Raw genomic sequence first — 57,671 nt, forward strand, 5'->3', positions numbered from 1 at the left:
GTGTCAGACAAACTAAGTCGGATTTGAATAAGTTTGTAGTAGGCGGTGAAAAGAGAGAGCTTAGGACACAGACGACGCCAGATACATTTGAATTCAAGTTTTACAGTCCTAAGTCAACGGTCATCGATACGCCGGTTTGGGCATATAAGGGACGTCATGCGCAAATCAATAATGAAACTGTACCAACGACCATGTCAGCGAGAGGAACAATAAAAATTCATACGCAACCGGGCGCTAATATCGTGAAAATTGAGTATCAATATACTACGTTAGCTAAGATATCTTTGTTGATCAGTGGGCTGGGAATTTTAATACTTTGTTGGCTCGTATTGAACAAAGGACGATGGACAATTAGAAAAATTGTTTATAACAGTTGAAAAAGATTGTGATATTTGCTATATTTTATAAGTTGCAATCACTATTGCATCTACAACCGCTCAAAATTAGGTTTAAGCTTCGGCACCTAACTGGCGAGTCTTAGAAAGGAGTGTACACACTATGTACGCAATTATTAAAACTGGTGGTAAGCAATATAAGGTTGAAGAAAACGACTCAATCTTTATTGAAAAACTTGATGTTAACGAAGGAGACGCAGTTACATTTGACGATGTAATCCTTGTTTCTGACGGAGACAGTGTTAAAGTTGGAGACCCTGTAGTAAAGGGTGCTTCAGTTACAGGTAAAGTTGAAAAACAAGGTAAGGACAAGAAAGTTGTTACTTACAAATACAAACCTAAGAAGCATTCACATACTAAGACAGGTCACCGCCAACCATATACTAAGGTACTTATCGACAGTATCAAAGGTTAATTATGATTAGAGCAAGTTTTCACCAGAATGATAAACAACAGATTGATTCGTTTCTAATTAGTGGGCATGCTGACTCAGGACCTTATGGTCAAGATTTGGTTTGCGCAGCTGTTTCGGCAGTAACGATTGGAACAATCAACAATCTGGAGAAGCTTACTAAGGCCAGTCCTCAGGTTGTTATTGATGAGGTCAACGGTGGTCATTTAGGCTGTCGCTTAAACGAAGAGGTATCACACGATGCAGCTTTATTACTGGATAACTTATTTTATATTCTTAAGGATATTCAAGATAGTTATTCAGAGAACATTAATGTTCAAACAACAAATAAATTTATAGATCTTGCTTAAGGAGGTAAATCTCATGCTTAAAATGAATTTACAATTTTTCTCTCACCATAAGGGTGGTGGATCAACTTCTAACGGCCGTGATTCAGCTGGTCGTAGATTAGGTGCAAAACGTGCTGATGGACAATCTGTATCAACAGGTTCAATTATCTACAGACAACGTGGAACAAAGATTCATCCAGGTGAAGGTGTTGGCCGCGGTGGCGACGATACATTGTTCGCACTTAAAGATGGTGTTGTTAAGTTTGAAAGACTTGGCAAAGATAGAAAGAAAGTTTCTGTATACTAATTCTTATATCTTACTTGAAAGAGGACAATGTCCTCTTTTTTTTATATAATTGGCTAGAAATATTGCCATCAATAGAGAAATATTGGTAAGATAATGTATAAAGTGTTTTTTAAACGTTTAATCAATCGAGGAGAATAAAAATGTCAATTTCAGTTAATGATTTTAAGAACGGCTTGACTATTGAAGTTAAAGATGGAATCTGGCGTGTTATCGAATTTCAACACGTTAAACCAGGTAAGGGTAGTGCGTTTGTTCGTTCTAAGTTAAAGAACTTGAGAACAGGTGCTGTTCAAGAAATGACTTTTAGATCAACTGCCAAAGTTGAAAAAGCAACAATTGAAAACAAGAAAATGCAATATCTATATGCGGATGGTACAAACCACGTATTTATGGATATGAACACTTACGAACAACTATCACTTCCACAAGAGCAAATTACTGAACAATTGAAGTATTTGAAAGAAAATATGGAAGTAAACGTGTTAATGTATGGTGGTGAAACACTTGGTGTTGATCTTCCTAATACAGTTGATTTAAAGGTTGAATCTACAGAAGCTTCAATCAAGGGTGATACACAATCAGGTGGTTCAAAACCAGCTACTATGGAAACTGGTGTCGTTGTTCAAGTACCATTCTTCGTCAGCGAAGGTGATATGTTAACAATTAATACAACAGATGGTACATATATTTCACGTGCCAACTAATTTTTGATTATGGAGATAAGTTTATGGCTGAACAAAAATATGTTTCTCTACAACAAGATAGTGGAAAAGTAAAAGGTAGTGTTGAAATCTCACATCAAGTTATTGAGATCCTTTTAGGCATTGCCACTAACCAAGTAGAAGGTGTCTATGAAATGCGTGGGACACTTTCCAACATAGTTGATTCACTTTTTGGTAGAATCAACCATGGTAAGGGTGTTGATGTAGTTTTTGATGATGACAAGATTTCTGCGGATGTATTTGTCTATTTAGAATATGGCGTATCAATTCCTAAAGTATCATTGGAAATTCAAAAGTCAGCCATTGAACAACTTGAATTCATGACCGATTTAGATTTAAAAGAAATCAACGTGCATGTTGTAGGCTTGATCGCTAAGAAAGAATCTGGCGAAGTAGAACGTGTAACAACGGATAAAAAGGAATAATACAAGTGAGTATAAATAGACATGAGATAAGAGAACTTGCTGTTCAAACTCTTTTTTCCACTGAGACTACTAAAGATGATCCAGACACAGCTATTGCGTCAGTAATGGAACTGTCAGACTTAGCGGAGCAAAATGTGCCTGATTATTTGAACTTCTTAGTTTCTGGAACCATTGAAAAGCAAGATGAATTAGATACACAAATATCTAAATATTTGAAGAACAAATGGACTATTGGACGTTTATCCAGAATTGATCGATCAATTTTGCGCATCGGTTTGTTTGAAATGGAAAATAGCCTAGAAGTTCCTAAAAAAGTTGCAATTGATGAAGCTATTGAACTTGCTGGTGAGTATGGCGATAAAGATTCAAAGGCTTTCATAAATGGAATTCTATCTAACTTTGTTGAAGGGTAAAGGCTGGTCTTTTTGACCAGTCTTTTTATATGGTGAATTATAAATGAAATTATTAGACGGAAAAGTAGTAGCAGCAGCCTTAGATGAGTCGATGGGTAAGCGCGTCGAAGCATTGAAAAAAGAAAATATCATTCCCGGACTAGCGGTAATATTTGTCGGAGAGAATAGTGCTAGCACTGTGTACGTTAGAAATAAAAAACGTCGCGCCGAACGATTGGGTTTTAATTTTCAATTGTTCCATTATGATGAATCTGTGACTGAGACTGAGTTATTGAATAAAATTGATGAATTAAATCATGATGATAATATAGATGGATTTATAGTACAATTACCTTTGCCAGATCAAATCGATGAAGACAAAGTCATTCAAGCGATTGATCCGAAAAAAGACGTTGATGGATTTTCTCCAATCAATGTGGGTAATTTATGGATCGGTGATTCGACGATAAAACCAGCAACAGCTGATGGTATTATCAAAATGTTGGATTATTACAATGTCAGATTAAAGGGTAAGAACGCGTTAGTGATCGGCAGAAGTAATATAGTTGGTAAACCAGTCGCTGCCTTATTATTAGAGCGTAACGCAACCGTAACGATCTCACATATCTTCACTAAGAATTTACCTGAAATTGCAAGTAGAGCCGATGTCGTGGTAGTGGCGATCGGCGTTCCCAAATTTATTAAGCGAAATTATATCAAGAAGGGTGCAATCGTTGTCGATGTTGGTATGAATCGTGATGAAGACGGTAAATTATGCGGTGATGTTGACTTTGATAATGTTCAAGATAAGGTCAGCATGATTACGCCCGTGCCTGGTGGCGTTGGACCGATGACAATTACCTCTTTGATGGATATGACAATTGTATTAGCCGAAGAAAGAGCAAAAAGAATAAATGGATCAAAAGGATAATTCACAATATTTAACAGTTACTGCACTGACGCAATATTTAAAAAGAAAATTTGACGTTGATCCTTATTTGGGACACGTCTATTTGATGGGCGAAATATCTAATTACCGCCCGCGGCCTAACTCACATCAATATTTTTCACTAAAAGACAACAATTCAAAAATATCTGCGATCATGTTTAAGTCAGCTTTTAGTAAAGTTAAATTCGTACCAGAAGAAGGGATGAAAGTCCTTGTCAGAGGTAGGATTTCACTCTATGAAACTAGTGGTACATATCAGATATACGTTGATTCAATGGAACCTGATGGATTGGGTGCCTTGTATTTAGCGTTGGAACAGTTGAAGAAAAAGTTGGCTCAACAAGGTGTATTTGATTTACCAAAAAAAGAAATACCACAATTCCCTAAGCGTATTGCAGTAGTTACTAGCCAATCAGGAGCAGTAATTCACGATATTATGACAACTGCCCAACGACGCTATCCTATCGTCCAATTAGTTTTGTTTCCGGCGCAAGTACAAGGTGATAATGCTGCCAAAACTATCGTGGGTCAATTAAAGCGTATCAACGAGATGGGAAACTTTGACACGATCATCATCGGTCGTGGTGGTGGTTCGATCGAAGACTTATGGCCTTTTAATGAAGAAATAGTTGCGCAGGCGATCGTATCTAGTCAGATACCAGTGATATCTTCAGTAGGTCATGAGACTGATACGACAATTGCCGATATGGTTGCCGACCTACGTGCAGCCACACCCACCGCTGCAGCCGAATTAGCGACTCCAGTGTTAAGAGATGTGTTACTTCACCTTCAAGATTTGAATATGCGAATGTACAATGCTCAAAATCAAATAATTCAAAACTATCGTGATCAAGTAACTAATTATTCCCAAAATGTCTTTTTACAGCATCCTGAGCGTATCTACGAGGTATATCTCCAAAAAGTGGACAGTCTATCTAATAGGCTGAAACAGTCCATGTCGACGACAATAAGTACCTCTAAGCAAGGACTATATGACGTTGAGAATAAATTAGTCAGGAATTCACCTAGAGAGCAACTTCATTATTTTGATACTACGGTTAAAAATTTGGATCAACGAATGTGGACGTCTGTTAGACAGCTTATCAATAGTAAAAGAAATTTATTCGGTAACAAAGTGGCCGCGCTGGATTCGCTAAGCCCATTGAAGACTTTAAGTCGTGGTTATGCAATTCCGACCGATGATAATGATAAAATTTTAGGACAAATAAGTGATTATAAAATTAATAATAAGGTTAATTTGAAAGTAATTGACGGGACTGTTAGTTTAGTAACTAAAGAAATAAGTGAGGATAATAATGGCTGAGAAAAAGAAGACATTTGAGGAAAACTTGGCGGATTTAGAACAAATTGTTACAAATCTGGAATCAGGTAATGTTCCACTGGAAGAAGCAATGGAGAAATTTAAAAAAGGCGTAGCCTTGAGTAAAAGTCTCGAGAAAACGTTGAATAACGCCGAAAGTACTGTTACCAAGATCATGCAGGAAGATGGATCTGAACAGCCACTTGAAGATAAGACTGAAGGTAACGAATAATAATGGATATTAAGGACTTTAAAGAATTTCATGAAAAGGTTTTACCAGATTTCAATGAATTTTTAACTAACAAATTAACTTCTGAAATCAAACAGTCTACTTTAAGAGATGCAATGCTTTATTCATTAAACGCCGGTGGTAAGAGAGTTCGACCAATGTTGATGTTGGCGGTCGTATATTCGTGTGGGATTCAACTGGATAAATTATCAGATTATTACGACATCGCTGGTGCGATTGAATTGATACATACATATTCACTGATTCATGATGATTTACCGGAAATGGATAATGATGATTATCGTCGTGGTCAACTGTCTAACCACAAAAAATTTGGTGTGGGTCCAGCTGTTTTAGCCGGTGACGGCTTGTTGACGCAAGCATTTTATTGGATCGCAAAGTCAAATCTTGACACTAGCAAGCGAATGGCGGCCGTAAGAATATTAGCTCACAATGCCGGACCAATGGGCATGGTTGCTGGTCAAATGACTGATATCACCAAAGAAAATCGTCAGTTGAACGAAGACGAACTTACTAAACTTCATAAACAAAAGACCGCCGATCTAATCACTGCAGCAATTACGATTGGAGCATTTTGTGCAGACCATGATCTGTCAACTAATCTAGTGGAATATGCTAATAATGTAGGATTAGCATTTCAGGTAAAAGATGATTTAGATGACTTAGGTAGCACTGAAGATGCTGATAAGAATACTTTTCCTAACTTGATCGGTAAGGATGCGACAGAAGAAAAATTGAACAGTTTAGTAAAAGATGCATTCAATGCAGTATTAAAAGAGGAAAAATTCGATAAAAATTTAATGGTAAGCTTTTTGAATTATTTTAAGGATTAGGTGAAATCGATTGGCAAAAAAAAGAGTAGATGTTTTATTAGTCGAGCAAAATTTATTTGAATCACGTGAACAAGCTAAACGTTCAATTATGGCAGGTGAAGTATACAACCAGGATAATTTGCGTTTTGATAAACCGGGCGAAAAAATCGATTCTGACACGATTCTGCACGTTGTTCAAGGTGCACACAGTAAGTATGTCAGCCGTGGTGGTTATAAATTAGAAAAGGCCGTTGAGTCATTTGGTATTGATCTAACTGATAAAATCTGTCTGGATATCGGTTCATCAACTGGTGGATTCACTGATGTAGCATTGCAAAATGGTGCTAAGTTAGTTTACGCCTTAGATGTTGGCTACAATCAATTAGCATGGAAACTCAGAAGTGATGATAGAGTCGTCGTCATGGAACGAGTAAATTTCCGATACAGTAAACCTGAAGATTTTCATGAAGGCTTACCACAATTTGCGATGACCGATGTTTCGTTTATTTCTTTGGAATTGATTTTGCCACCCATGTTCAATATCATCGTACCCGGATCTGAGGCTGCCTGTTTGATCAAGCCACAATTTGAAGCTGGACCAGAGAATGTTGGTAAGCATGGAATTGTTCGTGATCACAAGGTTCATCAAATGGTCTTAGAAAAGATCTTGAGCTTCGCAAAGGAGACAGGTTTTATCGTTAAAGGGTTAGATTTTTCACCTATCAAAGGTGGAGAAGGAAATATTGAATTCTTGATGCACATTCAAAAACCAGAAGATGGCCAAGAGGGCAAAATTTTAGACAACGTTTCGATTAGTGATACTATGGAAGCTGCTTATTCAAGTTTGAACAAATAGGTGAAAATATAAATGCTGAAAGAATTAATAATTAATAATTTTGCTATTATTAGTGAGTTACAAATTAATTTTAAAAACGGAATGACGGCTTTGACGGGTGAGACCGGTGCGGGTAAATCTATCATTATTGATGCTTTAGGATTGTTAGTGGGAAGCAGATCATCAGTTGATTTTATTCGTACTGGCCAAGACAGTTTAAAGGTGCAAGGATTATTTGAGGTAAAGGCGAATAGTCCTATTTTTGACGTTTTGGATAAGTATGGGGTCGATCATGCAGATAAGTCTATTATCATTAAGCGCGAGATCAATCGGAAAGGTCGCAATGTTTGTCGGTTAAACGATGAGCTCGTGAATACTGCAACTTTGAAAGAAGTTGGCAAGTACTTAGTTGAGATTCACGGCCAAAATCAACAACAAGAATTACTGGACGAGGATAATCACATTGATATTTTAGATAGATTTGCGGATGACAAGTTGACCGAAATGTTGATAAACTACCGTGATCTATTTGAAGATTATCAAGCAAAAAAAGCTAGACTTCGTGCAATCCAAAAGGATTCACAAAATTTAGCTCAAAGAATTGACATGTTGAAATTTCAGACTGAAGAGATTGATAGTACACAAATCAAGAAGGGTGAGGATGACGATCTCGAAGAGGAGAAAAATCATCTTGCTAATTTTGAAAAAATCAGTAGTTCATTGCAAGAAAGTTATCGAGTTTTGTCGGAAAACAATATCGGGGTCGTCGATGCGCTGGGTAACGTCCGCGAACAGTTAGACGATATTAGTGGTTATGACAAGGTATATAAGGAACTCTATGATTCTATCAATGGTGCGTATTATCAGATTCAAGATGACATGTCGACAATTTCCGATCAACTGGAAGGCTTAGACTTTGATGAGAGTCGCTTAGATGACATCCAAAAACGATTGATAGTACTAGACAATTTAAAAAAGAAATACGGTCCGACTTTGGATGAAGTCATTGAATTCGGTGTTAACGCTTATGATGAGTTGTCCAAAATAGATATCGATGATTCCACTGAAGCCAGATTGATCCAAGAGATTCAAGATGAACAAGATCAATTGATGCAACTCGGTAAGCAGTTATCCGATGAACGTCATCAGGTTGCTACTGGGCTTGAGAAGGCGATCAATTACCAACTCAAAGAATTGTATATGAAAAATGCAAGATTCGATGTTGGATTCAAGACTTTGGACGAGACTGCAATCACAGAAAAGGGTATCGATCAAATCAGATTCAATCTGAAGACCAACATTGGTGAGGACTTTAAACCACTTGCTAAAGTTGCGTCTGGTGGTGAGTTATCTCGTGTGATTTTAGCTTTTGAAGCCATCATCGCTGAAAAAATGAATGTCGAAACTATTATTTTTGATGAAATCGACACCGGAGTGAGTGGCCGTGTGGCACAAGCCATTGGAGATAAGATCTATCGAGTAGCTCAAGCTGTCCAAGTGCTATGTATCACACACCTGCCACAAGTTGCTGCAATGAGTGATCGTCAATTCCAAATCGAAAAAAAGATCACTAAGAACAAAACTAGTACTTCAGTTTCGTTACTTAGTGATCATGAAAGAATAGATGCAATATCATTGATGCTGGCCGGTACTAAGGTGACTGATCTAACCAAAGAACATGCGCAAGAATTACTTGAACTTGCACAAGGCGAACAAAAAAGATTAGACTAGATTGATAGATTTTATTTGGTTTAATTCGACAATTTTGAAGAATGAATTATTTATTTCTAAAATATATTTATTTTGATTGATTCGTCTTATCAGCTTGCCATGATACTGTTCATCGTTTACCATAGTTACAATAATAGAATATTGTTTATCGAAACTTTGTTCAGCGAAGATATCGAGTTGCTTAAAGGGCATTTGCTTGAGGTGTGTGTATCCTAGTTTAAAATCAAAATTCTTATCAATGAATGTAGCAGTATTGGAAAGGATTGTTTTGGCTAATGTATTGTTGGCATGTGATTGTTTTACTTGCATATTTGGAACCCCCCGAACACTTGTTTGTGTCTTTATTATACGAACCCCTGTTCGTTTAAGCAACCATATTTTAATTTTTCTTAATTATTTTTTCTTCCGAATGCCGCAAAGCCTTGAAAACACAATAAATCTATTGCATTATAGATATCATAATATAGATAAGTAGGGATAGTTAAATGTCAACAAGGGGAATGTTAATCGTATTGTCAGGTCCTTCCGGTGTGGGTAAAGGAACTGTTAGAAAAGCTATGTTAAAGAAGTCGTCGATCAGATTTGATTACTCAGTCTCGATGACTACTCGTAATATGCGACCTGGAGAAGTTGATGGGGTTGATTATTATTTCCGAACAAATGAAGAGTTCGAAGAAGAAATCGCTAATGATGGAATGTTGGAATATGCCAAGTACGTTGACCATTATTATGGAACACCATTGAAGTATGTAAATGAAAAATTAGATGCTGGAACTGATGTTTTACTTGAAATCGAAGTTAATGGTGCCATGCAAGTTCGAGAAAAAATGCCTGATGGTGTTTTTATTTTCTTAACACCACCAGATCTTCCTAGTTTACGTCGTCGAATCACACATCGCGGAACAGATGATGTTAATACGATCGATAAACGTATGGAACAAGCAAAAAGAGAAATTGAAATGATGTCAAACTATGACTATGCCGTAGTTAATGATAAAATACCTAATGCAGTCAAAAAAATCGAAGGTATAATTAGAAGTGAACACTTAAGAGTGCCACGTGTAATTGATAAATACAAAAAAATAATAGGAGAATGATAGTATGATTATTTATCCATCAATTGATAAATTATTAGATAGAGTGGACTCACGTTACTCATTAGCTGTTTTAGCAGCCAAAAGAGCTCATGAATTAGAAAATGGTGACATTGAATTGTTAAGCAAGTACGAATCACCAAGAACTATTGGTAAAGCGTTTGAAGAAATTGCTGATGACAAAATTGAGATCGATCCAGATTCAATCTTGCTTGAAAAAGAAGCAGAAAAGATTGAAGAAGAGAAAAAAGAAGAAGAATAATCATTTCCTTCACTGATTGTCGACAAGATAATAGTGGAGGATTTTTTATTATTAGGTTAAGTTTACAAATTGAGAAATGGTGGTGAAAAGTTATGTCAGTTGCAGAAGTAATTGTAGATGTTCCAACTATGCAAACAAATCGGCCATTTGAATATGCGATCCCCGAACAATTACTGGATATCATCGTACCTGGCATGCGAGTTGAAGTGCCATTTGGTCGTGGTAAACGAAAGATCCAAGGTTTCGTGATGAAAACAAAAGACACGAGTAACTTTTCTGGAAAATTAAAACCAATCAGCAGAGTGATTGATTTGAGGCCCGTTTTGACACCAGAAATGTTGGATCTATCTTATTGGCTCGCTGACCAAACGTATTCATTTCAAATATCTTGCTTACAGACTATGTTGCCCAGTGTGATGAGGGCTAAGTATAAGCAATTTGTTGAACCGATAACAGAATATGCTAATGACCAAGAGGTACGTGAATTGTTAGGTGACGAAGATGCCTTAGAAGTTAAGTCTGAGATGCCAGATGAAACGATTCGTTTGATCAATCGATTGAGACGCCAGAATAAAATTGAAATTAATTACGTAGTTGAGAATCAAGCTAGACAATTGAAGCGACAGGCTATCACTACAGAATTGAATCCAATTCAATTGCGTGAAAAAAGAAACAACTTACGTAGTAATGCTAAGTCACAATTAAAGTTAGTTAATTATTTGATTGATAATATTGATAATCTACCAATTGAAATGAGTGAGGTGGAGAATACCGAAGATATTTCTAGATCAACAATTAAGACAGCTGAAAAAAACGATATCTTAAAAGTGATTGAAATTACCAAGCGTCGTAAACCTACCGGTATCATCGCAGATAAAACTGTAAATTTAGATTTAACTGATGAACAGCAACAAGCTGTTAATCAAATAACTACTGCAATCGATGAGTCACAGGCTGAAACTTTTTTGATTGAGGGTGTGACAGGCAGTGGTAAAACAGAGGTCTATCTACAATCAATAGAACGGGCCTTGAACCAAGGACGATCAGCTTTGATGTTAGTGCCTGAAATATCTCTGACGCCACAGATGGTCAATCGTGTTACTGGTAGATTTGGTGACAAAGTAGCTGTGCTACATAGTGGATTATCCAGTGGTGAGCGTTATGACGAGTGGACTCGAATTGAAAATGGTAGTGTAAAAGTCGTTGTTGGTGCTCGTAGCGCTGTTTTCGCTCCACTAAAGAATATCGGTCTGATCATTATTGATGAAGAGCATGAAGCAAGTTATAAGCAAGATGACAATCCCCGTTATCATGCACGTGATGTTGCGTTGTGGCGCGCTAAGCAACATAAATGCCCAGTTGTATTAGGTAGCGCAACGCCCAGTCTTGAATCTCGTGCGCGAGCCCAAAAGGGTGTTTATCAAATGATTCATATGACGAAGCGTGTTAATGATCATCCGTTACCACATGTTCAAATAATTGATATGCGAGATGCTGAAAATTCTGCTGTCAAAGGTGATATCTCACCGCTGTTACAAGATAATTTGTATCGTGCCGTCAAGCGCAATGAGCAAGCTATCATATTACTTAATCGTCGCGGTTACTCGTCATTTATGATGTGTCGAGAATGCGGATTGACTCTTAAATGTCCTAACTGTGATGTGTCGCTGACCTATCACAAAGACTTATCGCGAATGAAATGTCATTATTGTGGTCATGAAGAACCCGTGCCCCAATTTTGTCCCAATTGCCACAGCAAAAAAATCGGTTTTTATGGAACCGGGACTCAAAACATTGAACAACAATTGAATGATTTATTGCCAGATGCACGCGTCTTGAGGATGGATGTTGATACAACGAGACGAAAAGGAGCACATGCTAAAATTATCAAAGCTTTTGGTGAGCACAAAGCTGATATCTTGTTAGGAACACAAATGATTGCTAAGGGTCTAGATTTTCCAAACGTTACGTTAGTCGGAGTTATTAATGCGGATACGACTTTGAGTATTTCGGACTATCGTGCCAGTGAGAGGACATTTCAATTATTAACACAAGTCAGTGGTCGAGCTGGTCGAGCTGATAAAGAAGGACATGTCATTATCCAAACGTATAATCCAGATCATTATGCGATCAGAGATGCCGCTATTCAAGACTATGAAACCTTCTATAAACAAGAGATGTACTTGCGTCATCAATCTAATTACACGCCTTACTACTTCACAACATTAGTGAGTGTCGCACATCAAGATGAAGGACAGGCATTGAAACAGTGTTATTGGCTGAAACGTCAATTACAATCAGCTTTGTCAGAGCAAGCTATTTTGTTAGGACCTAGTCCAACGATGATTTCTCGTAAACAAAATAAATATTATTATCAAATTATTGTAAAATATAAGAATGAACCGCAATTGCATCAAAAATTATTAGATATTTTGAACGATACACAGGCGGATACAAAAAAAGGATTCACTATCGCAATCGATAACGAACCGCAACATATTGATTAATGAAAGATCAATGATGGATTAATGTTAATAAAGTGAGGATTAATAAATGACGAATGTTATATTTTTAGGAACACCAGAATTCGCCGCAACGGTTTTGAAGGGATTATTGAGAGAAGATTACAACGTTATTGCCGTCGTCACTCAACCAGATAAGCCAGTTGGTCGTAAACAAAAGTTACAAAAGAGCCCAGTTAAGTTGATCGCAGAAGATGAAAATATTAAGTTGTATCAACCGGAGAAACTACCCGGTAGTCCAGAAATAGCTGAATTGATCGAACTTAATGCAGATTTGATAATCACTGCTGCATATGGTCAATTTTTACCTACGAGATTCTTGGATTCCGCAAAAGTTGCAGCAATAAATGTACACGGTTCGTTATTACCGAGGTATCGTGGTGGGGCACCGATCCAATACTCTCTACTCAATGGAGACAAGGAGACAGGCGTAACCATAATGTATATGGTCAAGGCCATGGATGCTGGAGACATCATCAGCCAAGAAAAGCTTTCGATTGAACCTACCGATGACAACGGATCATTGTTTGAAAAGTTAGCTGTTGTTGGTCAAGGTTTGTTATTGGATACTATTCCGAAGATTTTAAGTGGTGACATTCATCCGATCGAACAAGATGAGTCCAAAGTGGTTTTCTCACCAACGATTTCAAAAGAACAAGAACAATTAGATTTCAGCCAGGGTGCTGAACAGATTTTTGATCACATCCGTGCGCTAAGTCCAGATCCCGGTGCATGGTCTACCTTTAATGGTCAGAGGACTAAGTTTTATGGTAGCCAAGTAGTAGATATTTCGACGGATCAAGCTGCAGGAACGATATTTGATATTTCTAAGAAAAAACTAATAGTAGTTGCTGGGGATGGTAAGGGATTGTCGATCAAGAAAATTCAACCAGCCGGCAAAAAAATTATGGATATTGCCAATTACATCAATGGAATGGGCAAGAATCTAGAAAAAGGGCAAAGAGTGGTCGAAGTAAATGATAAATAATAATCCACGAGATTTAGCAGTAGAAACATTAACTAGAGTTTTACAAAACAAAGCATATTCCAATATTGAAATAAATAATATTTTGAAAAATGCCGACTTGTCGGATCCTGATTCTAGATTGATGACAAATATCGTTTATGGTGTTTTACAACACAAAATGACACTTGAATATCAATTGCAACCTTATATCACAGGCAAGAATTTGGATCATTGGGTCAGAATACTACTGATGACTGCCATTTATCAGATGCAATACTTGGATAAGATTCCTGATCATGCGATTCTTAATGAGTCAGTTGAAATTGCTAAGCGTAGAGGCAATCAAGGATTAGGTAATTTAATCACAGCGGTTTTAAGAAACTATCAACGCCACGGTGTCCGTCCGATTCCTGAGGACGATAGCGTTAAGTCGATGAGTATTCGTTATAGTATCCCTGAGTGGTTAGTTGAATTGCTCGTTAAACAACAAGGATTGAATAAGACCAAGGAAATATTGAATACCATCAATGAGCCTTCACATATTTCGATTCGGGTTAATATCAACAAGACCACGCCAGAAGAATTATCAGAACGTTTGTCTGCTCAAGGATTTGAAATGAAAGCTAGTGCTATTTCACCAGTCGGATTGACTTGTCAGAGTGGAAATTTAGTAGATACTGAGGAATTCCGTGAAGGATTGTTCACTATACAAGATGAAAGTTCAATGATGGTAGCACCGGCTTTGGAAGTTCAACCAGATGACAAAGTATTGGATACTTGTGCTGCACCGGGTGGTAAGACGACTCATATTGCTAGTTATTTAAAAACCGGTTCAGTCATGGCGTTAGATATTCATAAGCGAAAAACAAAATTAATTCTAGAAAATGGTCAAAGATTAGGATACGGCGATATAATAAAAACAAGAGCGCTTGATGCTAGGAAGGCAAAAGATGAATTCGATGAGAAATTCGATCGAATCCTAGTGGATGCACCATGCTCTGGTCTAGGCCTTATTCGCCGTAAACCAGAACTGAAATATTTTAGAGAACCTGAAGATATAATGAATCTTCAACGGATACAACTCTCTATTTTGGATAGTATCACTGGTTTGTTAAAAGTTGGTGGGCAGTTAGTATTCAGCACTTGTACTTTCGATGCAGAAGAGAATGAAGATGTAGTTATGAAGTTCTTGGATGCACATGAAAATTATGAATTAGTTCCTGTTAAACATGAAAAATCTCTTGATAAAAATGTAAATGATGGTGTCTTGAAATTGCTACCTAGTGATTACTTCACAGATGGATTTTTTGTAGCCGCATTTAGACGAAAAAAATAATGAGGTAAGGTTTAGAAATATGGACTATGCATTATTAACTGATGTAGGAAAATTGCGAGAAAACAATCAAGATTATGTCAATGTCTTTAAAAATAAAAAAGGGATCGTCTTCGGAATCGTAGCTGATGGTATGGGTGGACATCGTGGGGGCGATGTTGCATCTGACATGGCCGTGTCTCATTTGGGACATAATTTTGAAGAATCAGAGATTTCTGATTTAGAGAATCTGCGAGAATGGATCCTAAAAGAAATAAGTAAGGAAAATGACCGCATCGTTTCTGTTTCAAATCAATTTGATGACTTGAACGGAATGGGTACAACCATGGTCGGAGTCTTTTTTGTAGGGACAAAAATGATGGTTGTTAATGTCGGTGATTCTCGTTGCTATATTTATCATGACGGTGATTTGGATCAACTCAGTGTTGATCATTCGCTTGTTCACGAACTCTTAGAGACAGGGCAGATCAGTCCAGAGGAGGCCGAGAATCATCCTCAAAAAAATATCATTACACAGACGCTAGGTGTGTCACAGACAGTTCAACCTAGAGTTAAGAATTTTGATGTCATTGATGATTCGATCATCTTACTGTGTACTGATGGATTGACTAATATGGTTCCAGATGACGAAATAAAATCCGTACTCTCGCAAAAAATAGGCTTGGAAGCCAAGTGCCATATTTTGATTGATAAAGCTAATCAAGCAGGCGGTCGAGATAATATCACAGCCTTGCTTTTTGCCTCAGGAAATGGGGGTAAAGAGTAGATGGACAAAGGTTACCTAGTTGGTGGTCGTTATCGGATCCTAGGTACTCTTGGTGAAGGTGGAATGGCTAATGTTTATTTAGCTAATGACACCAAACTGAATCGTAAAGTTGCAGTAAAAGCTTTAAGATATGATCTTCAAGATGACGAATCTGTCAAAAGGAGATTTGGACGTGAAGCCAAGGCTACTAGTGGTCTCTCAAATCCTAATATTGTTAACGTATTAGACGTAGGCAATGATAACGGATTGCAATATATCATAATCGAATATGTTGACGGTCCTAACTTAAAAAAATATATAAAAACACATTTTCCGATCCCGTATCATGAAGTCGTTGATATCATGGAACAAATATGTCTGGCGGTGGCAGATGCACATGATCATGGAATTATTCATCGGGACTTGAAACCTGAGAATATTCTGGTCGACACTTCAAAAGATCCGATCCAAGTGAAAGTATCTGACTTTGGTATTGCGTTGGCGTTAAGTGATCGTTCAATAACAAGAACTAATTCACTGTTAGGCTCAGTACACTATATGTCCCCGGAACAGATCAGAGGTAATTCGGCGACCGCCCTGTCGGATATTTACGCTTTAGGGATTATTTTATTTGAGTTATTGACTCAGCATGTGCCATTCACAGGCGATACTGCCGTGTCAGTCGCTCTCAAGCATTCTAAGGAAGATATACCTGATCTGAAGGCAATTGACCCCAACATTCCCCAACCGCTGGAGAATGCTGTTTTAAAGGCAACAGCGAAAGATCCAGAGCAGAGATATCAATCAGTTAGAGAGATGCGAGATGATCTGAGTACATGCTTGTTACCAGAACGTGAGCATGAAACTAAGTTCATTCCTCAACCGCTAAATGATTTAGACGAAACCAAGGTCATTGAACCGATCAATAATGATGAAGACGAAAATGTACCTCAACACAAGAAGAACAACCGGCGGCGGAATATCATTCTGGCATCGTTGATTCCATTAGCGTTAGTGTTGTTCCTAGTCTTCATGATAGTAAAAGGTAATGAGGAAACTACCGTTCCTGATTTACAAAATCTGACAGTCAAGCAGGCTGATGTGATGCTCAGAGGTTCTAATCTACAAGTTGGTACGATCTCAAAGGAAAACAACGATGAGGTCGAAGTAGGTCACGTTATCAAGTCAATTCCGGCAAAAGGGCTCAAACTCAAGAACAATGCAAAAGTAAATCTAGTCATGAGTTTGGGCGCAACCTACTATAAGATGCCGAAGCTGATCGGTAAAGAATATGATGACGTGTCGGATAACTTGAAGAAGCGAGGCTTTGACGTCACTATCAGGCGTGTTGCTACTGACGAGTATGAATCGGGAGTAATCACCAAGCAGAGTATCAAGGCTGGCAAAAAGGTTGTGTCAAAGAATAAGAAATTAACTTTGACAGTTGCGAAGACACCGACCGTGAAACACAAAGTAACAAAAATACGTGATCTGTCAGGATACAATCTCAAGAGTATTCAAGACTATGCCAGTGAGATCGGAGCAACATTGAATGTAAGTTACGCCTATTCTGATACAATTGAAGAAGGCGTTATGATCAGTCAAAACCCTGAAGCTGGTAGTGTTATTAGCCAAGGTGGTGCGTTGGCGGTAGTCATCTCTAAAGGTAAGGATCCAGATGCCGATTCAAAAAATAACCAAAACGATGATGAAGATAACTCGTCAGAGACCAAGACGGTCACTAAAGATGTAACGATACCATTTGATTCTAGTAGTAACAATAATACGATAACTATTTATATTTCTGATGCAACGCACAATATCAATACTGTCTACAAGTCATTGGGAATTACGCAGGATACAAATCAAACCTTAGTGTTTAATCTAAAGAGTGGACAGACGGGTACTTATAACATCGAACGTGATGGTAAACAAATCCTGTCTGGTTCAGTAAGTGGGTAATATGGAAAAAACAGGAAGAATTATCAAATCGATCAGCGGATTCTATGATGTTTTGGATCAAGAAAGCCATGAATTAATTCGTACTAGAGCACGAGGAAACTTTCGTAAACGCGGGATCAAACCAGTTGTAGGCGATTTTGTCCACTACGATTTCAATGGGGACTTAGGCTATATATTGGAGATATTACCGAGGACGAATAGTTTAGTTCGTCCACCAATCGCAAATGTAGATCAGGCTATCGCCGTTACATCATCCGTTGAACCGAATTTTTCCAGTAACTTATTGGACAAAATTTTAGTAAACATCGAACATAATGGTATTGAACCACTGATTTATTTGACTAAAACTGACTTATTAGACGATGAGAAGTATCAAGAACTGAAACAAATTTTTGATGGCTATCATCGTGCCGGTTATGTCGTTTTTACTGATCGTGACGCTTATAATTCAGAACAAGTATCTCGTTTGAAGGGACACTTCGCTGACAAGGTAACGGTCTTTACTGGACAATCAGGTGCTGGTAAATCAACTTTGCTCAATCACATCGATCCAGAATTAGGCTTAGCAACTGCGGCAATTTCGCAGACACTTAATCGTGGTAAACATACGACGAGACAAGTTTCATTATTTGAGATTTCCGATGGATTAGTTGCAGATACACCGGGCTTTTCTTCAATCGAACTGATCAGTATCGAAAAAGAAGAATTGCCAACATTGTTCCCAGAATTTGTTGAATTCAGTAGCGGTTGTAAGTTTCGTGGTTGTAATCACGTTAATGAACCGGGATGTGTAGTCAAAGAAAAAGTTGCCGACGGAACGATTATGAAGAGTCGTTATGACAATTATCTGTATTTTTTAAATGAAATAAATTCTTACAAAAAAAGATATTAAGGAAATTTGAGGAGTGGTTATATGACAACAAAAAAAATTGCACCATCAATCTTATCAGCAGATATTATGAACCTAGAACGCGACGTTAAGATGGCTGAAGCCGCTGGAGCCGACTTATTCCATATCGATATTATGGATGGACATTTTGTTCCTAACATGTCATTTAGTCCAAGTATCGTGGCAGGGATGAGACGTGTTACAGACAAGCCATTAGACGTTCATTTGATGATTGATAATCCTGATGAGTATATCAAGCCGATCGTTGAAGCTGGGGCTGATACTGTGATGATTCATACTGAAAGTACTAAGCACATTTATCGTTCGATCGAGCTTGCCAAGAGCTTAGGTGCAAAAGCCGGTGTCGTTGTCAATCCCGGTACACCTCTAGAGAACGTAAAGGAATTATTCCCTATCATCGACCAAATTTTAGTCATGACGGTTAATCCTGGATTTGGTGGACAAAAGTTCATTCCAGGAATGATAAAGAAAATCCAAAGATTGGATCAACTTCGTCAGACTTCAGCCGATGATAAGTTCGAGATCGAGGTTGACGGTGGGATCAATGACGAGACTATTGCTCAATGCTCAAAGGCTGGTGCTGATATTTTTGTTGCTGGTTCATATTTATTCAACGGTCAAGATGGTTTTCAAGACCGTGTTAACACCCTCAAAAAATTAACGGAAGAATAAAATGAAACGAGTAAATATTTTGTTGGGCGGACCAAAGAGTGAATATCCTGATGAGTTGTCAAAGAGTATTAAGGCGATTCCGGGGCCATGGGTCGGAGCAGATCGAGGGAGCTTATATTTAATTTCTCATGGTGTGTTACCAGAAATCGCTATTGGTGATTTTGATTCGATCAACAAAAAAGAACAGAGACTTTTGAAGGAGAATATTCATGATTTCAAGAAATTTCCTCCTGAAAAAGACGATACTGATTCACAATTATGTATTTTAGCGGCAAAAGAAAAATTTAACGCATCTGAGTACTATATTTATGGTGCGACGGGTGGTCGGATAGATCATTTCCTAGTTAATTTATTTTTACCGTATGATAAGAGATTTTTAAGTTTTTACGATAAGTTGTATTTTAAGGCAGCTACCAATACCATCAGGTTCTTCAGACCGGGTAGATATACTATTTATCACGAACAAGGGATGAAGTATGTGGGATTCGTCAATCTGGGACCCGTAACTCACTTTAATATTATTGATGCCAAGTACAAGTTGGACGATTTCACTGCGATGCACCCAGTTAGTTGGGCTAGTAATGAATTTGTTGATGATACTATTAACTTTGGCTTTGAGAGTGGGATAATTGCTGTTATACAATCTAAAGATCAGAAGTAGGAGGAGCTCTTAATAGAGCTTCTTTTATTTTTGAACACAAAAAAAACTAGCAACGAATTGCTAGTCTTTTTTAGTTAATTATTATGATATATATAATTATACTCTAGTAACTTTTCCTGACTTCAAAGCTCTAGCTGAAACCCAAACGCGTTTAGGCTTACCATCAACCATGATACGAACTTTTTGCAAGTTTGGCTTCCAAGAACGTTTTGATTGATTAAGAGCGTGAGAACGTTTGTTACCAAACACTGTCTTACGGCCTGTAATAATATCTTTTGCCATGGGACCGACCTCCTTTGGCTACATGTTTTCTTTAAAATATCACCTGACTAATTTACCATAAACTCAAAATAAAAACAATAGTTGAATAATAATGTGTCATAAATCTTTAATTCAAAAACTTGCTATGATAGAATTTTAATGTTTATGATAGTCTGATCCAAGATAGGAGGATCCTAAATGGCAGTTACAATAAAAACAAAACATGGTGAAATTGATGTATCGACTAACACCGTTTCAACAATTGTTGGCGGTGCCGCATTGGATATCTACGGGATTGTAGGTATGGCAAGTAAAAATCAACTACGTGATGGAATGAATACGATCTTAAATCGTGAAGATTTCTCTCGTGGAGTGGTAATTCATCAAGAAGATGATAAGATTGCCGTTGATGTCTACATAATCGTTGGATATGGAATCAAGATATCTGAAGTTGCTAAGAATTTAAAAGAAAAAGTAAAATACAACCTAGAAACAATGCTTGGAACGCCAGCTGGCACTGTTAATGTGTATGTTCAAGGAATCAAGGTTCTAGATGACATTAAATAGGTATTACGCTAGTTGGAGGGGAAACTTTTGAGCAAAGAACTTATTACCAAAAATGAATTTTCCGATATGATCCGTGTGGCTTCACACAGACTTGAGAAAAATGCAAAATTCGTTAATTCACTAAACGTCTTTCCGGTACCAGATGGCGATACTGGAACGAATATGAGCTTGACCGTTCAAAGCGGATTTAAGGCCGTAAATGAATCTGAGAGTACACATGTCGGAACATTAGGCAAAGCGCTCGCTAAGGGCCTGCTAATGGGAGCACGTGGTAATTCAGGTGTTATTACTTCGCAATTGTTTAGAGGATTTTCTAAAAGTATCGAATCAAAAGAAACTTTGAATTCAGATGATCTGGCAAAGGCCTTTGATGATGGTGTCAAAACTGCTTATAAAGCGGTTATGAAGCCTGTCGAAGGTACTATTTTGACTGTCGCTCGTTTTGGTGCGGAAGCTGGTATCGAAAAGTCGAAACAGACTAAAGATGCCGTGGAAGTTATGAAAGCGGTCGTTAAAGGAGCCAAAGTCGGTCTTGAGAAGACACCTTCACTACTTCCAGTTTTGAAAGAAGTTGGAGTAGTGGATTCTGGTGGACAAGGACTAGTCTTTATTTACGAAGGCTTTCTTGAAGGATTGTCCGGAGAAGCTAGTGACGAAGAATATACACCTGACGAAACAGAAATGAACGAAATGATCAATGCCACTCATCATCAGTCAGCACAAGGTCAATTCAATACTGATGAGATCGAAAATGGTTATTGTACTGAAATGATGGTTGAATTAGGTGAAGACCCAACTTCTGATGAAAAGTTCGATTACGATAAGTTTCGCAATTATTTGAGTGAGATCGGTGATTCTCTATTAGTCGTATCTGACGATGAGGTTGTTAAGGTTCACGTTCATACAAATTATCCACGAAAGGTCTGGGCAGCAGGAAGAAAATTCGGTGCCTTAACAAAAATCAAAATCGACAATATGAAAATTCAACATGAAACAATTGTTGAGGATGAGGGAGAGACAGCCACTGCCAATAACAGCAAACAACCTGTTGATTATGCAGTGATCGCAGTTTCTTCTGGTGAAGGCTTATCAAAACTATTCCAAAGCCTTGGTGTAACTAATATTATTAGTGGTGGACAAACTATGAATCCATCTACTAACGATATTGTTGATGCCATCAACAGTGCCAATGCTAAACGTGCTTTGATTTTGCCAAACAATGGAAATATTGTTATGGCTGCTAAGCAAGCGGCTGAATTAGTTAATATTCCAGTTGCTATCGTGGCATCTAAGACCATTTCTCAAGGTATGACTGCTATGTTGTCATTCAACCCAGAAGCGGACTTAGACGATAATAAGGACAACATGGAAGACTCACTTGACACAGTTAAGAGTGGTCAAATAACCCAAGCAATTCGTGATACTGAGATCGATGGATTGAAGATCACAAAGGGCCATTACATGGGTATCGTTGACGGTAATATCTTAGTGGATGATGCTGACATAATTTCTGGAACTGAAAAGATGCTAGATAAGATGATCGATGATGATAGTGAAGTTATCACTATTTTGGTCGGTGAAGATGGTAATCTTGAAGATGCTCAGAAATTTGCTGACTACTTGGATGAAAACTATGCCGATTTGGAAACAGAAATTCATCAAGGTGATCAACCAGTATACCCATACATGATCGCAGTTGAATAATCAAAAATTATCTAACAAAATGAGGCTGGGAATTGTACTAGTCTCTTTTTTGTATCAAGGAGGGGAAAATGGATTTAAGAAAAGTTTCAGTCGCTGAATTACCGGGAGTAGGTCCTAAAAGATTTGATGCAATTCAATCCCTAGGTATCAACAGCGTATATGACTTGTTGTTTTATTTCCCCTTTCGATACGAGGACATGGAAGTTAAGTCATTAGATGATGCAGTTGATCAGGAAAAAATCCTGCTGAAGGGAATTGTCGCAAGTGATCCAGTCGTTGCCAGATTTGGATACAAGAAGAACCGTCTGAATGTCAGAATATTAGTTGAAAATGAGTCGATCATGGTGACGTTCTTTAATCAACCCTGGTTGAAGGATAAATTTGAAACTGGTAATGATGTTGCAGTTTATGGCAAGTGGAATGAGAATCGGCGTTCGTTAACTGGTATCAAGGTGATTGGTGGTAATCAAGAAGGCGCGATAGATTCGGTTTATTCGGTCAATAAGAATATTCACCAAAAAACATTGATCAATCTGATCAAAATGGCCTTTGATAAATATCAAAATGAGATTGAATCGATCATTCCTAGTTATTTGCAGGAAAAATATCAATTGCTTAATGACCATGATATTGTCAAAGGCATGCATTTTCCCAATGATGATAATGAAAATGAAGCAGCAAGAAGAAGTGCAAAATTTCGTGAATTTTTCTTATTTGAATGTGGTATTCAAAGCGTCAAAGCTAAGGATCAGCGCGAAAATGATGGATTAGTTCAAGAATATGACGAAAATTATGTCAGCGAATTCAGAAAGTCGCTACCATTTGAATTAACTAAGGCACAAGATCGAGTAGTCAATGAAATATTAGCCGATATGAAATCCAATCATCATATGAATCGACTTCTACAAGGTGATGTGGGCTCTGGAAAAACTATTGTGGCGGTAATTGCGATGTTGGCTGCAGTCACGGCGGGATATCAGGCAGCAATCATGGCTCCAACTGAAATATTGGCTCAGCAACACTTTGAAAAGATCGGTGATCTACTGGAAAAATGGCATATTCGAACTGCTATTTTGACCGGTTCTCAAACAAAAAAAGAGCATGATACGATTGCTGAAAATATCAAAGAAGGACGAACCAATGTGATCGTGGGGACACATGCATTGATTCAAGACAGTGTTGATTTCAAAAACTTAGGTTTGATAGTGATCGATGAGCAACATCGTTTTGGAGTTAATCAACGTAAGACCTTACGAGAAAAGGGTAATAATCCTGATGTATTAGCGATGACAGCAACACCGATCCCTAGAACCTTGGCGATTACAACATATGGAGATATGGATGTCTCTCGGATCGATGAACTACCTTCCGGACGAAAGAAAATCGAAACATACTGGATCAGAAGTCAAAAAGTTGAACAAATGTATAAGTTTGTTTCAAAGCAGTTGGCAGATAAGGCACAAGTATATGTTGTCACACCTTTGATCTCGGAGTCAGAAAAAATCGATTTAAAAAATGCGGAATTGATTTATGACAAATTTAATGAATTATATTCACCAAAGTATAAAATTGGTATTTTACATGGTAAAATGTCTAACGATGAAAAAGAAGAGATCATGAATAAATTCAGCCACCAAGAAATCGACGTGCTAGTTTCAACGACGGTAATTGAGGTTGGTGTCGATGTTCCGAATGCTTCAGTGATGGTGATTTACGATGCCAATCGTTTTGGATTATCTCAACTTCATCAGTTGCGCGGTCGTGTCGGTCGTGGTGAGAAGCAATCATACTGTATTTTGATTGCCGATCCCAAGAATGATGTAGCATTAGAACGAATGAAAATCCTAACCTCGACTACTGATGGTTTTGTTCTAGCAGAAGAAGACCTCAAAATGCGTGGTTCGGGTGATTTGTTGGGAAACAAGCAATCTGGTTTGCCAGATTTCAAGGTTGGGAACCCTATCGCTGATTTTAATATTTTACAGACGGCTCAAATCGAAGCTGAACAAATCTTTAAGGATGAACAGTCCATGGATAATCCTGAAAACAAAGTGTTAAAATTATTCTTGAGTGATGAATTTGATCAATTAAATAACTTCGACTAAAAATTTGTGAGGAATTAATTAATGAAAATTGCAGTAGATGCCATGGGTGGAGATAATGCACCTCAAGTCATTGTTGAGGGAATTGAACAAGCTCGTGATGAATGGTCAGACTTAGAGTTTGTCCTATATGGCGATGAAGATAAAATTAAAAAATATTTAAAAAATAGTGACCGCGTTTCAATCGTACACACAGATGAGGAGATTCTAGGAACAGATGAGCCAGTTAAAGCAATTCGTTCTAAGAAAAATTCTTCTATGGTGTTGGCAGCTAAGTCCGTTAAAGCAAAAGAAGCTGATGCCATGTTGTCATTGGGTAATACGGGTGCCTTGTTAGCATCAGGAATATTTATTGTTGGTAGAATCAAGCAAGTTGAGAGACCAGCATTGATGCCAACGCTCCCTGTAACAAATTCGCCGTTAGGTGTTAATGTTTTGGACGTTGGTGCCAATGCAGAAGCTAAGCCGGCTTATTTGCAACAATGGGCTGTAATGGGCTCGATCTACGCTCGTGATGTTAAGCAAATAAAAGAACCTCGTATCGGCCTTCTGAATAACGGTACTGAGCCAGATAAAGGAGACACGTTACACAAAGAAGCCTTTGAATTATTGTCAAATACAGATGGCATCAACTTTATTGGTAATGTAGAGTCAAATAATATTTTGAATGGTGTAGCTGATGTCATCGTTACTGATGGATTCACAGGTAATGCTGCCTTGAAGGCAACTGAAGGCACGGCGACTGTATTACTCAAGGAAATGAAACATGCCTTGCTAAACAATGGATTCTTTACTAAAATGGGTGCAGCTATTGTTGCCCCATCATTAAAGGGACTTCGTGATATGTTCGATACCTCTAAGGCCGGTGGAGCGGTATTATTGGGTCTCAAATCACCAGTTGTTAAGGCGCATGGATCAGCTGATAGTAAGGCTGTTTTCTATACAGTAAAACAGATTTATGATATGTTGCTAAACGACACTATTAACAAAGCTAATACTTACTTTGAACAAATGAACAAAAAAGAAGATTAAAAATAGGGAGAACCTTTAAATGTCAGAACAAGAAATTTACGATAAGATAGTTGCATTGATTGCAGATAAATTTGAAGTTGAAACTAGTACTATCAAGAAAGAAACATCATTTACAGAAGATTTAGATGCAGATTCAATCGATTTAGTTGAATTCGTTTTGGAACTAGAAGAAGAATTTGATTCTGAAATCCCAGATGAAGACGCTGAGAAGATTACAACTGTTGGTGAAGCAGTAGATTACATTGAGAGTCATCAAAAATAAGACCTTGTGGTCTTATTTTTTTCGCCATTTAATTATTTAGTGCAAAAGTTTAGTATAATTAAGGTTATTGGAAAGGGGACGCGTTATGCTAGATCAGAAATTCTTAGATTATTTAGAAAAGAATTACGGTATTACTTTTAACAACAAGAAGTTGATTGAGCGAGCTATGACTCATTCTTCTTTTGACAATGAACACAAAGAGTTAGGAATAGGTAACTACGAAAGACTTGAATTCTTAGGAGATGCAGTCTTGGAGATTAATATTTCAAGATACCTATTTGAAAAATATCCCCAACTTCCTGAAGGTAAATTAACGAGATTAAGATCAGATATTGTTCGAACAGATAGTTTTGCTAGATTCGCCAAACAAATTCAAATCGACAAGTATTTGTTGATCGGTAAGGGAGAAGAAAAGCAAGGTGCACGTCAAAGACACACGTTACTCGAAGACATCTTCGAGGCATTTAATGGCGCCTTGTATTTGGATCAAGGAAATGATGCCGTTGAAAAATTCCTTGAAGATGTTGTCTATCCACACATTGATTCAGGTGAATTTTCTGAAGATACTGATTTTAAAACTCATTTGCAAGAAAAATTACAACAATCAGGTGAAGTTGAAATCGACTACAAGGTAATCGATGAGGAAGGTCCAGACCACGATAAAAAGTTCGAAATTGAATTGATCGTAGATGGCAAAGTTCTGTCTAAAGGGTTTGGATTTAGTAAAAAACATGCTGAGCAAATGGCTGCCAAAAAAGCGTTAGAAGAATTATAGGAGTTGTTTTATGCCATTAAAATCATTAACGATAAATGGGTTTAAATCTTTTGCTGACAAGACAAAGATTGATTTTACAAGTGGAATCACAGGTATTGTAGGACCCAATGGAAGTGGAAAATCAAATATTACAGAAGCAATTCGTTGGGTAATGGGTGAGCAATCAGCTAAGAGCCTACGTGGTGATAAAATGGTAGATGTCATTTTTGCCGGTAGTGCAACACGAGCACAAATGAATCATGCAGAAGTTACACTAGAATTTGATAATTCCAACGGAGAATTAAAATCCGATCAGACTAATATCACGATAAAACGCAAGTTGTTTAGAAATGGTGATACTGAGTTTTCAATTAATAACAAATCTTGTCGTTTGAAGGATATCACTGAAATGTTTATGGGTTCAGGGATGGGCAAACAATCATTTTCGATTATCTCTCAAGGTCGAGTGGAAGAAATCTTCAATAGCAAGCCCGTAGAACGTCGCTCGATCATTGAAGAGTCTGCCGGAATCGCACTTTTTAAACAAAAGAAAATCCAAGCTGAGAGCCGACTCACAGAAACAACTGATAATTTGCATCGTGTTTCAGATATTGTTTCGGAGCTATCCAAGCAAGTTGAACCTTTAAAAAAACAAGCGAGCATTGCACGTGATTATAAAGAGCAAAAAAGTAAATATGATAATATTTATCAACAAATATTAACCATTGAGATAAAAGATTTATCTAAAGAAAAACGACAAACTGAATCTGAACTACGCAAAGTTAAGATGAGTTTGCGTAATATTGAACAACAAGTAAAAATTTCAAATGAGAAAGTCACCAATAATCGTGATGAGATCACTGAATTGACGACTAAGATCGACGCTAGTCAAGCCAACTTAGTAAAGAAGACACAGGCTCTGGAAATTTTGAACGGACAAATTGCTGTTTCGGATGAAAGAAATGGTTTCAATACTACTAACCGCACTTCTTTAAATGAACAATTACAAAAGATAAAAACTGACAAAAAAATTCATGAGAATAAGTTGGACGAGTGTAACGAAAAGATCCAGGGTTATCAGCAACAAATCGCCAAGTTTGAAAATAGACTTAAAGAAATAACTCAGCTTCAAAAGAAAACTCCCCAACAGATTCAAGATAATATTGCAGAGTTACGTGATCGTTACGTCAACTTGCTACAAGAGCAAGTTTCTACGGGTAATGACCAAAAGTATACTCAACGTCAATTAGATCGTATTGAATCGTCGGACCAAGATACTAAAACACAACTTGATGATGTCAAAGGTAATCTGGATAGTACAAATCTCAAAATTACCGATGTAGGTTCTAAACTTCAAACTTTGATTGATGACAATCAGGGGCTGATCAAGAAGAATGATGAGATTACCGAAAATATCAAACAAGTCACGGAAATGGGTACAACTGAGAATCAGGAGTACTTGAAGTTGCTGGAAATTCTTCAAGAAACTAAGGCACGTAAGACTGTTTTGGAAAATATGCAGCAGGAACATGCTGGTTTCTTTGAAGGTGCCAAAAATGTTTTGAACAATCAAGAGGCTATTGGTGGCATTATCGGGGCGATAGCTGAATTGATCGAAGTTCCTAGTGAATATAGATTGGCAATCGAGACAGTAGTCAGTAATCAGTTACAATCGATCGTGACGAGTGATGAAGCAGCAGCTAAGAAGGCGATCGCCTATTTGCGAAAACGTAATGGCGGTAGAGCGACATTCTTGCCGATAAATATCATCAAACCTCGAGTGATTTATTCAACTGATTTGAATAATGCTAAGGGAGTCAGTGGATATATCGGTGTTGCTAGTGACTTGGTCAAGTTCGATGATAAGGTAGCTAATATAGCCAAAAATATTTTGGGTAACTTATTGATTGCTGAAAACATTGATGCTGCAACAAAGGTTTCGGCAGCCGTTGCTCGAAAATACCGTGTCGTAACCTTGGATGGTAATGTCGTCAATGCCGGTGGTTCTATGACCGGTGGGCAACAACGTCGTATGAATTCGAGTATTTTGACACGTGAAGATGAACTAAAAACTTTGAAATTAAAACTCTCAAAGCAAGAGATCACGTTGGACCAAAAACAAAACAGTGTTCAAGACTTACGTCAAGAATTGCTCGATTTGCGCGATGAAAAGAAAAAAATCGAAGAAAAATTGAACGGATTTAATCAAGAAAAAAATCAATTAAGCAATACTTTGTCCACTTATAACAGTGAAAAAGAACATTTAACTGAACAATATGACGCACTGAAATATAATTCAAATAAAAATAGCCAAGAGAAGGCACAGCTAAAAAAAGATCTCAAACTTCAAATTGAAGGTGCGAAGAATCTCGAACAGCAAGTCGTAAATATTCAAAAGGAAATCGAAGATAAACAAAAATTACTCGAAGATTTTGATTCGGAATTAGTTCAAATAAATGATGAAATTCAAAAGAATAAGACCGATCTTGCAGTTGTTAAGAGCAATCACGACAATGAACAGATACAAAAAGATCGGCTAGTAGAAGAAATTTCAGCAGCAGATGAACAAATCAAAGAATTGAATATTCGCTTGGATCAACTTAATTCTGAACAAGATCAATTGAGTATGACTAACGCTGAAATAAAATCTAAAACTGGTCAATATGAAGCAGATATCAAACAACTTCAGGACGAGTTGACGGATTTAAAAAATCAACGTGAAGTTAAAAATCAATTTGCAGCGACTTTGAATGATGAAGCTCAGCGCAATTTTGATTTACAAAAATCAGCTTCCGATGAACAAGAGGGATTGGCGATAAAAGTTACTAAGTTGACCAATAAGATCGACAGTCGTTTGAATGCTTTGTCAGAAGACTATCAACTCACCTATGAAGCGGCGATGAAGAACTTAAAACAACAAGATTCTGATCCAGATGAATTAAAACGTGAAGCAAGATTGTTGAAGATGGGCATCGACGAATTGGGAACCGTTAATTTATCGGCGATTGAAGAATATGACAAGGTCAAAGATCGTTACGAGTTTTTAACGACACAACAAAATGACTTGTTGCAGGCTAGACAACAGCTTTTGGCCACGATGTCCGAGATGGATCGAGAAGTAACAACACGATTCAAGCGAACTTTTGATGAAATTAGTGCTGCCTTTGAAGTCATCTTCCCAGAAATGTTTGCTGGCGGGAGAGCTAAGTTGGTACTAACAGATCCTAGCAATCTATTAGATACTGGAATCGAGATCATTGCTCAACCACCAGGGAAGAAATTCCAACGTTTGAGTTTGTTATCAGGTGGCGAAAAGGCATTGACTGCGATAACTTTACTGTTTGCAATCATCAAAGCACACCCTGTACCATTTTGCATACTGGATGAGGTAGAAGCGTCATTAGATGATGCAAATGTTTATCGTTTCGCAAACTACTTGAATCGATATGACGACAATACTGAATTTATTGTTATTACACACCGAAAGGGTACAATGATGAATGTAAATCGACTCTATGGCGTAGCTATGGAAGAATCCGGTGTATCAAAAATGCTTTCAGTGTCTGTCAAAGATGTGAATAAGACGCTTAAAAAGGAGAATTAATAAATGGGACTTTTTGATCGAATAAAAAAAGCTTTTACTGGTAAAGACGATAGCGATAATGATAATAATGAAGAAAAAGAGCAACAAACAACCGAAGCGGTAGAGAATCAAAAAGAGTCTGATCAAGATACCGATCAAGCTTCACAAGATGACTTAGAAACTACTCCGAGCGAAGAGACAGAGAATGGACAAGCTGAAGATCAATCTGTTTCAAACGTGGACGCCAAAAATGAAGATGAAGAAAGTGCTGATGTTGAGGCTCAAGATATACCTGTGGAACCACAATCGGTGCAAGATGAACCGGAACCAACTACTTCTGAAGAGGAAGCTTCAACAGAGCCAGAGCCAGAAACTGAAGTTGATGAACGTGACGAAGAACAGCCTGAAGTAACTGAAGAGACTGCCGATACTGAGATACAAGAATCAGAGGAAGTAAAACCTGCCACTGAATCAGAATCTGATAGCGAAGAAACCGAAACGACTGAAGAAACTGAGCAAGAGGACGACATCAAGGAGTACGATGAAGGTCTCAAAAAAAGTCGTAATTCATTTGGCGCTCGCTTCAATCGTTTCTTGGCTAATTTCCGAAGTGTCGACGAAGATTTCTTTGATGACTTGGAAGAATTGCTAATTGAATCAGATGTCGGATATGAGACGGCATTGAAAATTTCTGATGAATTACGAGAAGAAGTTAAATTAGAAAATGTAAAAAAACGTTCTGATGTTTCTGAAGTTATCGTTAGAAAATTAGTTGATATGTATGACGAAGAAGGTAAGGATGAGAACAATTCCTTACGATTTAGTAGTGATAAAACTCCAACGGTTTTCTTATTTGTAGGTGTTAATGGTGCCGGTAAAACTACTACGATCGGTAAATTAGCTCATAGGTATCAGCAAGAAGGTAAAAAAGTTCTCTTGGCTGCTGGGGATACATTTAGAGCTGGAGCTATCGAACAACTTCAAGAGTGGGGTCGTCGGGTCAATGTTCCAGTTGAAGCAAATAAACCACAAACTGATCCAGCTTCAGTAGTCTATGATGCGGTCCAACGGACCATCAAAGAGGATTTTGATATTTTGTTAGTTGATACAGCCGGCCGTCTCCAAAATAAAGAAGGCTTGATGCGTGAACTAGAAAAAATCAAACGAGTTATTACTCGTGAACTACCAGACGCCCCACAGGAAGTATTGTTAGTCCTTGATGGTTCTACTGGGCAAAATGCATTAAGCCAGGCTAAACAGTTTAATGAAACAACAAATGTTACCGGGATCGTTTTGACTAAGATCGACGGTAGTTCTCAAGGTGGAATCGTATTGCCTATCCGTAATGAATTACACATTCCTGTTAAGCTAGTAGGATTGGGTGAGAAGATGGATGATCTGCGTGATTTCGATCCAGAGAAATTTATTTACGGCATGTTCAAGGAATTAATTGTCGGTTCTGGTAAATAATCATGAAAATTGACGAGACAACTAAAATTAATTTGTTGTATAATTTTTATCATTCTTTATTAACTAAAAAACAAGCTCAATATATGAGCTTATATTATGTTGAAGATTTTTCTTTGAGTGAGATTGCTGAACAATTAGAGGTTTCTCGTCAGGCTGTAATGGATAATCTACACCGGTCCGTTAGTTTACTAGAATCGTTTGAACGAGAACTAAAGCTAGTTGAGAAAACTCAAGAGATTGATGATATAGCGGGTCAGTTAAATAAAATTGTCTTAAAAAACTACCCAAATGATAAAGAATTGGTAGAATTAGTAAAACGTATTTCAAAAATAAATGAAAATTAATGGGAGTAAGAGATGGCTTTTGAAGGATTAAGTGAACGGCTACAAAAAGTTTTTTCTTCACTGAAAGGTAAAGGAAAACTATCAGAAGATGATGTCCGGACAGTAATGCGTGAAGTTAGAATGGCTTTGCTTGAAGCCGATGTTAACTTCGACGTTGTTAAAGGCTTCGTCAAGCAAGTTAGAGAACGTGCTTTAGGTTCCGAAGTAATGGACAGTTTGACACCATCACAACAAGTAATAAAGATTGTTAACGATGAGTTGACTAAGTTGATGGGTGAGGAAGCAGTTCCGTTAAATAAGGCTCCACATATCCCAACAATCATCATGATGGTTGGTTTACAAGGTGCTGGTAAAACTACAACTGCAGGTAAACTGGCTAAATATTTGATGGCGAACGATAAGGCTCGTCCATTGTTTATCGCTGGAGACGTTTATCGTCCAGCTGCCATCGAGCAATTGAAAGTTGTTGGTGAGCAAGTTGGTGCTCCTGTTTATGAAGAAGGCACCGATAAGGATCCAGTTGAAATTGTTCGCGCAGGTTTGAAAAAGGCCGAAGAAAACAAAAATGATTATGTGATTATTGATACGGCTGGACGTTTGGAAATTGACGACAAGCTGATGGATGAATTGGCTCGAATCAAAGAATTAGCACATCCAAATGAAATTTTATTTGTTGCTGATGCAATGACCGGTCAAGTCGCAGCCAAAGTTGCCCACGGTTTTGATGAGCAATTAGATATCACTGGTGTTGTATTGACCAAGTTAGATGGTGACACTCGTGGTGGTGCTGCACTTTCTATCCGTTCGGTCACTGGTAAGCCTATCAAGTTCATTGGACAAGGTGAAAAACTGGATCAGTTGGATGTCTTCCATCCTGATCGTATGGCTAACCGTATCTTAGGTATGGGCGATATGATGACGTTGATCGAAAAAGCCCAGACGGATTATGATACTAAACAAGCTGAAGAAATGGCTGAAAAGATCAAAGAGAATAGCTTTGACTTCAACGATTTCATCGATCAAATGGATCAAATTCAAAAAATGGGACCACTTGATGAGATCATGAAGATGATTCCAGGGATGGCTAATAATCCCGCTCTCGCTAATGCAAGTATCGGCGAGAAAGATATCGATCATCTGAAGGCTATCGTTTATTCAATGACCCCTCAAGAACGTGAAGATCCTAGTTTACTGAATCCCTCACGTAGACGCAGAATTGCCAGTGGTTCTGGACGTAGTGTCCAAGAAGTTAACCGTATGATCAAGCAGTTCAAACAATCACGTGATATGATGAAGCAAATGACTAAGGGTAATATGTCAGGACTTGACCAAATGATGGGCGGAGGTATGTCCGGAAAAATTGGTAAAATGGCAATGCGTTCCATGGCTAAGAAGCAAAAGAAGAACAAAAAGAAACGTTTGAAGAAGGTTAAGCGTTACAAGTCAAAATAAAAATAGAAGTGTAAAGAAAAAAACTTTACACTTCTATTTTTTTTGTGTATACTAACAAAGTTAAGTATTTAGGAGGAAACAAAATGGCAGTTAAAATTAGAATGAAACGTATGGGTAGTAAGTTAAGACCTTTTTATAGAATCGTTGTTGCTGATTCACGTGCACCACGTGATGGCCGCTTCATCGAACAAGTAGGTTACTACAACCCAATTTCACAACCAGAAGAGATCAAGTTAGATGATGACAAGATCATGGAATGGTTACAAAAAGGTGCACAACCTTCAGACACAGTTCGTAACTTGCTTAAGACACATGGTATTATGCAAAAGTATCATGAAAGCAAATATTCAAAATAATGAATAAAAAAGTGGGATCAGATAAAACTTAGTTTTGTCAGGTCCTATTTATTTATCATGGAGGAGCCAATGGCTGAAGAATTATACAGGGTGGGTACAATAGTGAATACTCACGGGATCAAAGGTGAATTGAGGATTGTACCGATAACCGATTTTCCAGAAGAAAGATTTAAATCAGGTGCAAAGTTATTTTTGCACAAATCAGATAGTAGTGAAAAACAATTGATCGTTGAATCCTCACGCAGGCATAAGAACTTTGTCTTAGTAAAATTCAAGGATTATGATAACATCAACGACGTTGAACAATTTGTGAAATCAGAACTATTTGCCGATAATGAAATCAAGCCCAAACTTTCCGAAGGTGAATTTCTTTACAGTCAAATAATTGGTTTGGATGTAATTGATCCAGTCTTAGGTAATATTGGTAAAGTTAAAGAAATAATTGAATTAGGCCCGAATGATGTTTGGGTCGTTAAGGGTACTAAGTATAGGGAAGTATTGATTCCATATATTGATGATGTTGTAAAAAAAGTGGATCTCGATAATCAAAAAATCGATGTTGAGATTCCGGATGGATTGATAGACTAATGGATATTACAATTTTAAGTATTTTCCCAAGGATGTTTCAGTCCTTGGATGAATCACTGATCGGTAAGGCTCAAGAGAAAGATCTTGTAAACATTGATATTGTTGACTTCAGAGATTTTACTACTGATAAACAAAATCACGTTGATGATGCACCGTATGGTGGTGGAGCGGGGATGCTACTTCAAGCACAACCTATCTACGATGCTATGGATTATGTTGATAAGCAAAAACCGGGAAAAAAGCGTGTGATCTTATTAGACCCTGCTGGTAAAACTTTCAATACCAGTATGGCACGCGATTTTGCTCAAGAGGACCAACTAGTGTTTATTTGCGGGCATTATGAAGGGTTTGATGAGAGAATCAAGGACTTAGTGACGGATGAGGTTTCAATCGGAGATTATATTTTGACGGGTGGAGAACTGCCGACCATGAGTATGATCGATGCAACTTTGAGATTTGTACCTGGAGTCCTTGGTAATTCTGTCTCAGCTGAAGATGAGTCCTTCTCCAATGGTTTGTTGGAGTACCCACAATATTCTCGTCCAGCTGATTTCCGAGGCAAAAAAGTCCCGGAAGTACTTACTAGTGGTAACCATGAAAAGATTCGCTTATGGCGCCTAAAAGAAGCCTTAAAAAAGACATTGGATCGCCGTCCGGATTTGTTGGATACAGTTGAACTATCTGATGAAGAGAAAAAACTGTTAAGAGAAATAAAATCAGAAAGTGGTTTACACTGAAATACAATTAATGTATTATTGTAAGAGTGTTTGAACACATATATTAACGATATTCCGCTGTATACAAATGATATATAAGAGTGTCGAACAGGGAGAAATTTTTATGAATAAGTTAATTCAAGATATTACATCTGAACAATTACGTTCTGATATTCCTGACTTCCGCGCTGGTGACACTGTTCGTGTCCATGCTAAGGTTGTTGAAGGTACACGTGAACGTATCCAATTGTTTGAAGGTGTTGTAATTAAGAGACATGGAACAGGTGTTAGTGCAACATATACTGTTCGTAAGATGAGTAGTGGTGTTGGTGTTGAAAGAACATTCCCACTAAACACACCTCGTGTTGAAAAAATCGAAGTTATCAGATTCGGTCGTGTACGTCGTAGCAAGCTATACTATCTACGTGATCGTCATGGTAAAGCTGCACGTATCAAGGAACGTCGTCGCGATATCTAGTATTGTGATTAAAATGAAGCGCACCCCTAAAGTTGGAGAAATCCAAACCTTAGGGGTGTTTTTCTATGCTCTCAAAAAAATCCAAACAATACTCATGCAACTTCGGATTAGGACTGACTGATATCAAAATTATTTATTCAAAAAACCAGCCTTTTTAACGAAATCAGATACTTCATAACGAGGCTTCATCTCGAGTGCATGACTGCAACGTTCGACCCAGTTGTATTGATCAGCGCCATTGGTTGCCTGATTGAAAAAGGCACTGACAGTTTGGTTATAAGTGTCGATACTCGTCTTTTCATTTGGATAACTATCTTTGCCTACTACGAATTCTCTAGGCAAACGTGGTTTTGTAGTGGCAGGTTCTGCAGGATAACCGATGCATAGAACAAAGAGTGGCATGACTCTTTTTGGTAAATCAAACAGTGTCGCCAAGCGCTCCATGTCATTTCTGATGCCACCGACGGTGATCCCACCTAAGCCCATACTTTGAGCAGCAATCAACGCCTTTTGGGCAGCCAATGAAGCATCGATTACTGCTACAGTGTAAAGCTCGGTATTCTCAAAAACATTAGAATCGGGGACATTTAATAATGTTTCACTACGGTGTAGGTCAGCACAAAAAAGTAGGGCGAGGGGGGCTGCTTTTACCCATGGTTGTCCACCAGAAATTTCACTTAGCGTCTGACGCTTTTGCAAGTCAGTAACCTCAATAATCGAATAAGCTTGAAGATAACTGGAAGTCGGTGCCATTTGGGCGCAATCAAGAATGGTTCGTTTTGTTTGTTCATCAATCGCTTGATCTGTGTAGCTTCGAATAGAGCTGTGGTTCATTAATGTTTTGATTGTATCGTTTTGTTCATCCATGGTCAGTAAGACTCCTTCAAAAAATAATTTTATAAATAAAACTGCTTGATTATTCGTCCGTTAGTCAAGACGTCTTTACAGAGCTTTCAACAACAATATCTACTGTAATGATCAACCACTCCCCACTAAAGTAGGAAGTTTGTGAGAATACCACTCAATAGTGATACGACCACAATTAGCTTAGATACAGCGATCGCCCAATGGGTCTTACGTGCTAATTACCAAAGCCTTTTTAGTCCACAGGTTGCCGATGGACTGTTGTTTTTTAAGCTGAGCCTTTGATCAAAATGTTTTGAGCGGCGTTATGATCACGCATATGGAAGGTATCGCAGTTAGGACACGTCCACTCTCGGTCAGATAGGGTTAGCCTTCTTGTATCACTTGTACCCATGACAAAACCACAAGCATGACATGTTTGCGTGGTATTTCTAGGATCAACTGTGACAAACTTTTTTCCGTAAAGGTCAGCTTTATAGCTAAGCATATCTAAGAATGTCCGCCAACCGACATCAGCGATACTCATCGCCAGTGCGTGATTTTTTAATAAGTTTTTACTTCTCAATTCTTCCGCAACGACCAAGTCGTGGTTCTTGACCAGTGCCGTTGAGGTTTGATGTAAGAAGTTTTTACGTTGATTGGCGATCTTGATATGGAGTGCGGCAACTACTCTACGTTGTTTCTGGTAGTTCTTAGAATCGATCAGTTTGCGGTGTTCCTTTTTGGCTCTTGTAGCTCTTCTGGACAACTTCCGTTGCTCTCGAGCTAATTTACCTTTGATCGAACGATAGTAACGTGGATTAGCTATCACGTTACCGTCTGAATCAGTCAGGAAGTTGTCAGTATTTAGATCGATCCCAACTGGAGACCGAACTTGTTTTTCTGAAATGATCACAAAAGGCTGTTCAGAAGCAAGTTGAAGTGAAACATAATAATGTTCGTTAGAGTCCATTGAGATCGTGACTGTACCGATACGAATAATATCAGCTTTTTTCCACAATTTAGCTGGCATACCACTAAAGCGTACCCGTCCAATTTTAGGCAAGTGTATCCTACTCTTATCTAATAATCGGACACTACCCGTCAACATGTTGGATACTTTTACCTTTGTCGAATACAAGCATGAAGTTTGGTATTTTTGTTCAGTAGTTTTTTTATGAAAAACGGGTGTACCAGAACGATGCACCTTACAAAAAAGATTCCAAGCCGCACGATAATTCTTGATCGCATTAGCTTTCATCAAACTGTCTAGATCACTATCGTTGAGCCAACCATGAATGTTCGATATCCCGGTAGAAGGTCTCTTCAATCTTTGTTCTAATGTCTCTATACGTTTTTGAACGACTTCAATTGGTATTTTAACTTGACGAAGGGTGAACAATTCTTTGTTCATGCCGTTCATCTCATTATAAATAAATCGACTAGCGTCACTATTTCGTTTGATTAGTCGCTTCTGTGCAGTCGATGGAAAGATCCGAACTTTAACACCATAGTGATACGGAAGTTGTGCCATCGTTTTGCCCACACTGCTTAACCTCCTTACTTGTATTTTATTTATTATAATATATGAGTAATACCAAATCACGTCACACGCAATATGTTGTAGAACATTATATCGAGAATCAAAAAAACGCCTCACGGTGTTAATTATCAAGCATTCATCTGCCTGATTAAAATCAGGAGATTTCTGCCTCAATTTTTAATTAAAGTAAAAGAAAGACATTTAGAAAATCGTGAGTCATCATTTTTACCTATTTTTATGAATCATTTGTCATCTTTAAAATAATTTTTCCCTTAGCTCTTCCTTTATGTGAGTAGGTCAGAGCCTCCTCAATATCTGAAAAAGGTAAAACTCGGTCGATAACAGGTTTTATGGCCTCTGCTTCAATCAATTGACCTAAAATATCGAGTTGAGTACCACTAGGCTTCATAAATAAGAAGGTGTAAGAAGCTCCTGTTTTATTTTCTAAATGGGCTAATTTACCGGTAATAAACCCAAAGATCCATTGTTTCCAGCGTGGTACGCCGTATTCTTTACCAAATCGTTTGTTTGGTAGTCCGGCGATACTTACAATTTTGCCGCCAGGCTTCACAATTTTAAAAGCATCTTCGAGCGTCTTGCCGCCGCGAGTGTCAAATACATAATCATAATCAGAAAGAATCTCAGAGAAATTAGTTTTGCGATAATCAATGATGAAATCTGCACCTAGTGATTGAACTAGGTCAAAATTTTCAGCTGAGGTTGTGGTAGAAACATAAGCACCTAGGTATTTGGCGATTTGAATAGCGATGGTCCCGATACCCCCTGAGCCACCTTGAATCAAGACCTTTTGTCCTGGATGAATTTGCATAATGTCGTGGAGTGCCTGATAGCTGGTCAATCCGACAAGAGGGATCGAGGCAGCTTCCTCAAAATTAATGTTTTGTGGTTTTAATGCAATATCTGCTTGATCTACGGCAATGTATTCCGCGAATGTTCCAATACGATCTTTTTGTACTCGTCCATAAACGGCATCACCCATGTGATAATTAGTGATATTTGATCCGATCTTCTCAATAATTCCTGAAAAATCACTTCCCATAATCATAGGCATGTCATACTTGAGCAGCATTTTTAGTCCACCATCTTTAGTTTTGAGATCAATGGGATTGATGCTGGAAGCCACAATTCTTATCAATACGTCATTAGGTCGAGGAGTAGGAATCTCAACTTCTTTTAAGATTGGCATCGGTTGTTTGTATGTGTCGATTACAGCAGCCTTCATTTTTGCTTTCATGAGATGTCCTCTATTTCAATTTATAGTTTAACAGTTTAATCATTTGGACCTTACCGTACAGAGATTAGTTTATTCGTTTAAGAATGTCAACCAATAATTATTGACATCCTTAAATAAATATCGTTTAATAGTTTAAGAACATGAACGTAAAGGGAAGGAGAAATAAATAATGGCTGAACAAACATTAGAAATTTTTAAAAACGGTATCCCTATTTTCACTATGTTACAAGATGAAAACCGCCAACAGATTTTGGTTATGCTTTGCAAAACCGATCGCATGACGGTTAATCAAATCACAGATAAATTATCTTTATCAAGACCTGCCGTTTCACATCATCTAAAATTGATGCTGAATGCAGGAATATTATCGGTAAGTCAAGTTGGAACTGAACGTTACTATAGTGCCGATATGACTAGTACCTTGGAACTTTTAAAAGCGTTAACTAAGTCTTTAGAAAATGATATGGGAAATAAGAGTGATCAATAAACTCTTATTTTTAATTTTAATGTTCAAATGTTTAAACCTAAAATCAAAAGAAATTAGAGGATGAATGTAAATGTCAAAAAAAATGTTGTTTCAACCGCTTAAACTTAAGAATGGCGTAGTTTTGAAGAATCGTTTTGTTAAACCAGCTATGAGCGAAGTACTGGGAGATAAAAATTGTCGGCCTACAGATGAAATTGTCAATTTGTATCGTAATTGGGCAAAAGGTGGAGCGGGATTACTGATTACTGGAAATGTAATGATCGATTCCACCGCACTTGGAGAAAAAGGAAATGTCGTGATTGAAGATGAACGAGGTTTAGAAATGTTATCGCGCTGGGCCGATGCCGGGAAAATTAATAGTACTCAAACATGGATTCAATTAAATCATCCAGGTAGACAGTCTCCAAAACATGTCAGCTCGCAACCAGTAGGTCCCAGTGCAGTCGCATTGGAAGGTCCAAATGCTTTTGCATTTAATAAACCAAGGTCATTGACCGTATCTGAAATAAACGCAATCGTTCAACGCTTTGCTAATTCAGCAGCGATCGTTAAAAAAGCCGGATTCGGTGGTGTTGAGATCCATGCAGCCCATGGGTACTTGTTGAGCCAGTTCTTATCTCCAATTTCAAACATTCGAACCGACCAATATGGTGGTTCATTGGAAAATCGTATGCGTATAATCGTAGAAGTCTATCAAGCGATTCGGGAGAAAGTCGGGCAAATATTTCCAATTGCATTGAAAATTAATTCATCTGATTTTAAAGCAGGAGGATTTAGTGAGGGTGACTCGATCGAGGTGATTCACAAAATGGCTGATTTAGGTGTTGACTTAATCGAAATTTCTGGTGGCAATTACGAAAATACGATGGTTCAAGGTAGCAATAAACAAGGCGCATTTTTCATTGATTATGCTGCAAAGGCAAAAGAAGGCATCGATACGCCTATCATCGTAACCGGTGGCTTTCGAAGTATCGATGGTATGGAACGGGCACTTGTTAACCATGAGACCGATATGATCGGATTAGCCAGAGCCATTGCCTTGATTCCAGACCTGCCAAATCAAGCTGAGAATGGAACTTTCAAGTCGATCGACATTGAGATGTTAAGCACTGGTATCATGTCTTTGGATAAAAAAGCTGGTTCCTATATAGGTTTAAGCTATTACGAGATGCAAATGAGGCGGATTGCGTCAGGTAAGTCTGTAAAACGTACCAAAAATGCTTGGATATCACTTTGGTTTGCTTTTAAGACTCAAGGGCTTTCGATGTTATTGCCGCAGAGGGCGTAGAGATAATAAGATCGAGGTCGTCAAATTGTTATTTTTGAGACAAAAAAAGATGATCATGAGATCATCTTAGAATTAAAATATTTGTGAACGATATAATCCAACAACCTTACCAAGGACTTCGACATTGTCAAGGATGATTGGATCCATAGTGTCGTTTTCAGGTTGTAGACGATAATGTCCATTTTCACTGTAAAATCTCTTGCAAGTTGCTTCAATATCTTCATTCATTGCAATGACGATTTCACCATTATTAGCAGTATTTTGTTCGTGAACAATCACTTGGTCACCATCAAAGATACCGGCATTTATCATACTTTCACCGTGAATATCTAGCATGAATAATTCGCCAGAGTTACGATTCAAGTCAGGTGGGATTGGGAAGTAACCTTCAGGGTTACGCTCAGCAGTAATTGGTTGACCAGCTGCAACAGCACCCAAAATTGGAATTTGCTTTGATTTAACACCGATAGAGTTTAATCCAGCAACTGTTAATTCAATTGCTCTAGGCTTAGTAGGATCGCGTTGTAAATAACCTTTTTTTTCAAGACGAGATAAATGTCCATGAACGGTTGATGTAGATGATAGGTCAACTGCTTCACAGATTTCTCTGACTGTTGGTGGATATCCATGGTCGTCTAAATAATCATGGATGCACTGTAAAATTTGGGATTGTTTAGAGCCCTCAACTTTTGACATTAGAACACCTCATTGTTAGTATCTTATTTAGATTGTATCAGAATGATGATATAAATTCAAACAAGTGTTCGGTATAATTAGGAGATTGGTAAGAATGAAAGAACAAGAAGAACTTATTGCTAAAATTAACAAACTAGCAAAGAAATCCAAAGAAGAAGGATTGACTCACGAAGAGGAAGAACAACAAGCTGTACTTCGTAAAGAATATTTAGAAAATTTTCGTGCCAGCTTTAGATCACAAATTGAATTGATGCGTGTTTATGATAAAGAGGGAAAGGAAGTTACTCCAAACAAAGTTAAAGAAATTCAACGCAAAAAGGGATTACGTGACGATTAGTCTTTTAATTGCATTAATTTTTTTGTATCATTATAAGATGTATGGAAAGGGTGAAAATTAGATATGGGAATAACAATCGCAGTTGGAGTTTTGGCTTTGTTAGTTGGATTGATTATCGGTTTCTTTGCCGCAAGATGGTATATGAAGAAATACTTCGAAGATAATCCACCAATTAGCCCTGATATGATTAAACAAATGATGGCGCAAATGGGACAAAAGCCTTCACAAAAGAAGTTAAATCAATTGATGAGCTCAATGAAAGCACAACAAAAGAAAGAAAACAGCAAAAAATAAAGTTATCACTTTTAATTTTGAAATAGATAGAGCAAAACTACTCATTAGTTTTGCTCTATCTATTTTTTTGTATTCAATACAAAATGTATAATATATGCCGAACTTTTGGATTGATATTATTTAAAATTTTATTTTTCAAAACGAATTCACGAATATTTATTAAATTAATAGATAATAATGTACGTCTTTAGCTTGAAAAAAGAAAAAATAGCTGATAAACTTTGATTACTACTTGGAAAGGGTAAATAAACAATGAATGATGTTGCAGTAATTATGGGTTCTATTTCAGATATGAGTACAATGAAAAAAACTATTGAGACATTGGAACAATTGGAAGTCAGCTATGAAGTAAAAGTTATTTCCGCTCATAGAATGCCTCAAGAGATGCTCGATTTTGCGACTGGGGCTGCTAAGAATCATTTTAAGGTTATTATCGCAGGAGCTGGTGGAGCAGCCCATTTACCGGGTATGGTTGCCTCATCGACCATTCTTCCAGTAATCGGCGTACCAGTTAAATCTAAGGCGTTGAAAGGCATGGATTCCCTCTTATCAATAGTGCAAATGCCGAGTGGTGTACCTGTTGCTACGGTGGCAATTGGTGATGCGGGTGCTACCAACGCAGCCATTTTAGCTACGAAGATCTGTGCATTACAAAATGAACAATATGCTAGTAACTTGTTAGCTTATCAAAAACAAATGCACGATAAATCAGTAGAAAGTGGGAAGAATCTTGAATAATCAATCTCTTTCAGGCTCAACGATAGGAATTATCGGTGGTGGTCAATTAGGACAGATGATGGCATTTTCTGCTAAAGAGATGGGATACAAGGTAATTATTCTTGATCCACAAGAAAATTGTTCTGCCGCTCAAGTTTCAGATGATCAAATCGTAGCACGGTATGATGATCTTCAATCATTGATCGAACTTGCCAAGAGAGTTGATGTATTGACGTATGAGTTTGAAAATGTTGATGCTGAAACGATCGAGGAGGTTTCAAAGTATACATACGTTCCACAGGGCACCAAAGCATTGATTGTGACACAAAACAGGATTTTTGAAAAAAAATTCTTAGAAGAAAATCATTTCCCGGTCGTGCCACATGCCATCGTCAATTCAGAAAAGAAATTGTCTCAAGGATTGGACAAGGTCGGTGTCCCATCGATCATAAAAACGATTCGTGGTGGTTATGATGGTAAAGGTCAAATAAGAATTACTGACAAAGTGGATGAAAGTATCAATGAACTGATTGCATCTGGGGAATGTATCTTGGAGAAGACGATCGATCTCGACAAGGAAGTTTCAGTTGTCATCGCTAGAAATATTGATGGTCAAACCTCAGTTTTTCCAGTTATCGAGAACATCCATCGAAACAATATTCTTCATTTGAGTCTCTGTCCCGCAAGAATCAGTCCTGAATTGAGTAATAAGATTCATGAGATAGCTATTGGGATATCTGAAAAATTAGAATTAGTTGGAACTATGTGCGTTGAATTCTTTATCTCAAATCAAGAGGAATTGTTCGTCAATGAAATTGCCCCACGTCCACATAATTCCGGACATTTGACAATTGAATCATGCAATATATCACAATTTGATGCACACATTAGAGGTATTTGTAATTTACCAATGCCAAAGATATCTCAATTTAAACCAGCAATCATGGTTAATCTATTAGGACAACATCTAGAAAATGCTCGTAAAGAAGTATTTGTTCACGATGACTGGCATCTGCATGATTATGGAAAAGACGAAATCAAACATGATCGCAAGATGGGACATATCACCATACTTACGGATGACCTGGATGTAGCAAAGAAAAATATTGATGATAATCCAATTTGGAATGTATAGGAGAAATTATGACGAACGAATTGATTTATTCTGGAAAAGCGAAAGACTTATTCAAAACCGATGATGAAAATGAATTATTGGTAGTTTATAAAGATCAAGCAACTGCCCTCAATGGTAAAAGAAAAGAATTATTTCCCGGTAAAGGTATTCTGAACTGTCAAATATCTTCGTTAGTCTTTGATTATTTAGCAGATAAGGGTATCGAAACACACGTGATCAAGAATCTTTCTGACCACGAGCAATTGATCAGAAAAACCGAAGTCATTCCATTAGAAGTTGTTTTACGAAATCGAGTTTCAGGCAGTTTGGCAAAAAAATTCGACTTGATCGAAGGAGAAATGCTAGACATTCCGATAATTGAATTTTATTTCAAGAGTGACCGATTAGATGATCCGTTCATCAATGATTCACAAGTTATCTCATTAGAAATAGCTACTCAAGAAGAAATTGATTATGTTAAAAAACAAGCTTTGGAAGTGAATCACCTATTGATTAAATTCTTCGGTGATAGGCATCTTGATTTGATTGATTTCAAACTGGAATTTGGCCGTGTAGATGACAAGATCATACTCGTGGATGAATTTTCACCTGATAATTGTCGATTATGGGATCAATCTAGCCATACTTCACTCGATAAAGACATTTTTAGACAACAAAAGGGCGACCTAGTAGAAACATATCAAAAAGTGCTGGATAGATTAACAGCTAAATAAGGAGAGAAAACATGATTCTTGTAAAAATTTATGTAACTTTGAAAGATTCAGTTGTTGACGTACAGGGAGAAGCAATCAAGGACGCAACTCATACGATGGGTTATCCAAACGTTTCAGAAGTGAGAATGGGTAAGTACTTCGAATTAAAGTTTGATGAGAATAGTGATCATTTAGAAAAAGACGTAGACGAAATTTGTGATGAACTATTAGCTAATCCTAATATTGAAAGTTATCATTATGAAATCATGGAGGAGGTCTAATGAAATTCGCAGTTATTGTATTCCCCGGTTCTAATTGCGATATGGATCTTTATTACGCAATTCGTGATGGGATTAACCAAGATGTAGATTTGGTCAGCTATAAGAAAAAATCATTAGCCGGTTATGACGGTGTCTTGATACCCGGAGGATTTTCATATGGTGACTACTTGAGAAGTGGTGCAATTGCCAGTCACGCACCGATCATTAGTGAAGTGATCAATTTTGCTGAACAAGGTAAACCGGTTTTAGGAATTTGTAATGGATTCCAAATTTTAACTGAAATCGGACTGTTACCAGGAACTTTAACAAATAATCGACAAAATCGTTTTATTTGTAAACAAGCTGAATTAACAGTGGTGAATAATCAAACCATATTTACAAACAAGTATGAATCAAATGAACAAATCGTAGTACCGATTGCTCACGGTGAAGGTAGATATTATTGTGATAATGCCACCCTGAAGGAATTAAAAGAAAATAATCAAATTGTTTTTAAATATAATCAAGATGTTAATGGTAGCGTGGAAGAAATTGCCGGTATTACTAATAAACAAAAAAACGTATTAGGCATGATGCCCCATCCAGAAAGAGCTATTGAATCTATATTAGGTTCAGATGATGGATTGAAATTGTTCGAGTCAATATTAGAAACTCAGAAGAATGAGGTGCAGCAATAGTGATTGAACCAACATCGAAACAAATCAAAGAAGAAAAGATTTATCAAACTTGGGGATTGAGTGATGCTGAATATGAATTGATCAGTGATAAAATATTAGGTCGTTTACCTAACTATACTGAAACAGGCCTGTATTCAGTAATGTGGAGTGAACATTGTTCCTACAAAAATTCCAAACACGTATTACGTAAATTGCCTAACGACAGTGCGCGCGTTATCGCAGGTCCTGGTGAAGATGCTGGTATCATTGATATCGGTGACAATCAGGCAGTCGTATTCAAGGCAGAAAGTCATAATCATCCCTCAGCTGTTGAACCTTATCAAGGTGCAGCAACTGGAGTAGGTGGAATAATTAGAGATATTTTTTCAATGGGTGCAACACCAATTGCACTTTTAGATAGTTTGAAATTTGGTCCATTAGATAACAAAAAGACAAAACATTTAGTAAGAGAAGTGGTATCTGGTATCGGCGGATATGGTAACTGTATCGGAATTCCAACCATTGGTGGAGAGATTTCGTTTGAGAATTGTTACGAAAAAAACCCATTAGTAAACGCCATGTGTATAGGTTTGCTGGACAATACACAATTCAAACACGGTCAAGCTAGCGGTAATAATAATTTGATTATTTATGTCGGTTCAACCACCGGTCGTGATGGGATCCATGGTGCGACATTTGCTTCTGATGAATTTTCGAATAAGAAAAAGAAGCAGCGTTCAGCCGTTCAAGTTGGTAATCCCTTTATGGAAAAATTACTGATGGATGCTTGTGTAGAAATTATTCAAGAACACTCTAATTGGATATTGGGCGTTCAAGATATGGGAGCAGCTGGATTAGTTTCTTCAACTGCAGAAATGGCTTCGAAAGCCAACAGTGGCTTAATGTTGAATTTAGACAATGTGCCACAACGTGAATCAAACATGAGTGCTTATGAAATGATGTTATCTGAATCACAGGAACGAATGGTTTTATGTATTAAACCAGAGTTTGAGAGCGAAGTTTTAAACTTTTTTGAAAATTATAATTTAGATGCTGTAACTATTGGAAAGGTAACCTCTGATAAGCAATATAAAATTTATCATAATAGCGAATTAGTCGTTGATATTCCGGTCGATAGTTTAACGGAGGATGTACCAGAATATGTCCACCAAGGTGTAAGACCGGCAAGACTTAGTGATGACAAAACACAATTTGATCCAGAAATCGAATCATTTAAAGGCTCGTGGTTAAATATCCTCAACAGTCCTTCAATTGCTTCTAAGTCATACTTGTATGAAACATATGATTCGCAAGTAAAGAGTAATACGATTGTTAGACCAGGCAGTGATGCAGGAATTGTCAGAATTAGAGGTACTAAGAAGGCTATTGCCGCCACAAACGATAGCAATTCTAGATACGTCTTTGTGGATCCTTATATTGGTGGACAAATCACGGTTCTGGAAGCGGCCAGAAATATTGTCTCCAGCGGTGCCATTCCAGTTGGGATAACTGACTGTTTGAATTACGGAAATCCTGAGGATCCTGAGATATTCTGGGAATTAGATCAGAGTGTTCAAGGTATCGCAGATGTATGTAATAAGTTCGACGTGCCAGTTATTTCAGGTAATGTGTCGTTATATAACGAATTTAATAAAGAAGCCATCTATCCAAGTCCAATGATCGGAATGGTAGGTCTGATCGAAGATATTGAAGATATCACTACATCGTCATTCAAAGATTCTGGCGATTTGATTTATTTATTGGGCGATACAAATGATGATTTCAATGGTTCTGAAATTCAAAACCAACAGTTGGGATTAGTTGAGGGTGGATTGAACAAAATTGATTTAGATGTTGAATTAAGTAATCAACAAAAAATTCTGACTGCAATCAAGCATAAATTACTCAAGAGCTGTCACGACTTATCAGATGGTGGATTAGTTGCTGCAATTTCAGAATCAGCTTTTGAAAATGAATTAGGTTTTAACATTCATACAAAATTAACAACTAAACAAATGTTCTCAGAAACTCAGTCCAGATACTTGGTAACGATCGAGAGCAAGGATAAAGAAGCATTAGAAAATATATTCAAAGATAATTTTGAATGTCTAGGATTTGTTACTAACGATTCCGCATTCTCTGTACAAACTGCTGATGGAGAATTGGATATTGAATTGAATGAAGCTCTGAATAGCTGGAAAGAGGCAATCCCATGTTTAATGAAGTAAGAAGCTTGAATGAAGAATGTGGATTATTTGGTGTTTGGGGTGCTAAGGATGCCAACTACCTCACATATCTAGGACTTCACAGTTTACAACACCGCGGTCAAGAGGGTGCTGGGATAGTTACTAATGATAATGGCAAACTTTTGGGTTACCGCAATTTAGGATTAGTATCACATGTGTTCTCAGATAAAAATAACCTCTATGCACTAACTGGTGATGCGGCAATTGGCCACGTTAGGTATTCAACAGCTGGTGAAAATAAAATCGAAAATGTCCAACCACTTTTATTCGATTTCACTGATGATCAACTGGCGTTAGCACACAATGGTAATCTGACAAATGCAATCACATTGAAGAAAGAACTTGAACAAACTGGTCATATTTTTAAATCAAGTTCAGATTCTGAAATACTGATGCATCTAATCAGGAGATCAAAGAAAGATCATTTCATCGACAAAGTCAAAGAGTCACTGAATATAATTCAAGGTGGATTCGCTTATTTATTGATGACACAAGATGCATTGATCGTAGCTCTAGATAGTAATGGCTTCAGACCGTTATCAATTGGTCAATTGGACAATGGTGCCTACACCGTTGCAAGTGAAACCTGTGCGCTAGATGCTGTCGGTGCCAAGTTCGTTCGTGATGTCTTGCCAGGTGAACTGATCATCATTAATGATGACGGATTAAAGATCGATCATTGGACTACTGACACTAAGTTAGCCTTTTGTGCCATGGAATTTGTATATTTCGCAAGAGCAGATTCTGACTTACTTGGTGTGAATGTTCATTCAGCTAGAAAACGGATGGGACGAAATCTGGCAAAAGAACAACCGATCGAAGGAGATATCGTCGTCGGAGTACCTAACTCATCTTTATCTGCCGCAAGCGGATATGCGGAAGCAATTAAACTTCCATATGAAATGGGTCTGATCAAGAATCAATATATGGGTCGTGAATTCATTCAGCCGACACAGGAATTAAGAGAAAAAAGCGTTCGTCAGAAATTGGCTGCCGTAAAAGGTGTTGTCAAAGGCAAACGTGTTATTTTAGTTGATGATTCAATCGTCAGAGGGACAACTTGTGCATATATCGTCGGGTTATTGCGTGATGCCGGTGCTAAGGAAGTTCACTTGAGAATTGCCTCACCACAATTCAAATATCCTTGCTTCTTCGGAATAGATATTTCTAAGAAGAGTGAATTGATTGCTTCACACAAATCAATCGAAGAAATGCGAGAAATCTTTGATGCTGATAGTCTAGCCTTTTTGAGTGAAGAAGGACTGGTGGACGCAATTGGTTTGAGTGCTAGTACACCAGATGATTCTCATCTAGATTTGTCGTATTTTAATGGTCAATATCCAACTTATTTGTATGATTATGCGAAACAAGATCAGTAAAGGAGATTAAGATGGCAAATCCTTATAGAGATGCAGGAGTTAATGTTGAATCTGGATATAAAATTTCTAAGTTTGTTAAACAAAAGACTGCAGATGCAACAGCAAACATTGGTAGTTTTGGTGGCATGTACGAAATCCCTGAGGGATATCGCAAGCCGGTTTTGATTTCTAGTAATGATGGTGTGGGGACAAAATTATTACTTACAGAAAACGGAAAACTTGATACGATCGGAATCGACTGTGTTGCAATGTGTGTAAACGACATCTTAGCACAAGGAGCTAAGCCGGTTTATTTTTTGGATTATATTTCAACTGGAAAAGTTGACGACAAGATCCAAGAAATTTTGACGGGTGTTATCGAGGGCTGTAATCAAGCAGAGGCACAGTTGATTGGTGGCGAAACCGCTGAAATGCCTGATGTTTATTCTGAAACAAGTTATGATATTGCTGGCTTTTCGGTAGGTATTTGTGAAAAAGAAAATATTCTGACTAAAGCAAATGTTAAAAAAGACGATGAACTCATTGGAATTGCTTCAAGTGGCTTGCATTCAAATGGATATTCGCTGATAAGAAAAATCTTTTTCAAGGATAATAATTTTGAGATGAGTTCGAAATTACCAGAGTTATCGAATGGTTTGCTGGGAGAATATTTGTTAGAACCAACAAAGATTTATGTAAAAGATGTTCTACCATTACTGGACAAGAAATTAATTCATGGAATTGCCCATATTACTGGTGGAGGTTTCTACGAAAATATCCCTCGAATGCTGACTGATGATCTGGCGGTTCGTATCGATGTCAATAGTTGGTCGAAGAATGAGATTTTCACAGCTGTTCAAAAATATGGAAAACTCGAATCAGACGACATGTATCACATTTTTAATATGGGGCTTGGGATGGTATTGGCAGTTGATCCTAAGGACAAAGATTCCGTCTTATCAGAATTAAATAAGTCAGCAGTACAAGCATGGTCAGTTGGTAAAGTTATTTCTAAAAAAGAAAATAGTGTGGAATTAACGGGGGTGGATGCATGAGAGTAGCCATCTTTGCTTCGGGAAATGGTACGAACTTTGAAGCCATTGCAAATTCAGATGAATTGAAGAAAGCGGGTTTGGAAATTGAAATTTTGGTGTGTGATCACAAAAATGCTCCAGTAATTCAAAAAGCTGAAAAACTTAATATTCCAGTATTTATCAACGAACTTGCAGATTTTTCTAATAGAACTGAATACGAAAGAGCAATCGTTCAAAAATTACAGCCTTTAAAAATCGAGTATATTTTTTTAGCAGGGTATATGCGTGTAGTGACCAGTGAATTGCTGAACCAATATAAAGGTAAAATAATTAATATTCACCCATCATTACTTCCTAAATATTCAGGACTGGATGCTATCCAACGTGCATTTGATTCTGGTGATAAACAAACCGGTGTGACGATACATTATATTGATGAGAACGTTGATACAGGACCAGTGATTTGTCAAAATGTCATACCAATTTTGGACACTGACAGTGTTGAAACTCTGGAAGCGCGTATTCATAATAAAGAGCATGACATGTATGTCAAAGTAATAGCTGACTTGATAATAAATGAAAGTGGGAAAAACAATTTTGAAAAAGGCGTTAATTAGTGTTTCGGATAAAAGTGGTATTGTTGAATTCGCAAAAAAGTTAATCGAAAATGATTATGAAATTATTTCTACTGGTGGCACATACCAGAAATTACAATCCAACGACGTTCCTGTAACTGAAATCGACGAAATAACCGGTTTTCCAGAAATTTTGGACGGTCGTGTCAAGACACTGCATCCTAAGGTTCACGCCGGTTTATTGGCTAAAAGGGATAACGCAGAACATATGGAGACTTTGAAGGAGTTAAACATTGATACGATCGACCTAATATGTGTCAATCTGTATCCTTTTAAAGAAACTATTTCTAAACCAGATGTTACTTTGGATCAAGCAATTGAACAAATTGATATCGGTGGTCCCTCAATGATTCGTTCCGCATCAAAGAATTATAAGAGTGTATATGTAGTTGTTGACCGTGATGACTATGATGATGTGATCGAACAACTCAATCAAGTAGATAATTTGAGTTTTAGACAAAAATTAGCTGCTAAAGCTTTCAGACATACGGCACAGTACGACAGTATCATTGCCAGATACTTATCAGATCTTAATGGGGAGGAATTCCCTGACGTCGAAACATTATCATATGATTTCAAGCAATCATTACGCTATGGTGAAAACTCTCATCAAAAGGCAGCATTTTATCAAAGTTCATTGCCAAGCAAGTATTCGATTGCTTCCGCAGAACAACTGCACGGTAAGGAATTATCATTCAACAACATCAAAGATGCTGATGCGGCTCTAAGAATTGTTGCAGATTTTGACAAACCATGTGTAGCTGCATTGAAACATATGAATCCATGTGGTGTTGGTGTAGATGAAGAATGTATCTATAAGGCTTGGCAAAAAGCATATAGTGCTGATAAAATTTCGATTTTTGGTGGAATTATTGCGTTTAATCGTGAGGTTACCGCCAATGTGGCAGAGGAGTTACACAGTATCTTTCTTGAAATCGTCATTGCTCCTAGTTTTACAGATGAAGCGTTAGAAATTCTCGAAAAGAAGAAAAATATCAGACTGTTGACAGTTGACTTCGCTGAAATCAAAAATGCTGATAAGTATGAATATGTATCAGTTATGGGCGGACTCTTAGTCCAAGAAAGAGATACAACTGTAGATAGTGTTGATGAGTTCGAAGTAGTTACTGAAAAGAAGCCTACTGATGAAGAAATTAAGGCCTTACTCTTTGGTCAAAAAGTCGTTAAGCACGTTAAGAGCAATGCAATTATTATTTCTACAACTGACAAAACTCTAGGGGTTGGAGCTGGACAAATGAATCGTATCGGTTCAGTTAAGATTGCGCTAGAACAAGAAGAGTTGGGTGACACACATACACCATTGGTTATGGCGTCGGATGCATTTTTCCCAATGGACGATTGTGTTGAATATGCTGCCAAGCATGACGTCACAGCAATCATCCAACCGGGCGGTTCAATCCATGATCAAGATTCCATTGACATGGCTAACAAGTACGGAATTTCCATGATCTGTACAGGCAGACGTCACTTTAGACATTAAAGAGGTGGATTATGAAAATACTTGTAATTGGGTCTGGAGCTCGCGAACATGCAATTTGTGAGGCATTATCGTCAGAGAATAATCAAATTTTTTGTGCTCCGGGTAATGATGGTATGAAGCTATCCGGCATTGAGACAGTTTCAATCGCCGAGAGTGATTTTACTGAATTGGTTAATTTTGCAATCAAGGAGAATGTCGCGTATACGATTGTTGGTCCTGAGGAGCCGTTAGTTAATGGTGTCGTTGATTTCTTTGAGGCACGTGGGTTAAAAATTTTTGGTCCCAACAAAAAGGCGGCTCAAATTGAAGGTTCAAAAGTATTTACCAAGTCACTTTTGAAACTATCCAATGTGCCGACCGCAACATATTTAGAATTCAATGACTACAAGTCGGCTGAAGAATATTTGAACCACCTGACTGAATATCCAGTTGTTATTAAAGCTGATGGGTTAGCAGCTGGTAAGGGTGTGTATATTGTCAAAAGTCTTGATGGAGCAATTGAAATTGCTTCTGAACTTCTCAATGGTCACAAGTTTCATACGGACAAGATCATTATTGAAGAATTTTTGGATGGCGAAGAATTTTCCTTGATGGCATTTGTTAATAACGGGAAGTTTTATCCAATGCCAGCTGCACAGGATTATAAGAGACTAGGAGAGAACGATCGTGGGCCTAATACTGGCGGTATGGGTGCCGTCTCTCCTGTTAAAAATATTTCTAGTTCTGTCTATAAGCAGGCCGTTGACAAGGTTTTACGCCCGTTCATCGAAATTTTAGCTGAAGAAAATATCAAGTACACTGGAATCTTGTATGCAGGACTGATTCTAACTTCTAAAGGCATTAGAGTTATTGAATTCAACGTAAGATTTGGGGATCCGGAAACTGAGGTCGTGTTACCTCGGCTAAAGAACAATCTAGCTGAAGTAATATTTGCAATCCTAAATGACGCTAACCCTGAGATAAATTGGGAGACTTCAGGTGTTGATTTGGGAGTGTTCGTCTCCGTTGACGGTTACCCTGATGCGCCCGTTAAGGGGGCTGATCTGGGAGATGTTGATTCATTCCGAAATATTGATTGTCCCATCAACTATGCTGGTGTAAAGCAAGAGGAAGATTCGTTTATCTCCAGTGGCGGTAGATTGTTTGTTGTAAAAACTCATGCAGAGGATTTAGAGAGTGCTCGTCAAGAAATTTATCAAGAGATAAGCAAGTTAAAGCAAAAAAATATTTATTATCGAAAAGATATTGGTAATAATTCAATCTAATATCAAAAGTCGGTGATTATGAACATTTACGTTCACAATCACCGACTTTTTTGTTTATACTTTAAATTAGTTATTCTTGACAGGTGGAATGTACTTGAAATCGGGATTTATTTTTTGATCAATCTGGTTCCAGGCTTCCTCCATATCTTCATTTACTTGTTTTGTTTGTGCTTCATCAAGTTTTGCTTTGAAATCAAAGTCTATTTCTGGTCCCACACCAATGGTTACTTGTTGATGTTTCAATAGCCCAGAAAGTTTCAGTGGTCCTTGATAAACGAATGGGACTAACGGAGCTTTTGACATTTTTGCGATCAGTGATGCGCCACCTTTCAAGTCCTCTGAATATCGAGTACCTGATGGGAACATTATCAAAATCTGTCCCTTCTTTTTTAATGCCTTAACCGGAGTTTTGATCACTGATGGTCCGGGATGCTTACGGTCGACCGGAAACGCATGGGCATGAACCAAGATGTATCTCAGAATTGGATTTTTGAATAACTCGATTTTTGCCATGAAAGTTGCTTCGCGGGGTGCGATAACCAATGCAAAAAAAATTGGTTCCCACCATGTTCTGTGTGGGGCAACGATGATGAATGGTTTATCGGGCAAGTTTTCCTCGCCCTCGATTTTATATCTACCATTCAGTATAAAAACAACTATTCTAGCAACAACACGGATGAATTTATAAAACATTAATTATCATTCTCCCAAAAAATAATTTTTTAATAAAATACCATAAAGCAGGTGTAACATGTCTAATCTTTCTCAAGACGTCATTTCAAATAGCGGGATTAAAATCTTTCAAGATAAGGATCTATATTCATTTAACCTAGATACTATTTTACTTTATAATTTTGCAAAAACCGTAAAAAAAGGCAAAATTGTTGATTTATGCGCGGGTAATGGTGCGATTGGTCTGAGTTTAGCACCGGAGACTAAGGCATCCATCTACTTGGTAGAACTGCAAGAACCCTTGGCAGCACTCGCACAAAAAAGTATTACTAACAATGGACTGGACGATCAAGTCGAAGTTATCAATGATGATATTAAAAACATCCAACAGCATCTGGAACATGATTCGATCGACATGATAGTTTGTAATCCGCCTTATTTTACTTCAAAGGAAACTACACAAATTAAGAATAATCAAGTTTTAGCAATTGCCAGACATGAATTAAAAACAAATCTGAATGAAGTTTTGTATACTATCAAAATATTATTAAAAGAAAATTCACATGCTTATATTGTTTATCGCCCGGATAGACTAAGCGAATTACTTTCGACGATGCTGGCGAATAGATTGCAAGCTAAGCGAATCAGATTTGTGAGGTCGCACTTGAATAATAATGCTAATTTGGTCTTAGTTGATGCAATCAAGACAGTTAAATCGGCTTCGTTGATCATCGAACCAGATTTGATCATGTACGATGGCAGTGAGTTAAGCGAAGAGGGAAGAGAAATAATTGACGGAAAATAAAAATTATTTTGTTTACATATTATTATGTGCTGATAGAACATTTTACATCGGTACTAGCAATGATGTCGAGAAAAGAGTCGCCACTCACAATGCAGGTAAGGGTGCAAAATATACGAAAATACGGCGGCCAGTCAAACTTCTTTATCAAGAAAATTTACACGGAAAATCGAATGCACTTAAACGAGAAATAGAATTAAAAAAACTCAATCGTAAAAAAAAGGAAGATTTTTTACAAAGTAAAGGAATTAATTGGCACGAATTCTTGATTTAATGATTATTTTCCCTTATAATATTTCCTTGTATTGAATACACACACTTAACGATTCAGTTGTTGGTGCGCAAACGCGTGTCAACTGAACACGACTTAAGTGGAGGTAAAAACCAGGAGGAATTTTTTTATGTCAGTTATTTCTATGAAACAACTACTTGAAGCCGGTGTACATTTTGGACACCAAACAAGACGTTGGAACCCTAAGATGAAGCCATTTATTTTTACACAAAGAAATGGTATTTACATCATTGATTTACAAAAAACAGTTCGCATGATCGACGATGCTTACAATTACATGAAGGCAGTTGCCGGTGATGACGGTATCTTCTTATTCGTTGGTACTAAGAAACAAGCACAAGATGCTATTGAAGAAGAAGCTACACGTGCTGGTCAATACTACGTTAACCATCGTTGGTTAGGTGGTACTTTGACTAACTGGAACACAATCCAAAAACGTATTAAGAGATTAAAGGATATTAAAGCAATGTCAGAAGACGGTACTTTCGAACGTCTTCCTAAGAAAGAAGTTGCTTTACTTACAAAACAACAAGCTAAGTTAGAGAAGTTCCTTGGTGGTATCGAAGATATGCCAAGAATTCCAGATGTTATGTTTATTGTTGATCCTCATAAGGAAAACATTGCTGTTAACGAAGCTAAGAAACTTAACATTCCTATCGTAGCTATGGTTGATACAAATACTGATCCAGATGACATTGATGTTATCATCCCATCAAATGATGATGCTATCCGTGCCGTTCGCCTAATCGTTTCTAAGATGGCAGATGCTATCGTTGAAGGTAAACAAGGTGAAGAATCAGTATCTACTGATGATTTTGCTAAGAATGATGCTGCTGCATCTGATGACAAGTCAATCGAAGATGTTGCAGAATCAGCTGATAATGGTAACGAAGAATAATAAAGATTATAGTTATAGATAGAGCCATCTGAACAAGATGGCTTTATTTATACGACTGGAGGATATTTCATGGCTAAAATTACTGCTGCTCAAGTTAAAGAATTACGTGATAAGACAAGCGTTGGTATGATGGATGCTAAAAAAGCATTAGTTGCCACTGATGGTGACATGCAAAAGGCTATTGATGAACTTCGTGAAAAGGGTATCGCTAAGGCTGCTAAAAAGAACGACCGTATTGCTGCTGAAGGTTTAGCAGAAATCGTTGTTTCTGGTAACAAAGCTGCTATCTACGAAGTAAACTCAGAAACTGACTTTGTTTCATCAAATGACAAGTTTAAAGATCTTGTTGCTAAGATCGGTAAAGCACTTGTTGAAGGTGAACCAAAATCAATGGAAGAAGCTTTGGCACTTAAAGCTGGTGACGAAACAATCAACGAAGCAATCACTGGTTTAACTGCTGTTATTGGTGAAAAGATCACTTTGAGACGTTTCCATATCGTTGAAAAGAGTGATTCACAAGTATTCGGTTCATACCTACACAATGGTGGCTTGATCGCTGCACTTACAGTTCTTGAAGGTTCTGATGCAGATGTTGCTAAAGATGTAGCTATGCACGTTGCTGCTATCAACCCAACATATCTTAACCGTGATTCAGTGCCTGCAGATGTTTTGGAACACGAAAAGAAAGTATTTACTGAAGAAACAAAAGCTGAAGGTAAGCCTGAAAAGATCATCCCAAGAATCGTTGAAGGACGTCTTAACAAGTATCTTTCAGATATTAGTTTGGCAGATCAAGAATTCGTTAAGGATTCTGACATGACTGTTCAACAATATGTTGAATCAAAGAAGAGTGCACTAGTTTCATACTTCCGCTTTGAAGTTGGCGAAGGTATCGAAAAGGCTCAAGACAACTTTGTTGACGAAGTTATGAACCAAATTAAGTAATTAATTAGTATTTTTTAAAGGGGATCGCTTAATTCATCTGAATTAAACGGTCTTTTCTTGTATATAAGCTATATTTCGTCCAATTTTTGCTTAAAATTGGCTATTAATTCAATTTACGGTAA

General features: G+C 37.6%; 63 protein-coding genes and 1 other annotated feature (1 of these 64 cut by a window edge). Of the genes, 56 read left to right on the forward strand and 7 right to left on the reverse strand.

The features are described 5' to 3' along the window. The 13 genes from AC27FM_RS08895 to recN form a co-directional block, all read left to right on the forward strand. A protein-coding gene (locus tag AC27FM_RS08895) for a hypothetical protein (RefSeq protein ID WP_487087466.1) crosses the window boundary here: on the forward strand, positions 1 to 377 show its final stretch. 1,219 nt of this gene lie to the left of the window's left edge; the window shows 377 of its 1,596 coding nt (coding positions 1,220-1,596); the start codon falls outside the window, past its left edge; its stop codon occupies positions 375 to 377. A gap of 44 nt (positions 378 to 421) precedes the next feature. Continuing rightward, positions 422 to 488: a sequence feature (ribosomal protein L21 leader region), on the forward strand. A gap of 10 nt (positions 489 to 498) precedes the next feature. Beyond that, complete coding sequence (gene rplU, locus AC27FM_RS08900; RefSeq protein WP_487087467.1) at positions 499 to 810, forward strand: 50S ribosomal protein L21; 312 nt, start codon at positions 499 to 501, stop codon at positions 808 to 810. 2 nt (positions 811 to 812) lie between these two features. Then, complete coding sequence (locus tag AC27FM_RS08905) at positions 813 to 1,157, forward strand: ribosomal-processing cysteine protease Prp (protein ID WP_487087469.1); 345 nt, start codon at positions 813 to 815, stop codon at positions 1,155 to 1,157. A gap of 13 nt (positions 1,158 to 1,170) precedes the next feature. Then, positions 1,171 to 1,443 (forward strand): 50S ribosomal protein L27, encoded by a 273-nt coding sequence (rpmA, locus tag AC27FM_RS08910; RefSeq protein WP_487087470.1) that lies wholly within the window; start codon positions 1,171 to 1,173, stop codon positions 1,441 to 1,443. A gap of 140 nt (positions 1,444 to 1,583) precedes the next feature. Beyond that, the gene (gene efp / locus AC27FM_RS08915; protein WP_487087472.1) at positions 1,584 to 2,147 is read left to right on the forward strand and encodes an elongation factor P; all 564 of its coding nucleotides are present in this window, start codon (positions 1,584 to 1,586) and stop codon (positions 2,145 to 2,147) included. 23 nt (positions 2,148 to 2,170) lie between these two features. Continuing rightward, a complete protein-coding gene (locus AC27FM_RS08920) occupies positions 2,171 to 2,590 on the forward strand; it encodes an Asp23/Gls24 family envelope stress response protein (RefSeq protein ID WP_487087474.1) in 420 nt (139 codons plus the stop codon). A gap of 5 nt (positions 2,591 to 2,595) precedes the next feature. Next, positions 2,596 to 3,003 carry a transcription antitermination factor NusB gene (gene nusB, locus AC27FM_RS08925; RefSeq protein ID WP_487087476.1) on the forward strand — a complete coding sequence of 136 codons (408 nt, stop codon included), beginning with the start codon at positions 2,596 to 2,598 and terminating at the stop codon, positions 3,001 to 3,003. A 43-nt stretch (positions 3,004 to 3,046) separates the two neighbouring features. Further along, the gene (locus AC27FM_RS08930) at positions 3,047 to 3,913 is read left to right on the forward strand and encodes a bifunctional 5,10-methylenetetrahydrofolate dehydrogenase/5,10-methenyltetrahydrofolate cyclohydrolase (RefSeq protein ID WP_487087478.1); all 867 of its coding nucleotides are present in this window, start codon (positions 3,047 to 3,049) and stop codon (positions 3,911 to 3,913) included. Then, positions 3,897 to 5,255 carry an exodeoxyribonuclease VII large subunit gene (xseA, locus tag AC27FM_RS08935; protein WP_487087480.1) on the forward strand — a complete coding sequence of 453 codons (1,359 nt, stop codon included), beginning with the start codon at positions 3,897 to 3,899 and terminating at the stop codon, positions 5,253 to 5,255. Before AC27FM_RS08930 ends, xseA begins: the two co-directional genes overlap by 17 nt. Next, entirely contained in the window at positions 5,248 to 5,484 is a 237-nt protein-coding gene (locus AC27FM_RS08940; protein ID WP_487087482.1) for an exodeoxyribonuclease VII small subunit, read from the forward strand. Before xseA ends, AC27FM_RS08940 begins: the two co-directional genes overlap by 8 nt. A 2-nt stretch (positions 5,485 to 5,486) precedes the next feature. After that, positions 5,487 to 6,335 (forward strand): polyprenyl synthetase family protein, encoded by an 849-nt coding sequence (locus tag AC27FM_RS08945; protein WP_487087484.1) that lies wholly within the window; start codon positions 5,487 to 5,489, stop codon positions 6,333 to 6,335. A 10-nt stretch (positions 6,336 to 6,345) separates the two neighbouring features. Then, positions 6,346 to 7,170 carry a TlyA family RNA methyltransferase gene (locus tag AC27FM_RS08950; RefSeq protein ID WP_487087486.1) on the forward strand — a complete coding sequence of 275 codons (825 nt, stop codon included), beginning with the start codon at positions 6,346 to 6,348 and terminating at the stop codon, positions 7,168 to 7,170. Between the two features lie 12 nt (positions 7,171 to 7,182). Continuing rightward, positions 7,183 to 8,880 carry a DNA repair protein RecN gene (gene recN / locus AC27FM_RS08955; protein WP_487087488.1) on the forward strand — a complete coding sequence of 566 codons (1,698 nt, stop codon included), beginning with the start codon at positions 7,183 to 7,185 and terminating at the stop codon, positions 8,878 to 8,880. On the opposite strand, the gene AC27FM_RS08960 is transcribed toward recN, so the two are convergent. Beyond that, complete coding sequence (locus AC27FM_RS08960) at positions 8,872 to 9,189, reverse strand: hypothetical protein (protein ID WP_487087490.1); 318 nt, start codon at positions 9,187 to 9,189, stop codon at positions 8,872 to 8,874. The genes recN and AC27FM_RS08960 overlap by 9 nt on opposite strands. A 176-nt stretch (positions 9,190 to 9,365) precedes the next feature. On the opposite strand from AC27FM_RS08960, the gene gmk reads away from it, so the two are divergent. From gmk to AC27FM_RS09010, 10 genes are all read left to right on the forward strand, one after another. Next, on the forward strand, positions 9,366 to 9,977 hold the full coding sequence (gmk, locus tag AC27FM_RS08965) for a guanylate kinase (RefSeq protein WP_487087492.1): 612 nt from the start codon (positions 9,366 to 9,368) through the stop codon (positions 9,975 to 9,977). Positions 9,978 to 9,981: 4 nt separating this feature from the next. Further along, positions 9,982 to 10,236, forward strand: coding sequence for a DNA-directed RNA polymerase subunit omega (gene rpoZ / locus AC27FM_RS08970; protein ID WP_487087494.1), 255 nt, complete (start codon positions 9,982 to 9,984; stop codon positions 10,234 to 10,236). A gap of 92 nt (positions 10,237 to 10,328) precedes the next feature. Continuing rightward, a complete protein-coding gene (gene priA / locus AC27FM_RS08975) occupies positions 10,329 to 12,743 on the forward strand; it encodes a primosomal protein N' (RefSeq protein ID WP_487087496.1) in 2,415 nt (804 codons plus the stop codon). Positions 12,744 to 12,789: 46 nt separating this feature from the next. After that, the gene (fmt, locus tag AC27FM_RS08980; protein WP_487087498.1) at positions 12,790 to 13,746 is read left to right on the forward strand and encodes a methionyl-tRNA formyltransferase; all 957 of its coding nucleotides are present in this window, start codon (positions 12,790 to 12,792) and stop codon (positions 13,744 to 13,746) included. Beyond that, entirely contained in the window at positions 13,736 to 15,061 is a 1,326-nt protein-coding gene (rsmB, locus tag AC27FM_RS08985) for a 16S rRNA (cytosine(967)-C(5))-methyltransferase RsmB (RefSeq protein ID WP_487087500.1), read from the forward strand. Before fmt ends, rsmB begins: the two co-directional genes overlap by 11 nt. Positions 15,062 to 15,080: 19 nt before the next feature. Next, on the forward strand, positions 15,081 to 15,824 hold the full coding sequence (locus AC27FM_RS08990) for a Stp1/IreP family PP2C-type Ser/Thr phosphatase (RefSeq protein ID WP_487087502.1): 744 nt from the start codon (positions 15,081 to 15,083) through the stop codon (positions 15,822 to 15,824). Then, positions 15,825 to 17,765 carry a Stk1 family PASTA domain-containing Ser/Thr kinase gene (pknB, locus tag AC27FM_RS08995; protein ID WP_487087505.1) on the forward strand — a complete coding sequence of 647 codons (1,941 nt, stop codon included), beginning with the start codon at positions 15,825 to 15,827 and terminating at the stop codon, positions 17,763 to 17,765. Between the two features lies 1 nt (position 17,766). Then, positions 17,767 to 18,657, forward strand: a complete 891-nt coding sequence (rsgA, locus tag AC27FM_RS09000) for a ribosome small subunit-dependent GTPase A (protein ID WP_487087507.1) — start codon at positions 17,767 to 17,769, stop codon at positions 18,655 to 18,657. A gap of 21 nt (positions 18,658 to 18,678) precedes the next feature. Continuing rightward, the gene (rpe, locus tag AC27FM_RS09005; RefSeq protein ID WP_487087509.1) at positions 18,679 to 19,347 is read left to right on the forward strand and encodes a ribulose-phosphate 3-epimerase; all 669 of its coding nucleotides are present in this window, start codon (positions 18,679 to 18,681) and stop codon (positions 19,345 to 19,347) included. 1 nt (position 19,348) lies between these two features. Then, positions 19,349 to 20,008 carry a thiamine diphosphokinase gene (locus AC27FM_RS09010; protein WP_487087511.1) on the forward strand — a complete coding sequence of 220 codons (660 nt, stop codon included), beginning with the start codon at positions 19,349 to 19,351 and terminating at the stop codon, positions 20,006 to 20,008. A gap of 96 nt (positions 20,009 to 20,104) precedes the next feature. On the opposite strand, the gene rpmB is transcribed toward AC27FM_RS09010, so the two are convergent. Continuing rightward, on the reverse strand, positions 20,105 to 20,290 hold the full coding sequence (gene rpmB / locus AC27FM_RS09015) for a 50S ribosomal protein L28 (protein ID WP_010019437.1): 186 nt from the start codon (positions 20,288 to 20,290) through the stop codon (positions 20,105 to 20,107). A 177-nt stretch (positions 20,291 to 20,467) separates the two neighbouring features. On the opposite strand from rpmB, the gene AC27FM_RS09020 reads away from it, so the two are divergent. From AC27FM_RS09020 to rplS, 14 genes are all read left to right on the forward strand, one after another. Further along, positions 20,468 to 20,836, forward strand: coding sequence for an Asp23/Gls24 family envelope stress response protein (locus tag AC27FM_RS09020; protein ID WP_025024042.1), 369 nt, complete (start codon positions 20,468 to 20,470; stop codon positions 20,834 to 20,836). Between the two features lie 66 nt (positions 20,837 to 20,902). Beyond that, positions 20,903 to 22,540, forward strand: coding sequence for a DAK2 domain-containing protein (locus AC27FM_RS09025; RefSeq protein ID WP_487087625.1), 1,638 nt, complete (start codon positions 20,903 to 20,905; stop codon positions 22,538 to 22,540). Positions 22,541 to 22,608: 68 nt separating this feature from the next. Then, positions 22,609 to 24,645 carry an ATP-dependent DNA helicase RecG gene (recG, locus tag AC27FM_RS09030; RefSeq protein WP_487087514.1) on the forward strand — a complete coding sequence of 679 codons (2,037 nt, stop codon included), beginning with the start codon at positions 22,609 to 22,611 and terminating at the stop codon, positions 24,643 to 24,645. A 21-nt stretch (positions 24,646 to 24,666) separates the two neighbouring features. Continuing rightward, on the forward strand, positions 24,667 to 25,674 hold the full coding sequence (plsX, locus tag AC27FM_RS09035; RefSeq protein WP_487087516.1) for a phosphate acyltransferase PlsX: 1,008 nt from the start codon (positions 24,667 to 24,669) through the stop codon (positions 25,672 to 25,674). Between the two features lie 19 nt (positions 25,675 to 25,693). Further along, positions 25,694 to 25,936: an acyl carrier protein gene (gene acpP / locus AC27FM_RS09040; RefSeq protein WP_487087518.1), complete on the forward strand. Its 243-nt coding sequence runs from the start codon at positions 25,694 to 25,696 to the stop codon at positions 25,934 to 25,936. A gap of 85 nt (positions 25,937 to 26,021) precedes the next feature. After that, on the forward strand, positions 26,022 to 26,711 hold the full coding sequence (gene rnc / locus AC27FM_RS09045; protein WP_487087520.1) for a ribonuclease III: 690 nt from the start codon (positions 26,022 to 26,024) through the stop codon (positions 26,709 to 26,711). Positions 26,712 to 26,721: 10 nt separating this feature from the next. Next, on the forward strand, positions 26,722 to 30,294 hold the full coding sequence (gene smc / locus AC27FM_RS09050; protein WP_487087522.1) for a chromosome segregation protein SMC: 3,573 nt from the start codon (positions 26,722 to 26,724) through the stop codon (positions 30,292 to 30,294). A gap of 3 nt (positions 30,295 to 30,297) precedes the next feature. Continuing rightward, positions 30,298 to 31,743 carry a signal recognition particle-docking protein FtsY gene (gene ftsY / locus AC27FM_RS09055; protein WP_487087524.1) on the forward strand — a complete coding sequence of 482 codons (1,446 nt, stop codon included), beginning with the start codon at positions 30,298 to 30,300 and terminating at the stop codon, positions 31,741 to 31,743. A 2-nt stretch (positions 31,744 to 31,745) separates the two neighbouring features. Further along, on the forward strand, positions 31,746 to 32,087 hold the full coding sequence (ylxM, locus tag AC27FM_RS09060; protein WP_487087526.1) for a YlxM family DNA-binding protein: 342 nt from the start codon (positions 31,746 to 31,748) through the stop codon (positions 32,085 to 32,087). Between the two features lie 12 nt (positions 32,088 to 32,099). Beyond that, on the forward strand, positions 32,100 to 33,539 hold the full coding sequence (gene ffh, locus AC27FM_RS09065) for a signal recognition particle protein (protein WP_487087528.1): 1,440 nt from the start codon (positions 32,100 to 32,102) through the stop codon (positions 33,537 to 33,539). A gap of 83 nt (positions 33,540 to 33,622) precedes the next feature. Beyond that, positions 33,623 to 33,895, forward strand: a complete 273-nt coding sequence (rpsP, locus tag AC27FM_RS09070; RefSeq protein WP_487087530.1) for a 30S ribosomal protein S16 — start codon at positions 33,623 to 33,625, stop codon at positions 33,893 to 33,895. 69 nt (positions 33,896 to 33,964) lie between these two features. Further along, complete coding sequence (gene rimM / locus AC27FM_RS09075) at positions 33,965 to 34,483, forward strand: ribosome maturation factor RimM (protein WP_487087532.1); 519 nt, start codon at positions 33,965 to 33,967, stop codon at positions 34,481 to 34,483. Continuing rightward, a complete protein-coding gene (gene trmD, locus AC27FM_RS09080; RefSeq protein WP_487087534.1) occupies positions 34,483 to 35,220 on the forward strand; it encodes a tRNA (guanosine(37)-N1)-methyltransferase TrmD in 738 nt (245 codons plus the stop codon). Before rimM ends, trmD begins: the two co-directional genes overlap by 1 nt. A gap of 103 nt (positions 35,221 to 35,323) precedes the next feature. Further along, on the forward strand, positions 35,324 to 35,677 hold the full coding sequence (gene rplS / locus AC27FM_RS09085; RefSeq protein WP_487087536.1) for a 50S ribosomal protein L19: 354 nt from the start codon (positions 35,324 to 35,326) through the stop codon (positions 35,675 to 35,677). Between the two features lie 129 nt (positions 35,678 to 35,806). Here rplS and nfsA read toward each other — a convergent pair whose 3' ends face one another. From nfsA to AC27FM_RS09100, 3 genes are all read right to left on the reverse strand, one after another. Next, entirely contained in the window at positions 35,807 to 36,544 is a 738-nt protein-coding gene (gene nfsA / locus AC27FM_RS09090; protein ID WP_487087538.1) for an oxygen-insensitive NADPH nitroreductase, read from the reverse strand. A gap of 265 nt (positions 36,545 to 36,809) precedes the next feature. Further along, positions 36,810 to 38,054, reverse strand: a complete 1,245-nt coding sequence (locus tag AC27FM_RS09095; RefSeq protein WP_487087627.1) for an RNA-guided endonuclease InsQ/TnpB family protein — start codon at positions 38,052 to 38,054, stop codon at positions 36,810 to 36,812. 244 nt (positions 38,055 to 38,298) lie between these two features. Then, complete coding sequence (locus AC27FM_RS09100) at positions 38,299 to 39,306, reverse strand: NADP-dependent oxidoreductase (protein ID WP_487087629.1); 1,008 nt, start codon at positions 39,304 to 39,306, stop codon at positions 38,299 to 38,301. Positions 39,307 to 39,487: 181 nt separating this feature from the next. On the opposite strand from AC27FM_RS09100, the gene AC27FM_RS09105 reads away from it, so the two are divergent. Continuing rightward, complete coding sequence (locus AC27FM_RS09105) at positions 39,488 to 39,805, forward strand: ArsR/SmtB family transcription factor (protein ID WP_487087540.1); 318 nt, start codon at positions 39,488 to 39,490, stop codon at positions 39,803 to 39,805. Between the two features lie 70 nt (positions 39,806 to 39,875). After that, on the forward strand, positions 39,876 to 41,093 hold the full coding sequence (locus tag AC27FM_RS09110) for an NADH:flavin oxidoreductase/NADH oxidase family protein (RefSeq protein WP_487087542.1): 1,218 nt from the start codon (positions 39,876 to 39,878) through the stop codon (positions 41,091 to 41,093). Between the two features lie 72 nt (positions 41,094 to 41,165). Here AC27FM_RS09110 and lexA read toward each other — a convergent pair whose 3' ends face one another. After that, entirely contained in the window at positions 41,166 to 41,789 is a 624-nt protein-coding gene (gene lexA / locus AC27FM_RS09115; protein WP_487087544.1) for a transcriptional repressor LexA, read from the reverse strand. Between the two features lie 94 nt (positions 41,790 to 41,883). On the opposite strand from lexA, the gene AC27FM_RS09120 reads away from it, so the two are divergent. The 13 genes from AC27FM_RS09120 to purD all read left to right on the forward strand — a co-directional run bounded on the left by AC27FM_RS09120 (position 41,884) and on the right by purD (position 53,940). Next, on the forward strand, positions 41,884 to 42,126 hold the full coding sequence (locus AC27FM_RS09120) for a DUF896 domain-containing protein (protein WP_487087546.1): 243 nt from the start codon (positions 41,884 to 41,886) through the stop codon (positions 42,124 to 42,126). Between the two features lie 63 nt (positions 42,127 to 42,189). Then, entirely contained in the window at positions 42,190 to 42,420 is a 231-nt protein-coding gene (locus AC27FM_RS09125) for a YneF family protein (protein ID WP_056979732.1), read from the forward strand. A gap of 252 nt (positions 42,421 to 42,672) precedes the next feature. Continuing rightward, positions 42,673 to 43,158, forward strand: a complete 486-nt coding sequence (gene purE / locus AC27FM_RS09130; protein ID WP_487087548.1) for a 5-(carboxyamino)imidazole ribonucleotide mutase — start codon at positions 42,673 to 42,675, stop codon at positions 43,156 to 43,158. Then, entirely contained in the window at positions 43,151 to 44,272 is a 1,122-nt protein-coding gene (gene purK, locus AC27FM_RS09135) for a 5-(carboxyamino)imidazole ribonucleotide synthase (RefSeq protein WP_487087550.1), read from the forward strand. The genes purE and purK overlap by 8 nt, the downstream gene beginning before the upstream one ends. A gap of 8 nt (positions 44,273 to 44,280) precedes the next feature. Beyond that, a complete protein-coding gene (gene purC, locus AC27FM_RS09140; RefSeq protein WP_487087552.1) occupies positions 44,281 to 44,985 on the forward strand; it encodes a phosphoribosylaminoimidazolesuccinocarboxamide synthase in 705 nt (234 codons plus the stop codon). Positions 44,986 to 44,996: 11 nt separating this feature from the next. After that, positions 44,997 to 45,245 carry a phosphoribosylformylglycinamidine synthase subunit PurS gene (gene purS, locus AC27FM_RS09145; RefSeq protein ID WP_487087554.1) on the forward strand — a complete coding sequence of 83 codons (249 nt, stop codon included), beginning with the start codon at positions 44,997 to 44,999 and terminating at the stop codon, positions 45,243 to 45,245. After that, the gene (gene purQ / locus AC27FM_RS09150; RefSeq protein WP_487087556.1) at positions 45,245 to 45,922 is read left to right on the forward strand and encodes a phosphoribosylformylglycinamidine synthase subunit PurQ; all 678 of its coding nucleotides are present in this window, start codon (positions 45,245 to 45,247) and stop codon (positions 45,920 to 45,922) included. The genes purS and purQ overlap by 1 nt, the downstream gene beginning before the upstream one ends. Next, the gene (gene purL, locus AC27FM_RS09155; protein WP_487087558.1) at positions 45,922 to 48,129 is read left to right on the forward strand and encodes a phosphoribosylformylglycinamidine synthase subunit PurL; all 2,208 of its coding nucleotides are present in this window, start codon (positions 45,922 to 45,924) and stop codon (positions 48,127 to 48,129) included. The genes purQ and purL overlap by 1 nt, the downstream gene beginning before the upstream one ends. Then, positions 48,114 to 49,526, forward strand: a complete 1,413-nt coding sequence (gene purF / locus AC27FM_RS09160) for an amidophosphoribosyltransferase (protein WP_487087560.1) — start codon at positions 48,114 to 48,116, stop codon at positions 49,524 to 49,526. The genes purL and purF overlap by 16 nt, the downstream gene beginning before the upstream one ends. 11 nt (positions 49,527 to 49,537) lie before the next feature. Next, entirely contained in the window at positions 49,538 to 50,560 is a 1,023-nt protein-coding gene (gene purM, locus AC27FM_RS09165) for a phosphoribosylformylglycinamidine cyclo-ligase (protein WP_487087562.1), read from the forward strand. After that, positions 50,557 to 51,156 carry a phosphoribosylglycinamide formyltransferase gene (gene purN / locus AC27FM_RS09170; protein WP_487087564.1) on the forward strand — a complete coding sequence of 200 codons (600 nt, stop codon included), beginning with the start codon at positions 50,557 to 50,559 and terminating at the stop codon, positions 51,154 to 51,156. The genes purM and purN overlap by 4 nt, the downstream gene beginning before the upstream one ends. After that, the gene (gene purH, locus AC27FM_RS09175) at positions 51,137 to 52,675 is read left to right on the forward strand and encodes a bifunctional phosphoribosylaminoimidazolecarboxamide formyltransferase/IMP cyclohydrolase (protein WP_487087566.1); all 1,539 of its coding nucleotides are present in this window, start codon (positions 51,137 to 51,139) and stop codon (positions 52,673 to 52,675) included. The genes purN and purH overlap by 20 nt, the downstream gene beginning before the upstream one ends. Positions 52,676 to 52,686: 11 nt before the next feature. Next, positions 52,687 to 53,940 carry a phosphoribosylamine--glycine ligase gene (purD, locus tag AC27FM_RS09180; RefSeq protein ID WP_487087568.1) on the forward strand — a complete coding sequence of 418 codons (1,254 nt, stop codon included), beginning with the start codon at positions 52,687 to 52,689 and terminating at the stop codon, positions 53,938 to 53,940. A 66-nt stretch (positions 53,941 to 54,006) separates the two neighbouring features. Here purD and AC27FM_RS09185 read toward each other — a convergent pair whose 3' ends face one another. Next, positions 54,007 to 54,633 carry a lysophospholipid acyltransferase family protein gene (locus tag AC27FM_RS09185; RefSeq protein WP_487087569.1) on the reverse strand — a complete coding sequence of 209 codons (627 nt, stop codon included), beginning with the start codon at positions 54,631 to 54,633 and terminating at the stop codon, positions 54,007 to 54,009. A 58-nt stretch (positions 54,634 to 54,691) separates the two neighbouring features. Here AC27FM_RS09185 and AC27FM_RS09190 point away from each other — a divergent pair, with 58 nt between their 5' ends. The 4 genes from AC27FM_RS09190 (at position 54,692) to tsf (ending at position 57,549) form a co-directional block, all read left to right on the forward strand. After that, positions 54,692 to 55,417: a tRNA1(Val) (adenine(37)-N6)-methyltransferase gene (locus AC27FM_RS09190; RefSeq protein ID WP_487087571.1), complete on the forward strand. Its 726-nt coding sequence runs from the start codon at positions 54,692 to 54,694 to the stop codon at positions 55,415 to 55,417. Next, entirely contained in the window at positions 55,404 to 55,688 is a 285-nt protein-coding gene (locus tag AC27FM_RS09195) for a GIY-YIG nuclease family protein (RefSeq protein WP_487087573.1), read from the forward strand. The genes AC27FM_RS09190 and AC27FM_RS09195 overlap by 14 nt, the downstream gene beginning before the upstream one ends. A gap of 127 nt (positions 55,689 to 55,815) precedes the next feature. Continuing rightward, positions 55,816 to 56,604 (forward strand): 30S ribosomal protein S2, encoded by a 789-nt coding sequence (gene rpsB / locus AC27FM_RS09200; protein ID WP_487087575.1) that lies wholly within the window; start codon positions 55,816 to 55,818, stop codon positions 56,602 to 56,604. A gap of 69 nt (positions 56,605 to 56,673) precedes the next feature. Continuing rightward, the gene (gene tsf / locus AC27FM_RS09205) at positions 56,674 to 57,549 is read left to right on the forward strand and encodes a translation elongation factor Ts (protein WP_487087577.1); all 876 of its coding nucleotides are present in this window, start codon (positions 56,674 to 56,676) and stop codon (positions 57,547 to 57,549) included. The last annotated feature ends 122 nt before the right edge of the window (positions 57,550 to 57,671 follow it).

The organism is Companilactobacillus sp. y65-5 (assembly GCF_057541095.1).

Coding starts and splice junctions, on each gene's coding strand:
- rplU (WP_487087467.1), top strand. CDS start 499: ATGTACGCAATTATTAAAACTGGTGGTAAGCAATATAAGGTTGAAGAA.
- AC27FM_RS08905 (WP_487087469.1), top strand. CDS start 813: ATGATTAGAGCAAGTTTTCACCAGAATGATAAACAACAGATTGATTCG.
- rpmA (WP_487087470.1), top strand. CDS start 1,171: ATGCTTAAAATGAATTTACAATTTTTCTCTCACCATAAGGGTGGTGGA.
- efp (WP_487087472.1), top strand. CDS start 1,584: ATGTCAATTTCAGTTAATGATTTTAAGAACGGCTTGACTATTGAAGTT.
- AC27FM_RS08920 (WP_487087474.1), top strand. CDS start 2,171: ATGGCTGAACAAAAATATGTTTCTCTACAACAAGATAGTGGAAAAGTA.
- AC27FM_RS08930 (WP_487087478.1), top strand. CDS start 3,047: ATGAAATTATTAGACGGAAAAGTAGTAGCAGCAGCCTTAGATGAGTCG.
- xseA (WP_487087480.1), top strand. CDS start 3,897: ATGGATCAAAAGGATAATTCACAATATTTAACAGTTACTGCACTGACG.
- AC27FM_RS08940 (WP_487087482.1), top strand. CDS start 5,248: ATGGCTGAGAAAAAGAAGACATTTGAGGAAAACTTGGCGGATTTAGAA.
- AC27FM_RS08945 (WP_487087484.1), top strand. CDS start 5,487: ATGGATATTAAGGACTTTAAAGAATTTCATGAAAAGGTTTTACCAGAT.
- recN (WP_487087488.1), top strand. CDS start 7,183: ATGCTGAAAGAATTAATAATTAATAATTTTGCTATTATTAGTGAGTTA.
- AC27FM_RS08960 (WP_487087490.1), bottom strand. CDS start 9,189: ATGCAAGTAAAACAATCACATGCCAACAATACATTAGCCAAAACAATC.
- gmk (WP_487087492.1), top strand. CDS start 9,366: ATGTCAACAAGGGGAATGTTAATCGTATTGTCAGGTCCTTCCGGTGTG.
- rpoZ (WP_487087494.1), top strand. CDS start 9,982: ATGATTATTTATCCATCAATTGATAAATTATTAGATAGAGTGGACTCA.
- priA (WP_487087496.1), top strand. CDS start 10,329: ATGTCAGTTGCAGAAGTAATTGTAGATGTTCCAACTATGCAAACAAAT.
- fmt (WP_487087498.1), top strand. CDS start 12,790: ATGACGAATGTTATATTTTTAGGAACACCAGAATTCGCCGCAACGGTT.
- rsmB (WP_487087500.1), top strand. CDS start 13,736: ATGATAAATAATAATCCACGAGATTTAGCAGTAGAAACATTAACTAGA.
- AC27FM_RS08990 (WP_487087502.1), top strand. CDS start 15,081: ATGGACTATGCATTATTAACTGATGTAGGAAAATTGCGAGAAAACAAT.
- pknB (WP_487087505.1), top strand. CDS start 15,825: ATGGACAAAGGTTACCTAGTTGGTGGTCGTTATCGGATCCTAGGTACT.
- rsgA (WP_487087507.1), top strand. CDS start 17,767: ATGGAAAAAACAGGAAGAATTATCAAATCGATCAGCGGATTCTATGAT.
- rpe (WP_487087509.1), top strand. CDS start 18,679: ATGACAACAAAAAAAATTGCACCATCAATCTTATCAGCAGATATTATG.
- AC27FM_RS09010 (WP_487087511.1), top strand. CDS start 19,349: ATGAAACGAGTAAATATTTTGTTGGGCGGACCAAAGAGTGAATATCCT.
- rpmB (WP_010019437.1), bottom strand. CDS start 20,290: ATGGCAAAAGATATTATTACAGGCCGTAAGACAGTGTTTGGTAACAAA.
- AC27FM_RS09020 (WP_025024042.1), top strand. CDS start 20,468: ATGGCAGTTACAATAAAAACAAAACATGGTGAAATTGATGTATCGACT.
- AC27FM_RS09025 (WP_487087625.1), top strand. CDS start 20,903: ATGATCCGTGTGGCTTCACACAGACTTGAGAAAAATGCAAAATTCGTT.
- recG (WP_487087514.1), top strand. CDS start 22,609: ATGGATTTAAGAAAAGTTTCAGTCGCTGAATTACCGGGAGTAGGTCCT.
- plsX (WP_487087516.1), top strand. CDS start 24,667: ATGAAAATTGCAGTAGATGCCATGGGTGGAGATAATGCACCTCAAGTC.
- acpP (WP_487087518.1), top strand. CDS start 25,694: ATGTCAGAACAAGAAATTTACGATAAGATAGTTGCATTGATTGCAGAT.
- rnc (WP_487087520.1), top strand. CDS start 26,022: ATGCTAGATCAGAAATTCTTAGATTATTTAGAAAAGAATTACGGTATT.
- smc (WP_487087522.1), top strand. CDS start 26,722: ATGCCATTAAAATCATTAACGATAAATGGGTTTAAATCTTTTGCTGAC.
- ftsY (WP_487087524.1), top strand. CDS start 30,298: ATGGGACTTTTTGATCGAATAAAAAAAGCTTTTACTGGTAAAGACGAT.
- ylxM (WP_487087526.1), top strand. CDS start 31,746: ATGAAAATTGACGAGACAACTAAAATTAATTTGTTGTATAATTTTTAT.
- ffh (WP_487087528.1), top strand. CDS start 32,100: ATGGCTTTTGAAGGATTAAGTGAACGGCTACAAAAAGTTTTTTCTTCA.
- rpsP (WP_487087530.1), top strand. CDS start 33,623: ATGGCAGTTAAAATTAGAATGAAACGTATGGGTAGTAAGTTAAGACCT.
- rimM (WP_487087532.1), top strand. CDS start 33,965: ATGGCTGAAGAATTATACAGGGTGGGTACAATAGTGAATACTCACGGG.
- trmD (WP_487087534.1), top strand. CDS start 34,483: ATGGATATTACAATTTTAAGTATTTTCCCAAGGATGTTTCAGTCCTTG.
- rplS (WP_487087536.1), top strand. CDS start 35,324: ATGAATAAGTTAATTCAAGATATTACATCTGAACAATTACGTTCTGAT.
- nfsA (WP_487087538.1), bottom strand. CDS start 36,544: ATGGATGAACAAAACGATACAATCAAAACATTAATGAACCACAGCTCT.
- AC27FM_RS09095 (WP_487087627.1), bottom strand. CDS start 38,054: ATGGCACAACTTCCGTATCACTATGGTGTTAAAGTTCGGATCTTTCCA.
- AC27FM_RS09100 (WP_487087629.1), bottom strand. CDS start 39,306: ATGAAGGCTGCTGTAATCGACACATACAAACAACCGATGCCAATCTTA.
- AC27FM_RS09105 (WP_487087540.1), top strand. CDS start 39,488: ATGGCTGAACAAACATTAGAAATTTTTAAAAACGGTATCCCTATTTTC.
- AC27FM_RS09110 (WP_487087542.1), top strand. CDS start 39,876: ATGTCAAAAAAAATGTTGTTTCAACCGCTTAAACTTAAGAATGGCGTA.
- lexA (WP_487087544.1), bottom strand. CDS start 41,789: ATGTCAAAAGTTGAGGGCTCTAAACAATCCCAAATTTTACAGTGCATC.
- AC27FM_RS09120 (WP_487087546.1), top strand. CDS start 41,884: ATGAAAGAACAAGAAGAACTTATTGCTAAAATTAACAAACTAGCAAAG.
- AC27FM_RS09125 (WP_056979732.1), top strand. CDS start 42,190: ATGGGAATAACAATCGCAGTTGGAGTTTTGGCTTTGTTAGTTGGATTG.
- purE (WP_487087548.1), top strand. CDS start 42,673: ATGAATGATGTTGCAGTAATTATGGGTTCTATTTCAGATATGAGTACA.
- purC (WP_487087552.1), top strand. CDS start 44,281: ATGACGAACGAATTGATTTATTCTGGAAAAGCGAAAGACTTATTCAAA.
- purS (WP_487087554.1), top strand. CDS start 44,997: ATGATTCTTGTAAAAATTTATGTAACTTTGAAAGATTCAGTTGTTGAC.
- purQ (WP_487087556.1), top strand. CDS start 45,245: ATGAAATTCGCAGTTATTGTATTCCCCGGTTCTAATTGCGATATGGAT.
- purF (WP_487087560.1), top strand. CDS start 48,114: ATGTTTAATGAAGTAAGAAGCTTGAATGAAGAATGTGGATTATTTGGT.
- purM (WP_487087562.1), top strand. CDS start 49,538: ATGGCAAATCCTTATAGAGATGCAGGAGTTAATGTTGAATCTGGATAT.
- purN (WP_487087564.1), top strand. CDS start 50,557: ATGAGAGTAGCCATCTTTGCTTCGGGAAATGGTACGAACTTTGAAGCC.
- purD (WP_487087568.1), top strand. CDS start 52,687: ATGAAAATACTTGTAATTGGGTCTGGAGCTCGCGAACATGCAATTTGT.
- AC27FM_RS09185 (WP_487087569.1), bottom strand. CDS start 54,633: ATGTTTTATAAATTCATCCGTGTTGTTGCTAGAATAGTTGTTTTTATA.
- AC27FM_RS09190 (WP_487087571.1), top strand. CDS start 54,692: ATGTCTAATCTTTCTCAAGACGTCATTTCAAATAGCGGGATTAAAATC.
- rpsB (WP_487087575.1), top strand. CDS start 55,816: ATGTCAGTTATTTCTATGAAACAACTACTTGAAGCCGGTGTACATTTT.
- tsf (WP_487087577.1), top strand. CDS start 56,674: ATGGCTAAAATTACTGCTGCTCAAGTTAAAGAATTACGTGATAAGACA.